The sequence below is a fragment of the Haloarcula terrestris genome (genome assembly GCF_031624315.1).
In the GTDB taxonomy this organism is placed as follows: Archaea; Halobacteriota; Halobacteria; order Halobacteriales; family Haloarculaceae; genus Haloarcula; species Haloarcula terrestris.
The window spans coordinates 218,105-274,675 of the sequence record NZ_JAMQOM010000001.1; the positions used below are offsets into that span (position 1 = coordinate 218,105).

52 protein-coding genes and 2 tRNA genes (2 of these 54 only partly in view) are annotated in these 56,571 nt (G+C 65.0%); 26 read left to right on the forward strand and 28 right to left on the reverse strand.

The features are described from left to right. Both NDI54_RS01220 and NDI54_RS01225 read left to right on the forward strand, forming a co-directional pair. Positions 1–1,147 carry the 3' portion of a DNRLRE domain-containing protein gene (locus tag NDI54_RS01220; RefSeq protein WP_310894672.1) on the forward strand. It extends 695 nt beyond the left edge of the window, so the window shows 1,147 of its 1,842 coding nt (coding positions 696–1,842); its start codon lies off the left edge, out of view; the stop codon is at positions 1,145–1,147. Further along, positions 1,144–2,565, forward strand: coding sequence for a cohesin domain-containing protein (locus NDI54_RS01225; RefSeq protein ID WP_310894673.1), 1,422 nt, complete (start codon positions 1,144–1,146; stop codon positions 2,563–2,565). The genes NDI54_RS01220 and NDI54_RS01225 overlap by 4 nt, the downstream gene beginning before the upstream one ends. A 90-nt stretch (positions 2,566–2,655) precedes the next feature. On the opposite strand, the gene NDI54_RS01230 is transcribed toward NDI54_RS01225, so the two are convergent. The 5 genes from NDI54_RS01230 to NDI54_RS01250 form a co-directional block, all read right to left on the reverse strand. Next, a tRNA-Ala gene (locus NDI54_RS01230) sits at positions 2,656–2,727 on the reverse strand. A 138-nt stretch (positions 2,728–2,865) separates the two neighbouring features. After that, positions 2,866–3,177: a 30S ribosomal protein S10 gene (rpsJ, locus tag NDI54_RS01235; RefSeq protein ID WP_004515425.1), complete on the reverse strand. Its 312-nt coding sequence runs from the start codon at positions 3,175–3,177 to the stop codon at positions 2,866–2,868. A 3-nt stretch (positions 3,178–3,180) separates the two neighbouring features. Beyond that, on the reverse strand, positions 3,181–4,446 hold the full coding sequence (tuf, locus tag NDI54_RS01240) for a translation elongation factor EF-1 subunit alpha (protein ID WP_137683565.1): 1,266 nt from the start codon (positions 4,444–4,446) through the stop codon (positions 3,181–3,183). Positions 4,447–4,717: 271 nt separating this feature from the next. Then, entirely contained in the window at positions 4,718–5,662 is a 945-nt protein-coding gene (locus tag NDI54_RS01245) for a homoserine dehydrogenase (RefSeq protein WP_310894674.1), read from the reverse strand. After that, positions 5,659–6,192, reverse strand: coding sequence for an amino acid-binding protein (locus NDI54_RS01250; RefSeq protein WP_310894675.1), 534 nt, complete (start codon positions 6,190–6,192; stop codon positions 5,659–5,661). The genes NDI54_RS01245 and NDI54_RS01250 overlap by 4 nt, the downstream gene beginning before the upstream one ends. Positions 6,193–6,520: 328 nt before the next feature. On the opposite strand from NDI54_RS01250, the gene NDI54_RS01255 reads away from it, so the two are divergent. Beyond that, complete coding sequence (locus NDI54_RS01255) at positions 6,521–7,618, forward strand: peptidase (RefSeq protein WP_406600160.1); 1,098 nt, start codon at positions 6,521–6,523, stop codon at positions 7,616–7,618. A gap of 200 nt (positions 7,619–7,818) precedes the next feature. Here NDI54_RS01255 and NDI54_RS01260 read toward each other — a convergent pair whose 3' ends face one another. Continuing rightward, entirely contained in the window at positions 7,819–10,005 is a 2,187-nt protein-coding gene (locus NDI54_RS01260; protein WP_310894676.1) for an elongation factor EF-2, read from the reverse strand. Between the two features lie 201 nt (positions 10,006–10,206). Here NDI54_RS01260 and NDI54_RS01265 point away from each other — a divergent pair, with 201 nt between their 5' ends. Both NDI54_RS01265 and NDI54_RS01270 read left to right on the forward strand, forming a co-directional pair. Next, positions 10,207–11,001, forward strand: a complete 795-nt coding sequence (locus NDI54_RS01265) for a DUF5781 family protein (RefSeq protein ID WP_310894677.1) — start codon at positions 10,207–10,209, stop codon at positions 10,999–11,001. 151 nt (positions 11,002–11,152) lie between these two features. Then, entirely contained in the window at positions 11,153–14,248 is a 3,096-nt protein-coding gene (locus NDI54_RS01270) for a PAS domain S-box protein (protein ID WP_310894678.1), read from the forward strand. A gap of 179 nt (positions 14,249–14,427) precedes the next feature. On the opposite strand, the gene NDI54_RS01275 is transcribed toward NDI54_RS01270, so the two are convergent. The 6 genes from NDI54_RS01275 to NDI54_RS01300 form a co-directional block, all read right to left on the reverse strand. After that, the gene (locus NDI54_RS01275; protein ID WP_310894679.1) at positions 14,428–15,138 is read right to left on the reverse strand and encodes an energy-coupling factor transporter transmembrane component T family protein; all 711 of its coding nucleotides are present in this window, start codon (positions 15,136–15,138) and stop codon (positions 14,428–14,430) included. Next, complete coding sequence (locus NDI54_RS01280; RefSeq protein WP_310894680.1) at positions 15,132–15,836, reverse strand: energy-coupling factor ABC transporter ATP-binding protein; 705 nt, start codon at positions 15,834–15,836, stop codon at positions 15,132–15,134. The genes NDI54_RS01275 and NDI54_RS01280 overlap by 7 nt, the downstream gene beginning before the upstream one ends. Further along, a complete protein-coding gene (locus NDI54_RS01285) occupies positions 15,833–16,411 on the reverse strand; it encodes a biotin transporter BioY (RefSeq protein ID WP_310894681.1) in 579 nt (192 codons plus the stop codon). Before NDI54_RS01285 ends, NDI54_RS01280 begins: the two co-directional genes overlap by 4 nt. 63 nt (positions 16,412–16,474) lie before the next feature. Further along, on the reverse strand, positions 16,475–17,875 hold the full coding sequence (locus NDI54_RS01290; protein WP_310894682.1) for a PQQ-dependent sugar dehydrogenase: 1,401 nt from the start codon (positions 17,873–17,875) through the stop codon (positions 16,475–16,477). Between the two features lie 49 nt (positions 17,876–17,924). Continuing rightward, positions 17,925–18,545, reverse strand: coding sequence for a 30S ribosomal protein S7 (locus NDI54_RS01295; RefSeq protein WP_310894683.1), 621 nt, complete (start codon positions 18,543–18,545; stop codon positions 17,925–17,927). Positions 18,546–18,547: 2 nt separating this feature from the next. Next, complete coding sequence (locus tag NDI54_RS01300; protein WP_004515440.1) at positions 18,548–18,976, reverse strand: 30S ribosomal protein S12; 429 nt, start codon at positions 18,974–18,976, stop codon at positions 18,548–18,550. 188 nt (positions 18,977–19,164) lie between these two features. Between NDI54_RS01300 and NDI54_RS01305 the strand changes: the two genes are divergently transcribed. Continuing rightward, positions 19,165–21,567 carry a methyl-accepting chemotaxis protein gene (locus NDI54_RS01305; protein WP_310894684.1) on the forward strand — a complete coding sequence of 801 codons (2,403 nt, stop codon included), beginning with the start codon at positions 19,165–19,167 and terminating at the stop codon, positions 21,565–21,567. Between the two features lie 145 nt (positions 21,568–21,712). Then, entirely contained in the window at positions 21,713–24,100 is a 2,388-nt protein-coding gene (locus NDI54_RS01310) for a methyl-accepting chemotaxis protein (RefSeq protein ID WP_310894685.1), read from the forward strand. Positions 24,101–24,161: 61 nt separating this feature from the next. On the opposite strand, the gene NDI54_RS01315 is transcribed toward NDI54_RS01310, so the two are convergent. The 6 genes from NDI54_RS01315 to NDI54_RS01340 are packed head-to-tail and all read right to left on the reverse strand — an operon-like array spanning position 24,162 to position 32,303. Continuing rightward, positions 24,162–24,587 (reverse strand): NusA-like transcription termination signal-binding factor, encoded by a 426-nt coding sequence (locus NDI54_RS01315; protein WP_004515442.1) that lies wholly within the window; start codon positions 24,585–24,587, stop codon positions 24,162–24,164. Next, complete coding sequence (gene rpoA2 / locus NDI54_RS01320; protein ID WP_310894686.1) at positions 24,587–25,774, reverse strand: DNA-directed RNA polymerase subunit A''; 1,188 nt, start codon at positions 25,772–25,774, stop codon at positions 24,587–24,589. Before rpoA2 ends, NDI54_RS01315 begins: the two co-directional genes overlap by 1 nt. A 2-nt stretch (positions 25,775–25,776) precedes the next feature. Next, positions 25,777–28,686, reverse strand: a complete 2,910-nt coding sequence (locus NDI54_RS01325; protein WP_310894687.1) for a DNA-directed RNA polymerase subunit A' — start codon at positions 28,684–28,686, stop codon at positions 25,777–25,779. Beyond that, positions 28,683–30,509, reverse strand: a complete 1,827-nt coding sequence (gene rpoB, locus NDI54_RS01330; RefSeq protein WP_310894688.1) for a DNA-directed RNA polymerase subunit B — start codon at positions 30,507–30,509, stop codon at positions 28,683–28,685. The genes NDI54_RS01325 and rpoB overlap by 4 nt, the downstream gene beginning before the upstream one ends. Position 30,510: 1 nt before the next feature. Next, entirely contained in the window at positions 30,511–32,076 is a 1,566-nt protein-coding gene (locus NDI54_RS01335; protein WP_310894689.1) for a DNA-directed RNA polymerase subunit B'', read from the reverse strand. Then, the gene (locus NDI54_RS01340) at positions 32,076–32,303 is read right to left on the reverse strand and encodes a DNA-directed RNA polymerase subunit H (RefSeq protein ID WP_004959115.1); all 228 of its coding nucleotides are present in this window, start codon (positions 32,301–32,303) and stop codon (positions 32,076–32,078) included. Before NDI54_RS01340 ends, NDI54_RS01335 begins: the two co-directional genes overlap by 1 nt. A gap of 279 nt (positions 32,304–32,582) precedes the next feature. On the opposite strand from NDI54_RS01340, the gene NDI54_RS01345 reads away from it, so the two are divergent. From NDI54_RS01345 to NDI54_RS01370, 6 genes are all read left to right on the forward strand, one after another. Beyond that, positions 32,583–32,655: transfer RNA gene (locus NDI54_RS01345), tRNA-Asp, on the forward strand. Between the two features lie 453 nt (positions 32,656–33,108). Beyond that, on the forward strand, positions 33,109–33,762 hold the full coding sequence (locus NDI54_RS01350) for a hypothetical protein (protein ID WP_310894690.1): 654 nt from the start codon (positions 33,109–33,111) through the stop codon (positions 33,760–33,762). 136 nt (positions 33,763–33,898) lie between these two features. After that, positions 33,899–34,195 carry a winged helix-turn-helix transcriptional regulator gene (locus NDI54_RS01355; protein WP_310894691.1) on the forward strand — a complete coding sequence of 99 codons (297 nt, stop codon included), beginning with the start codon at positions 33,899–33,901 and terminating at the stop codon, positions 34,193–34,195. Positions 34,196–34,270: 75 nt separating this feature from the next. Then, the gene (locus NDI54_RS01360; protein ID WP_310894692.1) at positions 34,271–34,759 is read left to right on the forward strand and encodes a metallophosphoesterase family protein; all 489 of its coding nucleotides are present in this window, start codon (positions 34,271–34,273) and stop codon (positions 34,757–34,759) included. 103 nt (positions 34,760–34,862) lie between these two features. Continuing rightward, positions 34,863–35,636 carry a coenzyme F420-0:L-glutamate ligase gene (locus tag NDI54_RS01365; RefSeq protein ID WP_310894693.1) on the forward strand — a complete coding sequence of 258 codons (774 nt, stop codon included), beginning with the start codon at positions 34,863–34,865 and terminating at the stop codon, positions 35,634–35,636. Then, on the forward strand, positions 35,623–36,600 hold the full coding sequence (locus tag NDI54_RS01370) for a 5,10-methylenetetrahydromethanopterin reductase (protein ID WP_310894694.1): 978 nt from the start codon (positions 35,623–35,625) through the stop codon (positions 36,598–36,600). Before NDI54_RS01365 ends, NDI54_RS01370 begins: the two co-directional genes overlap by 14 nt. Here NDI54_RS01370 and NDI54_RS01375 read toward each other — a convergent pair. After that, positions 36,557–36,775 (reverse strand): hypothetical protein, encoded by a 219-nt coding sequence (locus NDI54_RS01375; protein WP_310894695.1) that lies wholly within the window; start codon positions 36,773–36,775, stop codon positions 36,557–36,559. The genes NDI54_RS01370 and NDI54_RS01375 overlap by 44 nt on opposite strands. Before the next feature lie 107 nt (positions 36,776–36,882). Between NDI54_RS01375 and NDI54_RS01380 the strand changes: the two genes are divergently transcribed. From NDI54_RS01380 to NDI54_RS01415, 8 genes are all read left to right on the forward strand, one after another. Beyond that, complete coding sequence (locus NDI54_RS01380) at positions 36,883–37,566, forward strand: class I SAM-dependent methyltransferase (protein ID WP_310894696.1); 684 nt, start codon at positions 36,883–36,885, stop codon at positions 37,564–37,566. 88 nt (positions 37,567–37,654) lie between these two features. Then, positions 37,655–37,960, forward strand: coding sequence for a DUF7573 domain-containing protein (locus tag NDI54_RS01385; protein ID WP_310894697.1), 306 nt, complete (start codon positions 37,655–37,657; stop codon positions 37,958–37,960). Between the two features lie 194 nt (positions 37,961–38,154). Beyond that, positions 38,155–39,114: an AAA family ATPase gene (locus tag NDI54_RS01390; protein WP_310894698.1), complete on the forward strand. Its 960-nt coding sequence runs from the start codon at positions 38,155–38,157 to the stop codon at positions 39,112–39,114. Continuing rightward, complete coding sequence (locus tag NDI54_RS01395) at positions 39,111–40,085, forward strand: DUF58 domain-containing protein (protein WP_310894699.1); 975 nt, start codon at positions 39,111–39,113, stop codon at positions 40,083–40,085. Before NDI54_RS01390 ends, NDI54_RS01395 begins: the two co-directional genes overlap by 4 nt. After that, positions 40,082–42,322: a transglutaminase family protein gene (locus NDI54_RS01400; RefSeq protein WP_310894700.1), complete on the forward strand. Its 2,241-nt coding sequence runs from the start codon at positions 40,082–40,084 to the stop codon at positions 42,320–42,322. The genes NDI54_RS01395 and NDI54_RS01400 overlap by 4 nt, the downstream gene beginning before the upstream one ends. Before the next feature lie 44 nt (positions 42,323–42,366). Beyond that, a complete protein-coding gene (gene yciH, locus NDI54_RS01405; protein ID WP_004516073.1) occupies positions 42,367–42,660 on the forward strand; it encodes a stress response translation initiation inhibitor YciH in 294 nt (97 codons plus the stop codon). A gap of 227 nt (positions 42,661–42,887) precedes the next feature. Further along, on the forward strand, positions 42,888–45,182 hold the full coding sequence (locus NDI54_RS01410) for a peptidase (RefSeq protein ID WP_310894701.1): 2,295 nt from the start codon (positions 42,888–42,890) through the stop codon (positions 45,180–45,182). A gap of 40 nt (positions 45,183–45,222) precedes the next feature. Further along, the gene (locus tag NDI54_RS01415) at positions 45,223–46,104 is read left to right on the forward strand and encodes a DMT family transporter (protein ID WP_310894702.1); all 882 of its coding nucleotides are present in this window, start codon (positions 45,223–45,225) and stop codon (positions 46,102–46,104) included. 5 nt (positions 46,105–46,109) lie between these two features. Here NDI54_RS01415 and NDI54_RS01420 read toward each other — a convergent pair whose 3' ends face one another. Further along, positions 46,110–46,274, reverse strand: coding sequence for a DUF7331 family protein (locus tag NDI54_RS01420; RefSeq protein ID WP_004590650.1), 165 nt, complete (start codon positions 46,272–46,274; stop codon positions 46,110–46,112). A gap of 149 nt (positions 46,275–46,423) precedes the next feature. Between NDI54_RS01420 and thiD the strand changes: the two genes are divergently transcribed. Continuing rightward, positions 46,424–47,782: a bifunctional hydroxymethylpyrimidine kinase/phosphomethylpyrimidine kinase gene (gene thiD, locus NDI54_RS01425; protein ID WP_310894703.1), complete on the forward strand. Its 1,359-nt coding sequence runs from the start codon at positions 46,424–46,426 to the stop codon at positions 47,780–47,782. A 71-nt stretch (positions 47,783–47,853) separates the two neighbouring features. Then, positions 47,854–48,489, forward strand: a complete 636-nt coding sequence (locus tag NDI54_RS01430; RefSeq protein ID WP_310894704.1) for a DsbA family oxidoreductase — start codon at positions 47,854–47,856, stop codon at positions 48,487–48,489. Between the two features lie 38 nt (positions 48,490–48,527). On the opposite strand, the gene ddh is transcribed toward NDI54_RS01430, so the two are convergent. Next, on the reverse strand, positions 48,528–49,454 hold the full coding sequence (gene ddh / locus NDI54_RS01435; protein WP_310894705.1) for a D-2-hydroxyacid dehydrogenase: 927 nt from the start codon (positions 49,452–49,454) through the stop codon (positions 48,528–48,530). Between the two features lie 60 nt (positions 49,455–49,514). Beyond that, a complete protein-coding gene (locus tag NDI54_RS01440) occupies positions 49,515–49,691 on the reverse strand; it encodes a hypothetical protein (protein ID WP_310894706.1) in 177 nt (58 codons plus the stop codon). Between the two features lie 166 nt (positions 49,692–49,857). On the opposite strand from NDI54_RS01440, the gene NDI54_RS01445 reads away from it, so the two are divergent. Further along, positions 49,858–50,952, forward strand: coding sequence for a sulfite exporter TauE/SafE family protein (locus NDI54_RS01445; protein ID WP_310894707.1), 1,095 nt, complete (start codon positions 49,858–49,860; stop codon positions 50,950–50,952). Positions 50,953–50,954: 2 nt separating this feature from the next. After that, a complete protein-coding gene (locus tag NDI54_RS01450; protein ID WP_310894708.1) occupies positions 50,955–51,392 on the forward strand; it encodes a universal stress protein in 438 nt (145 codons plus the stop codon). Between the two features lie 17 nt (positions 51,393–51,409). On the opposite strand, the gene NDI54_RS01455 is transcribed toward NDI54_RS01450, so the two are convergent. From NDI54_RS01455 to NDI54_RS01470, 4 genes are all read right to left on the reverse strand, one after another. Further along, positions 51,410–51,928 (reverse strand): HPP family protein, encoded by a 519-nt coding sequence (locus NDI54_RS01455; RefSeq protein WP_310894709.1) that lies wholly within the window; start codon positions 51,926–51,928, stop codon positions 51,410–51,412. A 90-nt stretch (positions 51,929–52,018) separates the two neighbouring features. Continuing rightward, the gene (locus NDI54_RS01460; RefSeq protein WP_310894710.1) at positions 52,019–52,786 is read right to left on the reverse strand and encodes a hypothetical protein; all 768 of its coding nucleotides are present in this window, start codon (positions 52,784–52,786) and stop codon (positions 52,019–52,021) included. A gap of 69 nt (positions 52,787–52,855) precedes the next feature. Then, entirely contained in the window at positions 52,856–53,194 is a 339-nt protein-coding gene (locus NDI54_RS01465; RefSeq protein WP_310894711.1) for a thioredoxin family protein, read from the reverse strand. A 75-nt stretch (positions 53,195–53,269) separates the two neighbouring features. Continuing rightward, the gene (locus NDI54_RS01470; protein ID WP_310894712.1) at positions 53,270–53,830 is read right to left on the reverse strand and encodes a sugar O-acetyltransferase; all 561 of its coding nucleotides are present in this window, start codon (positions 53,828–53,830) and stop codon (positions 53,270–53,272) included. Between the two features lie 261 nt (positions 53,831–54,091). On the opposite strand from NDI54_RS01470, the gene NDI54_RS01475 reads away from it, so the two are divergent. After that, complete coding sequence (locus NDI54_RS01475) at positions 54,092–56,068, forward strand: DUF460 domain-containing protein (protein WP_310894713.1); 1,977 nt, start codon at positions 54,092–54,094, stop codon at positions 56,066–56,068. A gap of 61 nt (positions 56,069–56,129) precedes the next feature. Here the strand turns inward: NDI54_RS01475 and NDI54_RS01480 are convergent, their stop codons facing one another. Continuing rightward, positions 56,130–56,381: a DUF7470 family protein gene (locus NDI54_RS01480; protein WP_310894714.1), complete on the reverse strand. Its 252-nt coding sequence runs from the start codon at positions 56,379–56,381 to the stop codon at positions 56,130–56,132. 38 nt (positions 56,382–56,419) lie between these two features. Next, a protein-coding gene (locus tag NDI54_RS01485; protein WP_310894715.1) for an SCP2 sterol-binding domain-containing protein crosses the window boundary here: on the reverse strand, positions 56,420–56,571 show its 3' end. Its footprint extends 259 nt past the window's final position; only the last 152 of its 411 coding nucleotides appear in the window; its start codon lies off the right edge, out of view; it ends in the stop codon at positions 56,420–56,422.

A 56,571-nucleotide genomic window follows, 5' to 3' on the forward strand; every position in this document is an offset into this window, starting at 1 on the left:
AGACCTCCAGGAAGCGAACGACATCGGCAACACGGGCCAGACCATCTGGGAGGACCTCGTCTCGCCGAACGACCAGCTTTTCATGGTCCTCTGTGGGCACTGGCACGAGGACGACGGCGAGACCTACCAGGTATCGACGAACGACGCTGGCTCACCGGTGTACGAACTCCTCGCGAACTACCAGTTCCGACCCAACGGCGGGAACGGCCTCATGCGTCGCATCGAGTTCCGTCCGGGCGGCGGGTCGGACGCACCGGACCGGATCCAGGTTCGAACGTACTCACCCAGTACAGGAGAAGAACAGACCGACAGCGACTCGCAGTTCGGGTTCGATCTCGATTTCGATTCCCGGTTCGGATCCTCGTCGTCCGAGACGCCGGAACGGACGGAAACGCCGGAGACGCCGGCCGGTCCCTCCGCCACATTCCAGCAGGGAACGGACGGCTACAGCGGGACGACTGACACGATGCTACGCGCCGCCGATCCGGAGACGAGTTACGGCACCGCCGAGAGTCTGTCCATCGACGGGAGCGATCCGGAAGGCTCGGGTCGTAGCACGCAGGTCCTTTTGCGGTTTGACGGGATTATCGGCACTGACGCCGGGCAAGTACCACCCGGGTCGGACGTGGAACAGGCCACGGTAACGCTCCAGACCTCGGACGAAGGAGACGGCGCGGCGATCCACCGACTGCGCACGGACTGGAGCGCTGATTCGACGTGGGCGTCGCTGGGCGGCGGCGTCCAGACCGACGGCTCCGGGGCCGTCTCCGATGCGGTCGCAGAGACCGGTGCAGTCGGGACGGGCGAGACATCGGTTGCTGTGACGGCGAGCGTCCAGGCCTGGGTCGACGGTGCACGGAACGACGGGTGGGTGTTCCGCCCGCTCGGCAACAACGGCTGGGACATCCAGAGTTCCAGCAGCGCAACCCCACCAGTGCTGACCGTCAGCTACACACCCAGCGACACTACGGCTGGTGACGCCGACGGTGACGGTGACGTTGACACCGACGACGTGACCCGTATCCAGCGTTCGGTTGCCGGCGAGGATGTCGATATCGACCGGGACGCGGCGGATGTCGACGGCGACGGCGATATCGATATCGGCGACGCCGTTTCCACCCGGAATCTGTCGGGGGGCGACCAATGAGATACAGTCGAGCAATCGTCGTTGCCGTTGCCCTCGCGGTCGTTGTTGGAACGCTTCCGATGGCAGTTGCCGCGCTGGCCCCTGGTTCGGCGAGCGCGATCTCGCTCGGAAGCACCGTCTCCGGCACTGCTGACGAATCGATTGCCGTTGCCCCCGGCGAGACGGTCACCGTTCAGGTCTGGGCCAACGCAACGGCAGTGCGTGGCTACCAGACGAACCTCACGTTCGACCCCGCTGTCGTAGCCGTTAACGGCGTCGCCGGAGGAGACGACTTCGATGACCCGGTTACGAACGTGAACAACGACGCCGGCTGGGTCACGTTCAACCAACTTCGGTCCGGGGAGACAGATGATCCCGTTCTCGCCGAAGTCACGCTCACAGTCCCGGCGGATGCGACCGGGACCACACAGCTCGCCTTCGTCGAAGCCGGTACGAAACTGTCAGACGACGACGGCGAGACCGTCGCGCCAGAATCGTTCAACAGCATCGAGTTGCGTGTCGACACTGGTTTGCCGACCCCGACACCGACGGAAACCGATACCGCGACACCGATAGAAACTGATACTTCGACGCCAACGGAAACCAATACCGCGACGCCGACTGAAACTGACACTGCGACGCCAACGGAAACCAATACCGCGACACCGACTGAAACTGACACTGCGACGCCGACTGAAACCGATACCGCGACGCCAGCGGAAACGTCGACTGATGGAGGCAGCGAGAGCGAGGAGAGCGACAGTTCTGACGACAGCGACGACGATAGCGACAGCGATAACGATGACGACAACAGCGGTGGTGGCGGCGGGGGCGGCGGTGGAGGCGGCGCTATCTCGCCACCGGAGCCGTCGTTCTCGGTCGTAAACGCGTCGCTCAACAGAACATCGGTCGAAACCGGACAGCCGGTCCTAGTATCCGGGACCATCGAAAACAGCGGCGACGCAGACGGAACGTTCGAAGCGCGCGTTTACCACAACGGGACAGCCATGGGCGTGAACACAACCGTGGAAATCCCCGAAGCGGAGCAGCGCCAAGTGAACCTCACCGTCCGCTTCGACTCACCCGGCGTCCACGCCGTGACACTCAATACGACGGCCGTCGGTAACGTCACCGTCGGTACCGCGAACGACACGGCAAACGCGACTGGAAACGGGACGAGGAACGGGACGGCAACCACCACAGCGAGCGGCACGATGGACGCAACCGAGACAGTGACGCCAGCCTCGACGACGACCGTCAGCGCAACCGAGACCCCGACAGCGACCACGCCGGACTCCGAGTCTTCCGTGGGAGGGACGCCCGTGTCAGGGACCCAGACGACGGACGGATCCGGTCCTGGTTTCGGAGCCGCTGCCGTTGTTGTCTCACTCTCGCTGCTGCTGAGTTGGCTCGGCTATCGACAGGAAACAGACGCCTGAGCGCCAGTAACGACCATTCCTGAATGATTGAGGGGCCCATGCCCGGTGCCGTGGCTCAGGGCAGTCATTCGGCACAACGAAAAAGCCGTATGGACTCGCCGGGATTTGAACCCGGGGCCTCTTCCTTGCGAAGGAAGCGATCTGCCACTGATCTACGAGCCCGCGTGGTCTGCCACTCGAACGCGGAGTTGTAAAAACCCTGCGCGTGAGAGCGGCCTTCGATAGCGATTCACACTGTCCCGGCCAGCGGTTCGGACGGGCGACGCAACGACACTGTCGCGAAGCGACAGCCCCCGAGACTTAGTCCTCGAGGACGATCTCGATGGAGACGTCGTTGGGAACCTGGATGCGCATCAGCTGGCGCAGTGCCCGTTCGTCGGCGTCGATATCGATGAGCCGCTTGTGGACGCGCATCTCCCAGTGTTCCCACGTCGCGGTCCCCTCACCGTCGGGGGACTTGCGGGTGGGAACCTCAAGCGTCTTGGTGGGGAGCGGAACCGGACCGGAGAGTTCGACACCGGTCTTGTTCGCGATCTCCCGCACGTCGGCGCAGATGTCGTCGAGGTCCTCGGGGCTTGTGCCCGCGAGCCGAACGCGTGCCTGCTGGGACATACGTTATCGCTCGTTGACGCTGAGGACTTTGCCGGCGGCGATGGTCTGACCCATGTCGCGGATGGCGAAGGAGCCGAGCTCCGGAATCTCAGAGGACGGCTCGATGCTGAGCGGCTTCTGTGGGCGGACCGTCACGACGGCAGCGTCCCCGTTCTGGATGAAGTCGGGGTTCTCTTCGGCGACCTCACCGGAGGACGGGTCGATCTTCTTGTCGATGGACTCGACAGTACAGGCGACCTGTGCCGTGTGGGCGTGGAAGACCGGCGTGTACCCTTCCGTGATGACGGACGGGTGCTGCATCACGACGATCTGGGCCTGGAAGGTCTCGGCGACCGATGGCGGGTCGTCGGCCGGACCACAAACGTCGCCGCGTCGGATATCGTCCTTGCCGACGCCGCGGACGTTGAACCCGACGTTGTCACCGGGCTCGGCCTTCGGGACTTCCTCGTGGTGCATCTCGACGGTCTTCACTTCACCGGAGACATCCGAGGGCTGGAAGCTGACGTTGTCGCCCGTGTTCAGGATACCCGTCTCGACACGGCCGACCGGGACCGTACCGATGCCGGAGATGGTGTACACGTCCTGGATCGGCAGTCGGAGCGGCGCGTCCGTCGGCGGCTCCGGGGCCGGCAGGTTGTTGAGTGCTTCCAGCAGGATTTCGCCGTCGTACCAGTCCGTGTGCTCGGACTCGCTGGCGACGTTGTCGCCTTCGAACGCCGAGAGCGGAATGAACTTGGCGTTCTCGGAGTCGAAGCGGACCTGGGTGAGGAGGTCCTTGACCTCTTCGACGACCTGCTTGTACTCGGACTCGCCGTAGTCGACGAGGTCCATCTTGTTGACACCGACGATAAGCTCGCCAATGCCCAGGGTGCGGGCCAGGAACACGTGCTCCTGGGTCTGCGGCTGGACGCCGTCGTCGGCGGCGACGACCAGGACGGCGTTGTCGGCCTGGGACGCGCCGGTAATCATGTTCTTCACGAAGTCGCGGTGACCAGGACAGTCCACGATGGTGAAATCGTAGGCGTCGGTGCTGAACTCCTGGTGGGCGATGTCGATGGTGACACCACGCTCACGCTCTTCGGCGAGGTTGTCCATGACGTAGGCGAACTCGAAGCCGCCCTTGCCCTTCTCCTCGGCTTCTTCTTTGTGCTGTTCGATGACGTGCTCCGGTACCGATCCTGTCTCGTACAGGAGTCGGCCGACGAGCGTGCTCTTCCCGTGGTCGACGTGGCCGATAATGGCCAGGTTCTGGTGTTGTTCGTCGCTCATTGTTATCTCTCACGCGCAGAGGCGCTGTATCGGGTTTATTAGCTGGTGGTTCATAAAACGATTTCGAAAGCGTGTAAGCGCCAGCCCGTCGCTTTCTTGCGATTCGGCACGCCATGGCATGGTAGTGTGGCACCTGATAGCTTGGTCAGGGGAGCGGTCGTGATCCGCAGTCACGGCCGGGTTTGTGTTCGCTGGAGTGAGAAACGGGACTGGTGACTTGGATAAAGAATACAGAGAGCAGTACAGCCGCGTTAGAAGTCCTGCTGGTCCGTTACAATCGGCCGATGTCGGCGAGGACGGCACTCGCCGTCTCCGGACCACCGGCACCGCGACCGGAGATGTTGAGTTGCCCGGCGTGTTCGGTCTCCAGTTGGGCGATGTTGCGGGTGCCGGAGACGGCAAGCGGCGCGTTGTCCGGGACGAGTCGCGGGCCAACGCGGACGGTGCTCTCGACGACCTCGGCGATGAGCCGGACGGTCCGGCCGTCCGCCCGTGCGAGTTCGAGCGCGCTGCCGGAGATTTCCTGAATCCCCTCGACCTCGGCGTCATCAAGCGTGTACTCCGTCCCGTCGTCGGACAGGACGTTCGCGATGATGACGCCTTTCAGCGCCGCGTCGGTGCCGTCCACGTCGAACGTCGGGTCGGCCTCGGCGACGCCGAGGTCCTGTGCTTCCGCGAGCACGTGTTCGTAGTCGAGGCCTTCGGTCGCCATCCGGGAGAGAATGAAGTTCGCGGTACCGTTGAGGACCCCGCGGACGGCGGTGATATGGTTCGGGTCGAAATCGTCGATAGTCGAGAGAATCGGCATCGCACCGCCGACAGTCGCCTCGAACAACACGGTCCCCTCGCTCTCGCGTTCCAGCGCGCGAACATCGGCGTACCGCTCAGCGACCGGGCCTTTGTTCGCAAGCACGGCGTGGCGGTCCCGTTCGAGCGCGGCCTGGACGTGACTGAAGCCCGGTTCGGCGTCGCCGAGCGTCGTCGGCGTCGCCTCGACCAGCACGTCGTACTCAGCCGCCAGCGCGTCCTCCGGTGCGCCGCTTCCGACGACCCCGTCGGTTCGCTTGCGGTCGAGCACTTCGCCGGTATCGAGACCCGAACTGTCGACGGCGGCACTACTGGAGTCGGCAAACGCAGTGACTGAATGCCCGTGGTCGCTCGCTAATTCGACGACGCTGGACCCGACTGCGCCGGCACCGATGACAGCGAGTCTCATGCTTCACCTCCTGCAGCGAGGGGCTCAATCACGCGGAGGTCCTTGTCGTCCGCGACAGTGCGGATGGCGGACATCGTCTCAGTGACCGCTCCTTCCTCGGTCGCCAGTCGGATACGCGCGCTGGAAGCGTCGTCGGTCCCCTCAGGTGCTGACAGCGAGAGGTCGGTGACGGTCGCATCAGTCGATTCGTGAATCCGTGAGAGCGTATCAGAGAGGTCTGTGTTGACCAGATGGCCGGTGAGAATGATCGTCAGTGCTTCGCTGTACTGCTCGGCCCCGGCCTGGATGACGTTGATGCCCGCGTCCCGGAGAGCGTCGACGATGTCGTCGAACCGCTCGGGGGTCGCCTCCAGGTCGACCTCCACGGGGATGTGGCCTCGGGGGGTCACGTTCCCCCGCTCGTGGAAGATAGAGAGGAGGTTCCCGCCGTTGTTGGCGATGGGCTCGAGCGCCCGCAGCAGTTCGCCCGGTTCGTCGACCAGTTCCAGCCGAACTGTGTAGGACCGTACCTCGTCGGTCGAGTCGCTCATCGCCCGCTCACCTCCTGAGTATCTCGGCTCATTGTGGGAGACTCAGCAGGGGCACGTATAAGAAACCGTCCGTTTGGTCGTCACGCGCTATGGCAGAAAGCGGTCGGACAGGTCGTCGATCCATTCGTGTACGCCTCGCCGCGAGTCGAGCCCCACGGATTCCACGAGAGGGAGTCCATCCCCGCGAACGTCAGTGCGGCCCCGTCGGCAGGCTGAAACTCCAACGCGGTTCGGCGTCAGGAAATCTAACCACAGGGCACTCCCCAGTCGTGACAGTCGGTAGCAGGGGAACGCTACGTTTTTTGTGTGACAGCGAAGCGTCTCGTATGTGTACGCCCTCCAGTCAGCCCCGATCTCGATAGGCGCGGCAATAGTCGTCTTCGGAACTCTCACCGTCGTCGGCATAGTCCTCGGCGCAGTCGGGAGCGCGGTCGCGCGGCGGCTCTCGAACCCCGTCGCCAGGTATCGACAGCTGTACCTCGGTGTCGTGCTCCCGTTCGCACTGCTTTCGTACATCGTCTTTCGGCTACTCGGACTCGGCTACGCGATGATCGGTGGACAAGCCGGGGTGGCAGGAACAATGCTGGCGACGTTCGCCGAACTGCTCGCCGCCGGCGTCGTCGGACTGGCCGCCTACGCACCAACGGTGCCGGGCGTCCGTAGCGTCCGAGACATCGAACTCTCGACAAGCCGGGCGCTCGTCCGAATGGGACGGTACATCTTCGGACTCTCCGTGTTGGTGACCGTCGTCGTCGCACCGCTCGAAACCGGACTGTCGCCGTTCGTACTGTTAGCCGTCGTTGCCGGCCTCGTCGTTGCCGGTCAGGCCGCGACCCCCTGGCTCATTCCGCTGGTACGATCAGTCGACACGCCGGCTGAATCAACGGCGGAAACACTAGAGCGACTCCAAGACCGTTCGGGACTTACTGTCCGAGACGTTCGGATTTTCGACACCGAACAGGAGAGAACCGCGAACGTGACTGTCCGCGGTCTCCCCGGATACCGCCGGCTCTTTGTGACGAGCACGTTCCTCGACACGTTCGACGACGAGACGGCGACAGCCCTCCTCGCGGTCCAGGCCGGCCGCCAGCACGCCCGAGTGCTTTCACGGGTCATCGGCGGCCTGCTCCTCGCGCTTGTTCCGCTGTTCGTAGCACTGGCCGACATCGGCCCGCTGTGGCCGCTTGCCGGCGTGAGTCTCGGACTCATCATTGTCAGTCTGTGGGTCGCCCGCCGCGGAGTCCGAGCGGCCGACGACTACGCGGCCGAACGCGTCGGCCCCACTGTCGTTGCGGCCGCCCTCGAACGGTATGCCGCCGTCCACAACATGGAGCCGTCGAGACGACGGTTCGCGAACCCGTTCTCGAAATCGCCGCCGCTGGGGAACCGAATCGACCGGTTGCGGGAGCAGGCAGAAGCGACATAGCAGAACACGAGTCCGGACACAGTGAAATCAGATAGAGCGGAGCGGACATGCATACCGCGCGCCGGCGGCGCGTGGTTTCACTCCGAGCGCGCTCGCAGAGCGCGACTCGGAGGTCGTTTTTAGCGTAGATTTTTACGAGGAGTGGTTCCCGCAGCGCCGCCGTAGGCGGCGCGAGGAAACCCGACGAAGTAAAAAGGTACTTAGAAGTAGTCGATAGCCGGGTTCAGTTCCTGCTTCATACCCTTTCGCTCGCGGATCTCGCTGATCTTGTCGGGCTGGAGGTTGTCGGCAAGGACCTGGAAGCCGGCGTTTTCGGTGTTCCAGGAGGCACGGCCCTCGGTGGCCGAGCGGATGTCGGAGGAGAAGCCGATCATCTCGTCGACCGGGGCGACGCCTTCGACGACCATCAGGTCGCCTTCCTGGTACATGTCGTCGACACGGCCACGGCGGCCCTGGATCTCGCCGCTCGCAGCGCCCATGTGGTCGTTGGGCACGTCGATGCGGACCTGCTGAATCGGTTCCAGCAGTTTGATGCTGGCGTCGATAAGCGCGTTGTGGACGGCCTCGCGGACGGCCGGGATGACCTGGGCCGGACCGCGGTGGATGGCGTCCTCGTGGAGGCGAGCGTCATGAAGCCGGAGCAGGGAGCCCTGGACCGGTTCGGACGCGAGCGGCCCGTCGTCAAGGGCTTCTTCGAGGCCCTCAATGACGAGCTCCATCGTCTCGTTGAGGTGCTGGATCCCCTTCGTCTCGTCGAGCAGGATGTTCGTCCCGTGGATGTGCTCGATGTTCTGGGAGTCGTCCTTGTCCATGCCGGCCTCCTGCAGCGCTTCGCGGCGCTCCAGTTCGGGCATGTCCATCGACGCCTCGCCCATCTTGATCGTCTCGACGATGTCTTCGCCGAGCGGGTGAACGGAGATGTAGAAGCGGTTGTGGCGGTTCGGCGAGATACCCTCGACTTCGCGGCTCTCCTGCTGTGGGGCCTCGCGATAGACGACGATCGGTTCACCGGTGTTGATCGGGATGCCCTGGTTGCGTTCGATACGCTGGCCGATGACTTCCAGGTGGAGTTCACCCTGTCCGGAGATGAGGTGCTCGCCGGTGTCCTCGTTAATCTCGACCTGGATGGTCGGGTCTTCCTTGGCGACCTGCTGGAGCGTCTCGATGAGCTTCGGCAGGTCGTCCATGTTCTGTGCCTCGACGGACTTCGTGATGACCGGCTCCGAGATGTGCTCGATGGACTCGAAGGGAGTCATCTCGACGCTGGAGACCGTAGAACCGGCGATGGCGTCCTTGAGGCCCGTGACAGCGGCGATGTTGCCGGCGGGAACGCGCTCGACTTCCTCGCGCTCGCCACCCATGTAGATACCGACGCTCTGGATGCGGTTCTTGCCCGCAGTTCCGGAGACGTACAGCTCCTGGCCCTTCTCCAGCGTGCCGGAGAAGACACGGCCGGCGGCGATTTCGCCAGCGTGAGGGTCGACACCGATGTCGGTGACCATCAGGACGACTTCGCCGTCCTCGTTGACCAGTCGCATGTCGTCGGCGAGCTGGGACTCGGCGTCACCACGCCAGATACGCGGGACACGCATCGGCTGGGCGTCGACGGGGTTCGGGAAGTGCTCACACACCATGTCGAGCACCACGTCGGACAGCGGCGTGCGCTCGTGGAGTTCCTGGCGGTTGTCGTTGCGCTCCAGCTCCATGATTTCGCCGAAGTCCATGCCGGTCCGCTGCATCGACGGCATCGAGACGCCCCACTTGTACAGCGCGGAGCCGAAGCCGACAGTCCCTTCCTCGACGGAGACCGTCCAGTCCTCGATGTCGTCCATCTCCTCGGTCATGCCGCGGATAAGCTCGTTGACATCCTGGATGACCGCGAGCAGACGCTTCTGCATCTCCTCGGGTCCTTCCTGGAGCTCGGAGATGAGGCGGTCGACCTTGTTGATGAACAGCGTCGGCTTGACGCCCTCGCGGAGCGCCTGCCGGAGCACTGTCTCGGTCTGGGGCATCGCGCCCTCGACGGCATCGACGACCACCAGCGCGCCGTCGACGGCACGCATCGCGCGGGTCACGTCGCCACCGAAGTCGACGTGGCCGGGCGTGTCGATGAGGTTGATGAGGTGGTTCCGGTCCTCGTACTCGTGGGTCATCGAAACGTTGGCCGCGTCGATGGTGATCCCACGTTCCTGTTCGTCTTCCTCCGTGTCCATCGCCAGCTGTTCGCCGGCGGTGTCGTCGGAAATCATACCGGCACCGGCCAGTAGATTGTCCGTCAGCGTCGTCTTTCCGTGATCGACGTGAGCAGCGATGGCGATGTTCCGGATGTGCTCCGGATCGTCCATCAGTGTCTCACATTCTTGGACGATTTTCTTACGTCGGCCCATTATACAGCCTTCTATCAACAGCAGGGTCAAAAGGATAGTGTTTCACTACGGCCGCGACCGCCTGAAATCCGCCGGTTCGCGTGGGATAGTCTCGCAATCCGAAATCCGGCAGCGGCAAGCGCCAATAGCTCGCTCGCTGTCGGAGCGAACGCTGTCACGAACAGTGGATTAATAGCTGTGTATCCCATGAGAAAGACACACATGGATGTGCACGTTCAGGGTGGGCCTGCCGAACCGTTCCTGGGGGCACGGGACCTCTTCTCGACGGAACACGACCTGACCCGCCCAGTCACTGTCCGGATCCGCGAGGACCCGGACGAGCGGACGCGTGTCAGTCATAGCGACGACGCCCACCGGCTGACGATTTCCCGCCAAGCCGCCACGAGCGCGATGGCCCGTGAACTAGCGTTACACGAGTACGCGCATATGCATCATCACGAACAGGACCATCCGTCACACACACAATCGACGAAGGAGGCGATCTATCTCGCGTTGGCGGGACGCTCGGTCGAACAGCGAAAGCTCACGCACTGTTACCAGATCGCCAACCACATGAAAGATGTCTACGCCGACGATATCTGGATGCCGGTGGTGCCCGGCGACAAGCTGGTGCCGTTTCTGGAAGCCAGCCTCGCAGCCGCCGTCGCGGACCGACCCGGCGACCCGCCGACCTGGGACCGCACGACATCGCCGACCCGGATACGCCACCCCAGTGAACCGGCCGCACGGCTGACGCCGGCTGCGGACCCGGATATCACGGCCGTCAACGCGGCGTTTGCCCTCGCGCTGTGTGAACGCCACGACCTCGTCGAGGCGGACCACCGGCTGTATGACCTCGCCCACGCTGCAGGCCAAGACGCCGAATCGGTCGATCTCGCGGAGTTCAAACGCCATTTCGCGGCGCTCTCGCCCGATCCGGATGAATCCGAGTTCCGGAAGGCGCTCGTCGACGTGACCCGCGCGTACGCTGGCGGTGGCGGCCGCGCGGCGGACTAGAAACCGAACGACCCGGTACTTTCGACCACAGACCAGCAGCGTCGTCAGATGCGGTTTCGGGTCCGTTTTTGTCGACTGCCGGCTCCACTCGCACTGGTCTGCCTCTGGAGCAACAGAACTGTTTTTGCATGGACTTGTGAATTGGTTGACTATGAGCGAGGCGCTTCGTGGCCACCGTCACGATGGCGAGACAGATGTCGTCGGCGAGCAGATTCGGGTGTTACACGTCGACGACGACCCGGACTTCGTAGCTGTCGCAGCGGATTCCCTGGAAGCCGCGGATGATCGGATCTCCGTCGAAACCGCGACCAGCGCACGACGTGGGCTCGACCGGCTCGCCGAAGACGGGTTCGATGCCGTCGTCTCCGACTACGACATGCCGGAGATGAACGGTATCGAACTGCTCGATGCGATTCGGGAGACGGACCCGGACCTGCCGTTTATTCTGTTCACCGGCAAGGGCAGCGAGGAGGTCGCCAGCGAGGCCATCTCGATGGGCGTGACCGACTACCTGCAGAAATCCTTCGGGGTCGAGGTGTACGAACTGCTGGCCAACCGTATCGAGAACGCGGTCTCCGAGTACCGCGCGAAGCGACAGGCCGCCGAGTCCGAGCGCCGCGTCCGCGAGCTCACCGAGGCGACCAACGACATCCTCTGGGAGTTCACGGCCGACCTGAGCGAAGTGCTCGTCATCAACTCCGCTTACGAGGACATCTGGGGGCGCTCGGTGGCCGACCTCCGAGAGAACCCCTATGACTTCCTGAACGGTATCCACCCCGAGGACCGCGAACTGATGAAAGACGCGATGCAGTGTCTCATGACCGGCGAGTCAGCCGATGTCGAATGCCGCGTCAACGCCGAGGAGGGATATCGGCGCTGGGTCTGGATACAGGGCGAGCCGATCACGAACAGCGACGGGGAGACAGTTCGCGTGGCCGGGTTCGCCCGCGACATCACCGAGCGGCGGAACCGCGAGCACGAGCTCGAAGCCACCAAGAACCAGCTCACCGAGCACAACCAGACGCTCCGGGAGCTCTACGAGATCAGCGCCGACCCCGACGCCTCACTAGAGGAGAAGATCCAGGCCGTACTGGATCTGGGACGGGAGCGTCTAGGGACCTCCGATGCGTTCCTGTCCTCGAACAACACCGACACCGACGAGTTCTCGATCCTCTATTCGAGCGGGAGCGACGAGCGGCTCACACCCGGGACCGTCACGCCGCTTTCGGAGTCATACTGCCGGAAGACGATAGATACGGACGATGTAACGGCGATTTCAGAAGCGTCCGAGGAAGGCTGGGAGTCGGACCCGGCGTACGAACGCTGGGCGCTCGAGACGTACATCAGCGGCGAGGTTCGGGTCTGTGACAACCATTCCGGCACGCTGTGTTTCGTCGACCGCGAGGCCCGCGAGACCCCCTTCACCGAGGACGAGAAAACGTTCGTCCATCTCGCCGCACAGTGGGTGAGCTACGAGCTCGAACGCCAGCAGCGCGAGCAGCGCCTCGAACGGTACCGGGAGTACACCGACGATATGCTGGACGCCATCGACGACGTGTTCTACGTCCTCGACAGCGACGGCTGCTTCCGGCGCTGGAACGAGAGCCTGCTCGACGTGACCGGCTACTCGGCCGCCGAGGTGGCCGGGACACACGGGACCGAGTTCTTCCCGGAAGAGCACCACGATCTCGTCACTGCCGCTATCGAATCGGTGTTTGAGGACGGGATCACCCGCGTCGAAGTACCGTTTATTACGAAATCGGGGGAGCAGATCCCATACGAGTTCACGGCAACCCACGTCGAGGACCCCAACGGGAACCCGATGCTGGCCGGTATCGGTCGGGACATTACCGAGCGCAAGCGCCGCGAACAGGAGCTGACGCGAACGAAGGAGCTCCTCGACCAGGCCCAGCGGATCACGAGCGTCGGCGGCTGGGAGGTCGACGTGACGACCGACCCGCTGGAGATGACGGTGACGACCGAGTTCTACCGGATACACGGACTGACGACGGACGCCGAACTGAACATCGAATCCGTCGTCGACCTGTACCACCCCGACGACAGGGAGACCGTCCGGACGGAGTTCCAGCGAGCGATAGCGACGGCCGAGGGGTATGACATGGAGGTGCGGATCGGCGACGAGGAGCAGTACCGATGGGTGCGGGCACTGTGTGAACCGGTCACCGAGAACGACGATGTCGTCAAACTCCGTGGCTCCATCCAGGACATCACCGAGCGAAAGCTCCGCGAGCGCGAGCTAGAGGCGACCCGCGAGCGGATGGAAATCGCCCTGGAGACCACCGGCACACTCGTCTGGGACCGCGAGTTCGAGTCCGACACCCTGTCGTACTATCCCTCCGCCGAGACGCTCTATGGCACAGACATCGAGACGATTGAGGAGTTTTTGGCGCTTGTCCATCCCGAAGACCAGTCTGCGGTTGTGGCGCGGATCGAATCGGCGATCGAAACCGGAACGTACGACGCCGAGTTCCGAATCGTCCGCGACGGCGAGGTCCGTTGGATGGAGGCGAAGGGGCGCGTCGAATCCAACGGCGATGGGACGCCGGTTCGGGCAATCGGTATCGACCGCGATATCACCGAGCGCAAGCACCGCGAGCAAGAACTCCAGGAGACGAACGAGCGCCTCGAAGAGTTCACGAGCATCGTCAGTCACGACCTCAGGAACCCGCTATCCGTCGTCGAGGGCCGTATCGAGCTGGCCCAACAGGAGCGAACCAGCGAGCACCTCGACAGCGCCAGCGACGCGCTCGCGCGGATGCGGACGCTCATCGACGACCTCCTCTCGGCCGCGCGCGAGGGATCGGAGATCGACGCTGACGTGGTGCCACTCGCCGACACAGTCGAACAGTGCTGGCACAACGTCGAGACCCGCGACGCGGAACTCGTTGCCGAGACTGACGCCGTCGTTCGCGCCGATGCGAGCCGGTTAGAACAGCTGCTTGAGAACCTGTTCAGCAACGCCGTGGAACACGGCGGCGACGACGTGAGGGTCACCGTTGGCGAACTGGACAACGGGTTCTACGTCGCAGACGATGGCGACGGCATCCCCGAGAGCGACCGGTCGCAAGTGTTCGAGACCGGCTACTCCACCTCGGACGACGGGACCGGGTTCGGGCTCTGGATCGTCTCGGAGATCGCCGACTCCCACGACTGGACGGTGACCGTTGCCGAGGGCAGCGACGGCGGCGCACGGTTCGAGATCACCGGCGTCGATATCGTGGAGTGATACCCCGTTCCGTGCGACCGCGAACGCAGTCACCCATCAACGGTATCCGTACCGGCAGACCGCAGACACCGTCGCACAGATCCGACGAAACCCGTCACGCGTCCGGCGTGGGTGGCGAGGGTACTCGAACAGCGAGCCCGCGAGGATGGAACAGCCGCTGGGCGTACGGCGACGACCGATCAGACCGGGACGAGCGGCGACACCGCCAGCGCGACACCGACGGCGAGGACCGGATAGTCGCGACGGTCGAAAGACAGCGGCGGGAGTGTCGGGTTCCATGCGAAACAGCGGGCCCGCAGGGCGACCGAGAGCCGGTCCGAGCGGTCGAGCGTGCGCTCCAGCGACCGGACGGCGAGCAGCCTGGCCCGCACCCACAGCGGGCGGGCCTCGCCCCCGCGGGCGTGGATCGCGTCGCGCACCTCCCGAACGTCAGCGAGCACGAGCGGAAACAGCCGAACGACCAGCGCCATCCCGACGCCGAGGATCTGCCCGGGCTTGCCGGGAATCAGGCGCTGGACCGCCGCCCGCGTGTCCCGGACCGGCGTCGACGTGAGGTAGGCGGCGCTGACGAGCAACACCGGGAGAATGCGCCCGACGTACAGCACCGAGCGCAACGCCGGCTCGACCCGAAACCACGGTGGGCCGAGCGCCACGCCGGCAATGACCGGCGCAAGCGCCAGCACCGCGATGACGACCCGGTAGGAGCGCAGGACGGCCAGCGGCGAGAGCCGGGCCGCCGCGAGCGCACCCAGCGCAAACGCGGTCGTGCCCACGAGCCACGGCAACGTGGGGTGGGCGACCGCAGCGATGGCGAGCCCGAACTGAACCAGCAGTTTCGACCGCGGGTCCAGGCGGTGGGCGAACGTCGCGCCGGGCCGGTAGCTCAGCATCGCGGGTCCCGGACGCCGAGGTCCGGGAGGGCATCGAGCGCGTCCGACGGTGGTTTGTCGAGGACGACCTTCCCCTCATGCAGTGCGACGAGGCGGTCGGCCCGCTCGTGGAGGTCCCGGAGGTCGTGGGTGACGACGATGACGCCCGTCCCGTCGGCGGCCAGCGCGTCGAGGTGATCGAGCACCGACGCCCTGGCCGGCCAGTCGAGGCCCACGAGCGGTTCGTCGAGGACGAGGTAGTTCGGCTCCATGGCGAGCGCCCCGGCGATAGCGACGCGGGCCTGTTCACCGCCGGAGAGGGCGTCGATACGCCTGTCCTCGACCCCATTGAGGTCGACGGCATCCAGCGCCGCCGCGACCCGGCGGTCGATTTCCGTCCTGTCCAGCCCGAGGTTCTCCGGGCCAAAGGCCACGTCAGCGCCGACGGTCGCCGCGACGAACTGGTCGCGGGGGTGCTGGAACACCATCCCGATCTGCGTCCGGGCGACGACGGGGTCGTCGGTCACGTCGGTCCCGTCGACGGTGACCGTCCCGGAATCCGGCGTCAGAAGGGCGTTGAGATGCCGGACAAGTGTCGTCTTCCCGCTCCCGTTCGGTCCGACGAGCAGGCAGTACTGGCCATCGGGTATCGACAGCGTGAGCCCGTCGAGGACGGCAACGTCGCCGTACCGGTAGCGCAGGTCACTGACTTCGATCATCGACTGGCGAGGTACCCGCCCTGCACGACGGCGACTGCGACACCGAGCTTCAGGAGGTCGAACGGCACGTACGGAGCCATCGTGGCCGCAGCGCGAGCGAGCGGCAGGCCGGTCACCATCGACAGCCACGGGATGCCGATGGCGTAGACCACGACGACCGCCGCGGTGAGCGCGACGACCTGTACCGGGACGGAGAGGTCACCAACCGGCCGCGGCGTGGTGCTCCGGTGTGCGATAGCGCCGGCGACGACCGCGCCGACGAGAAAGCCCACGAGGAAGCCGCCGGTATTGCCGGCGATGACGTAGCCCAGGCCCGCGTTCCCGTTCGAGAACACCGGGACGCCGGCGATACCGACAAGCAGGTACAGCAGCAGGGCGACGCCGCCCCACAGCGGGCCCAGCACCAGGCCGGCGAAGAACATCCCGAACGGCTGCAGCGAGAACGGCGGCAGCGTCCCCGGGAGCGGGATGGAAATCTGTGCAAGCGCCGCGGTCAGCGCCGCGATCAGCACCGCCTTGGTGAACCAGCCGACGGTCTCGTCGTCGACGAGGTCGACGGATTGTTCTGTTGCCATGGGTCACCCTCTCTCGTCAACCAAAATATATCCGCGGGTTCACGGACGGGTTTCCGCTACCGCTCACTCGGCGGGCGTGACACGGACCAGCACATCGTCGTGCTCGCGTGGGAACCCGTCGCCAGCACGGCCGTCGCGGTTCGACGTGACGAGGTAGAGCCCGCCGTCGGGACCTTGCTCGGCGTGGCGAATCCGGCCGAGTTCGTCGGCCAGCAGGGAGTGGGTCGTCGCAGTGTAGGCGTCGTCGGTCCAGTCGGCGTCGTACACCTCGGCGTCGTCCCCGGGCGGCAGGTCTCCGCCGGCCGGCGTCACCGTCGTCGCGAGGAGTTTCTGACCCTTCAGGCCGCCGGTAAGTAGTCGGTTCCGCAGCGAGGGGACGGCATCGCCAGTGTAAAACAGCGACCCGGACGGTGCCCAGCCGCCGACGTTGCCCGTATTAGCGAGTGGCCGGCGGACCTCGGGATCCGCATCGAGGTACTCCTCGTGTTCGCGGGTGTCGGGCCAGCCGTAGTACCCGCCGGCTTCGAGGCGGTTGAGTTCGTCCCGCCCGGTCGGGCCGTGTTCGGATGCGACGACGGTCCCGTCCGGAAGCCAGGCCAGCCCCTGTGGGTTCCGGTGGCCGTAGGTGAACACTCGCGGGTCACCGCCCAGGTCCGGGTTCCCGGGTGCGGGGTCGCCCGCGGGCGTCACGCGGAGGACCTTCCCACCGAGCGAGTCAGTGTCGGCGGACAATTCACCGACACCGGCGTCACCAGTCGTGATCCAGAGGTAGTTCTGGGGTCCGAAAGTGAGCCGACCGCCGTTGTGTATCTTGCTCCCGGGGATGCCGTCAACGAGAACGGACTCCGTGGCGGCCGGGTCCTCGGCTGACACGTCCATCGCGACGACGCGGTTGACCCGCTCGTCGTCGTCGGTCATCGTCGTGTAGTAGACGTACACCACCGGCGGGTCGGGGTAGGTCGGATGGGCGGCGACGCCGAGCGTTCCGCCCTCGCCGCCGGTCACCCACCAGCCGTCGTCGCTCGATTCCGCGTCGATGACCGCGGCCGGTTCGGTGACCGTCCGGACGGTGCCGTCCGCAAACGAGAGGACACGGCCGACCCGCTCGGTGAGAAACAGCGTCCCGTCGGCGGCAAACGAGAGGTCCCACGGGATCTCCAGATCCTCGATCAGTGCCTCCGTCGCAAGCGGCGTCTCCATCGGCGACGTGGTCGGGGCCGTCCAGTCGGTGTCGGGTGACTGGCTGCGTTCGTGGCTGACGGCCACGTCGTAGCGTTCCAGCGCCCGGGCCGGTGCTGCCGTCGCCGTGGCTGTCGCGGTTGCCGCACCCGTGGTCGACTGGTCCGCTGTCCCGTCAGCGTCCTCGGACTCACCGCGACAGCCGGCTACCCCGGTCGCCCCGGCGGCGACGAACGCAGCGAGGTACTGTCGACGAGACCGGCCGCCGCGGCCGTGATTTGACATAGATTCCACTGCCGAGCAAGGAAGAATAAAGATGTTGGAGACGGCCTGGTTAGCGAGCGGCAGCCGCGACGCGTTCTTTCTCTTCTTTCTGGTTGACCGCGTAGGCCTGGACATCGTCGTTAGCAGCGCCGATGAGCTGCTGTGCGAGTGCCTCGGCGGCGCTCGTGGTGGTTTTGAACGAGCCACCGTAAACGCCCTCCGCGATGAACTTCAGAGCCTGATCGACGCGGCGCTGGGGCGCAACGTCGACGGCCTTCGGGACCGAGATACCACCGTATTTCAGGCGGACGGTCTCCTCTCGTGGGGCGCTGTTCTCGACCGCGCTGACGAGTACCTGAATCGGGTTCTCGTCCGTGCGCTCGTGAACGATGTCGAACGCCTCGGTGACGATCGAGGTGGCGAGTTGCTTCTTGCCGGTGTTCTCGTCGGTCTGCATCAGGCGGTTGATGAGCCGCTCGACGATGCTGATCTCGCTTTTCTTGAACTGCTTGTCCGCGTGCCGGCCCATCGTGTGAGCGATGGGGGTGACGGTGATGTAGCGCTCGGTCGAGGGATCGGTGTACTCGATGTTCGTGATCTCCCACTCACCGAACAGCTTCGCACGAGCCGTCTCCGGCTTGCTTTCCTCAGCCGCGTCAGCATCAGCGTCAGGTGTGTCTTCGGCACTCATGGTTATCGGACCGGTTTCTCCGCGTTCCCGCGAACGAGTTCAATGAGAGAGACGCCGTTGACTTTCTCGACCTTGTAGTTGACACCGGAGAGGTCGCCCATCGCGCGGCCCTTCGCCCCGCCGATACCCGCAATCGTGACCTCGTCGTGCTCGTCGATGAAAGAGATAGCGCCGTCACCGGGACAGAACGCGGTGACCTGCTTGCCGTTCTTGATGAGCTGGACGCGGACACATTTCCGGATCGCGGAGTTAGGCTGCTTGGCCTCGATTCCGACTTTCTCCAGTACGATACCTCGTCCCTGGGGCGCACCCTCGAGCGGGTCGGACTTCTTGCCCAGGCCGCGTTCGCGACGCGCGTAGTCAGTGTCAGACCACCGGTGTTTCTGGCGGTCCTTCTTGAGCTTGCGCGCGGCGTACTTGCCGTTCGCCATAGTAGGCACTGGTACCTTTCGGAGGTACTTAAGACTCCTCTTTTGTATCCAAGCGGTAGCGTCGGCGTGTGTGGCGTTCTGTGCCACAGGTGATCGGCAAAGTGGGTAAAGAATTATTTTTGATAATGTGGGGGATGGGTTTACAGCAGCGGTACAGAAAGCAGACAGCAACGCACTCTACCCGACACATGAAGCTTAATACAGTCCTCCCAGCGGCAATTCGGAAGAGCTACCTCCGGAAGTTCGGTCTTGCTGTGGTGGTCATCGCGCTCGTCGTGACCAGTGCAGGGTTGGTCGCACAAGACGCGATCGCCGGCGACCTGACTGAGCAGCGAAACAACGAGCTCCAGACGACGACACAGCAGGAGGCAAACACCATGGCCGGCTGGATCGAACAGTCCCGCCGGACGACCCGACTCCTGTCGAACCATCACCAGGTCAGCGGAACGACAGGAGTCCAGGCCAAAAGGACGTTCCAGAGCTCACAGCGACGAATCGGCGGCTCGATTCACGCGATAGCGCTCGTCGACAGTTCGACAGACACCATCGAACAGTCGACGGTTGGCCGGTACGAGGGGGCAACACTCGACGACATGAACATCCAGTGGCGAAGCGCAAGCGGAACTCTGCTTTTGAGCGGCACTGACGCGGTGGCACAGTCCCGCGTGTTCGAGCAGGACGGCTCACACTACATGGCGTTTATCAGCAACGTCCCCCAGACCAGCTACCGGACGGTACTGTTCTACAACGTCAGCGAGCGGTCACAGGAATTCGAGAACTCCATCGACGGCGGTGAAACCCATATCATCGAATACGACAACGAAGGCAACGAAGTCATCTTCGCCGACAACACGTCGCAGATCTTCGACCGGTACGACAGCGCGACCGAGCAACAGGTGACGGAGACTGCTGCCAACGGGACGACCGGCACCCTCCAGGCCAATGGGGAAGTGTGGGGATACGCCAAGGTCGGCGATATGAACTGGGTCGTCGTCAAACGCGCACCGGCGGAGAGCGCCTACGCGCTCCGGGATACCGTCCAGCAGGACATCTTCGCACTCCTCGGGCTGGCACTGCTCAGTTTCCTCGGCTTTGGGGCCTTCGTCGGCCGTGACATCCGCACGTCGCTCACTGGCGTGGCCCAGCGTGCGGAGGCGCTCGCACGGGGCGAACTCGACGGAGACGCGACGGAGACCGACCGGATCGACGAGATCGGACAGGTCCAGAACGCCTTCACCGATATCCAGTCCTATCTCGGCACCGTGGCCGGACAGGCGGACGCGCTCTCCAGACAGTCGTTCGACGATCCCGTGCTTGAGGAAGACGTACCGGGACGGTTGGGGGCATCACTCGACGCGATGCGGGACGACCTCCAGCAGTTCATCGACGAGATCGAAACCGCGAAGCGGGACGCCGAGAGCGCACAGGCGGACGCCGAGGCACTTGCCGACTCGCTCGAACAGCAGGCCGAGGAGTTCTCGGCCGTGATGCGGATGGCGGCCGACGGCGACCTCACCCAGCGGCTTGATACTGACACGGACAACGACGCGATGGCCGATATCGCCGCCGCCTTCAACGATATGCTCGCCGAACTCGGACAGACGGTCATGCGTATCCGCGAGTTCGCCACCGACGTTGACGGCTCCGCGGACCAGATCACCGCGAGCGCGACGGAGGTCCGCGATGCAAGCGAGGAAGTCAGCGAGTCTGTCCAAGAGATCGCGACCGGCGCGGAGACGCAGTACGAGAACATCGAAGAGACCGCCGACGAAATGTCGAGCCTCTCGGCGACGATCGAAGAGGTCGCGGCCCAGGCTGATGAGGTCGCAACTACATCGAACGAGGCCGCCGAGATCGGCGAAACCGGCAGCGAACGCGCGACGGAAGCCGTCGAAGTGATGAACGACATCGAGACGCGAGCCGACGAGACCATCGACCACGTCGAATCTCTCGACGAGGAGATGGAGCAGATCGGCGACATCGTCGACCTCATCGACGACATCGCCGAGCAGACCAACATGCTCGCCCTGAACGCCTCCATCGAGGCCGCCCGGGCCGGCGAGGCTGGCGAAGGGTTCGCCGTCGTCGCCGACGAGATCAAAGGTCTCGCACAGGAGACGACCGAGGCCACCGAAGAAGTCTCGACCGTCATCGAGGACGTGCAGGACACTACCGGCGAGGCTGTCACTGAAATCAGGGAGATGGGCGGCTCCGTCACCGACGGCATCGAGACTGTCGACGAGGCTATCGAATCCCTCGAACAGATCGTCGACCGCGTCGAGGATGTCAACGACGGCATCCAGTCCATCAGCGACGCCACCGACGAGCAGGCCGCCTCGACCGAGGAGACCGTCGCCATGATCGACGAAGTCGGGACGATCAGCGAGGAGTCGGCCAGCCAGGCGGAGGGCGTTGCTGCGGCCGCGGAGGAACAGACCGCGACGATCAACGAGGTCACTGGCGGCATCGAGTCCCTTTCCGACCAGGCCAGTGACCTCAGCGACCTGTTGGCGCAGTTCGACGTAGAATCACACAGCGACACGGACGTGTACGAGCACGACGCCGACAGCGTCTCCGCTGACGACGACTAACTCCGGGGACTGCGGCCCCGAAAATTCTATCTCCCATTATTGAAAATTTACTTCTCCAATATCGCAATCATATGTGATAACTGGGGAGTGGGTTTCTAATATCGGCACTTAGCTTGTTCAGACAGACCTGCGCTCGACACTATCTATGAAACTCGAACAACGTCTCCCAGACATCATCCGGCAAACGTATCTCCGGAAATTGACACTCATCGTTCTCTGTATCGCACTCCTCGTTGCTGGTGTCAGCGTCACCGCGGAGCGGACAGTCGCAAGCGAACTGACCGAACAGCGCGAGAGCGAACTGTGGACTGGTACTGTCCAGACGGCGGCTACGACCGAAGACTGGGTCCGCAGTCAGCGCAACGCCGCCCGTACTCTCTCGACACTCTCCGACGTTGAGTCGGGGAGCGCGACGATGGTCAGAGGCGCGTTACAGCGACAGGCGTTCTACCAGCCGGAGTCAGTGTACGCTATCCACTACGTCGACGAGGGCACGATGGAAATCGAGCAGTCGTCACTGACCAACCGGCGCGACACCTCACTCCGGACGGACGACTTCGCGTGGGAAGGCGGCAGCACCTCGTTCACCGGATCGAACTCGGTCGCGATGTCAACGGTGTACACCTACGACGGGCGGAAACACATCGCCTTCGCCAGCCCGGTGAGCCGGAGCGACAAGATGGTCGTCGTGGTCCACAACGTGACCGCGCGGACGGCACAGTTCCGCAACTCCATCGACGGCGGTGAAACGCGGATCGTCCGCCAGGACGGCACAGTGCAGTTCGCCGAGGACGCCTCGACCATCGGCTCGCGGTACAATGTGTCCGTCAACCTGACCGCACTCGCAGCAGCAGACGGTAGCGTGACCCGGAGCGGCCCCCTCCTCATCGCCGCCCAGCCTGTCGCTGACACGTCGTGGATCGTCGTCAAACAGGCTCCGCAGTCGACCGCCTTCGCGCTGCGTGACAGCATCCAGGAGAGCTTTATCGCCATCATCGGCGTCTCGCTAGCCGGGTTCGCCGTCATCGGCGTCCTCGTCGGTCGCGGCATCATGCAGTCACTCAGGCGGCTCTCCACGCAGGCGGAAGCCCTCGCGGTGGGGAACTTCGACACCGATATCGAGCGGTCCGACCGCCTCGACGAGGTCGGCGATGTCCAGAACGCCTTCTACGAAATGAAGACCTATCTCGACACCGTCGCTGCACAGGCTGACGCGCTCTCCAGACAGGCGTTCGACGACCCGGCGCTTGAGAAGGACGTTCCCGGCCAACTCGGAACGTCGCTGTCGAACATGCACGGCAACCTCGAATCGTTCATCACCGACCTCGAACAGGCCCAAGCGGAGGCCGAGGAGTCCAGAGCGGAAGCAGAGCAGTTGGCAACGACGCTCGAACAGCAGGCCGAGGAGTTCTCGGCCGTGATGCGGACGGCAGCCGACGGCGATCTCACTCAGCGGCTTGACACGGACACGGACAACGACGCGATGGCGGATATCGCCGCCGCTTTCAACGACATGCTCGCACAACTCGGGCAGACGGTCATGCGTATCCGCGAGTTCGCCGACGACGTTGACGGCTCCGCCGACCAGATCACCGCGAGCGCGACGGAGGTCCGCGACGCAAGTCAAGAGGTCAGCGAATCCGTCCAGGAAATTGCCGATGGTGCGGAGACGCAGTACGAGAATATCGAGGAGACGGTCGACGAAATGTCCGGCCTCTCCGCGACGGTCGAAGAGGTTGCAGCACAGGCCGACGAAGTCGCGGCCACATCCGCGGAGGCCGCTGAAATCGGCGAAACCGGGGGCGAACGTGCGGGCGAAGCAATGACGGTCATGAACGATATCGAGACGCGAGCCGACGAGACCATCGACCGCGTCGAGTCCCTGGACGAGGAGATGGAGCAGATCGGCGACATCGTCGACCTCATCGACGACATCGCCGAGCAGACCAACATGCTCGCCCTGAACGCCTCCATCGAGGCCGCCCGGGCCGGTGAAGCCGGCGAAGGGTTCGCCGTCGTCGCCGACGAGATCAAGGGCCTCGCACAGGAGACGACCGAAGCAACTGAAGAAGTCTCAGCAGTTATCGAGGACGTACAGGACACCACTGGCGAGGCCGTCACCGACATCAGACAGATGGGCGATTCGGTGACTGACGGCATCGACACCGTCGACGACGCCATCGAATCCCTCGAACAGATCGTCGACCGCGTCGAGGAGGTCAACGACGGCATCCAGTCCATCAGCGATGCCACCGACGAGCAGGCCGCGACAACGGAGGAAGCGGTGGCGATGACCGACGAAGTCGGGACGATCAGCGAGGAAACCGCTTCCCGCGCCGAGAACGTCGCCGCCGCCGCGGAAGAACAGACCGCAACGATCAACGAGGTCACCGGCGGCATCGAATCCCTTTCCGATCAGGCCGGCGACCTCAGCGAACTCCTGCAGACGTTCGATGTCGACAGCGGCACCACGCACAGCGATACCGACGTGTACGAACACGGCGCGGACGACCCGGCCACTGGCGACGACTGAGCGCGGTCGCTCTCCGAAATGGTTTCAAAAAGGACGAGACGGAGCGGACGAGCTTTCCCGCTCAGGTCAGCTCGATGCCGTCGATTTCGAAGTGTCGCTTCGCCAGTTGCCGGGCGGCATCGATGTTTCGGCCTTCACGGCCGATAGCGGCCCCGCGGTCTTCCTGTGCCACTTCGACGTAGGCGACGGTGTCGTCGTTCTCCGAGACGGTGACGTTGTACACCGCGGCCGGCGCGAGCGCGTTCGCGACGAAGTCCTCTGCCGTCTCGGCGGCCTCGACGAGTTTGACCTCGCGGCCGAGGCGTTCCTCGACGCGTTCGACGGTCTGGCCGCCGGGGCCGATGGCGTCGGCCATCTCCCCGCGCTTGACCAGGTACACCACCTGGTCGTGGTCCTCGTCGACGACGCAATCCCGGACGGTGACGGCTGCCTCGTCCTCGAAGAGGGCGACCAGTCGACGCGCTTCGTCCGAGAGTTCGACCCGCATCAGTCCTGGGTCGTACCCATCCGAAGGTTGACATCGCCGGTGCCGAGCTTGATCGGCTTCCCGACGATGACGTTCTCCGTGACGCCGTCGAGCTCGTCGATCTCGCCGTGGATGGCGGCGTCAAGCAGGTGATTGACCGTCACCTCGAAGGCGGCACGGGCGAGCACGGAGTCTTTCGACCCCGAGATGCCGTGGCGGCCGATGGACTCGATGGTCCCCTCGTTGGTCATGATGTCGGCCACGAGCATCAGGTGCCGGACGTTCACGTCGTCCAGGCCCTGCTCTTCGAGCGTGTTCATCGTCTCGTTGATGAGCGTCTCGCGGGCCGCTTCGACGCCGAGTTCCCGGTAGATCTCGTGGATGTTGTTACACGTCGTCCGGGAGGCGTCGACGCCCTCGATATCCAGTACCTCGCCGAAGTCAGAGCCCTCGGTGTAGAGGACGAACTCCTCGCCGTTGTCAGTTTCTTCCTTGCGGATGACGACGCGGGTGATCTCCTCGATGCCCTTGAAGACGATCTCCCGTAGCTCCTCGACCAGCTGCAGCAGGTCGCGGTAGCTGGGTTCCTCCGGCCCGAATTCGATGACGGTGCCGGCCTGCCGGGCCGAGACCCCGAGGTTCGACTCGATAGTCTCAGCGATCTCCTCGGCGATGGCGTCCGTGTCGTTGACCGTCGGCCACCGCTCCAACAGGGTGTCCTCGTTCAGGTCGATCTCGACGAGCATGTCCGCGACGTTCGTCGAGATGTCACCCAGCGCGAGGATGCGCGTCGCCTCGATCTTCCAGACGACCTCGTGGGCGCGCTCGCGGTCCTCGGCGTACTCCTCGTCGAGGTGGACCGTCATCATCGGCGTGTCCGGCGTCTTCCGGGCGTCCACCAGCTCGATGAGCCGTGGCAGGCCCTGGGTCACGTCGATCTCGGCGACCCCCGCGTAGTGGAACGTGTTCATCGTCATCTGCGTTCCCGGTTCGCCGATGGACTGGGCCGAGACGGTCCCGACCGGGTCCAGCGGGTCGACACGGGTATCGAGGTAACGGGACTCGACGGCCTTGGCGATGCGGTCGGCGTCGTCGACGCCGACGCCCCGTTCCTCGACGGTGCTGTACACTTCGTTTTTCAGCCGTCGCGGCAGCTCAGTGTCCTCGACGACGGCCTCGATGTCTGCTGATACGTCGTGTGCTGTCATTGTTAGTCGTCACCCTCGGCCATCCACCAGTCGTCGGCGTGCTCCGAGAGGTTGGTCCGCTCGGTCCGCGTGCCGAGGAAACTCTCTTTCTGCTTCTCGCTCTCGAACTCCTCATCGAGGACGCTGTCGGCGATCTGTTCGACATCGACGGCGTCGCCCTCCTGGCTGGAGGAGACATCGACCGGCGACGTGCCGTCCTCGCCGAACTCGAACTGGACGATGGTGTCCGAGGTGTCTCGGACGGTCCCGTCATACTGCGTTTCGAGTTCCGAGAGCGCGTTGATGAGCCGGCGCTGCAGGTACCCGGACTTCGAGGTCCGGACGGCCGTATCGACCAGGCCCTCGCGGCCACCCATCGCGTGGAAGAAGAACTCCTTCGGGCCGAGCCCGGAGCGGTAGGAAGCCTCGACGAAGCCGTGGGCGTCCGCCGAGAGGTCGTTCTCCTCGAAGTGCGAGAGGGTGCGGTTCTCGTAGCCGCGGTTGATCCGCTCGCCACGGACTGCCTGCTGGCCGACACAGCCGGCCATCTGGGTCAGGTTCAGCATCGACCCACGCGCACCGGACTCGGCCATGATGACGGCCGGGTTGTCCTCACCGAAGTGGTCTTCGGCGATGTCACCGGCGGAGTCACGGGCCTTGCCCAGCGTCTGCATGATCTTCATCTCCAGCGTCTCATCAACGGTCCGACCGGGCAGCGATTCGAGTTCGCCGCGGTCGTAGGTCTCGATGAGTTCCTCGACGCGGTCGTAGGCGCTGTCGATGGCGTCGTTGATCTGCTCCTCCGCTTCACGCGGGATCGACTCGTCGTCGATGCTGATCGAGAACCCGAAGTGCATGATCGACCGCATCGCCAGCGCCGAGACCTCGTTGACGAGAATCCGGGCGCGAGTTCGGGAGTAGTCCTTGGCGATGGTGTCGACGATCTCGCCGCCGAAGGCACCGACGGCGTCCTCGTCGATGGTGCCGCCGGTCATCTGGCCGTCCTCGACGACGACGGTGTCGCCGGCAGAGGACGTGAACTCCAGATTCAGGTCGTCGGGCAGCAGTTCCGAGAACAGCGAGCGACCGGTCCAGTACTCCTCGCCGCCCTCGTCGACGCCGTCCGCCTCGGGCAGTTCGTCGATTCGAGTCGCCCGGAGCAGGTCAAGCGCCTGCGTCTCGTTGAACTTCGGATTGGTGTGAGTCAGCAGGTAGGTCCCGCTGATGTGGTCCTGAATCGCGCCGATGATGTTCTCGCCGAAACGCGGGGAGAGCATCTGCTCCTGCACGCGCATGAGGACGCGGGCCTCTGCCCGGGCTTCCTCGTTCTGGAGGGCGTGCATGTTCATCTCGTCCCCGTCGAAGTCAGCGTTGTACGGCGGACAGACCGTCGTGTTCAGCCGGAACGTCTTGTACGGCATCACGACGACCTCGTGGGCCATGATGGACATCCGGTGCAGCGACGGCTGGCGGTTGAAGATGATGATGTCGCCGTCGACCAGATGCCGGGACACTTCCCACTCCGGTTCGACCTTCTCCGCGAGTTCCTCGCAGTTCTTTTCGGTCACCTTCAGCCGGCGGCCGTCGGGCCGCTTGACATAGTTCGCACCGGGGTGGCCCTCGGGGCCGTTGGAGACGTAGCGGCGGGCCTCCGCTAAGTTGCGCTCGGTGACGTTCATCGTCTGGGTCATCTCCTTGGCGACCCGGTCCGGCACACCGACCTCGTTCAGCGAGAGCGTCGGGTCCGGCGAAATCACCGTACGAGCGGAGAAGTTCACGCGTTTCCCGGACAGCGAGCCACGGAAGCGACCCTCCTTGCCTTTCAGGCGCTGAGAGAGGGTCTTCAGCGGACGCCCGGAGCGGTGTCGCGCCGGTGGCGTCCCCGAGATCTCGTTGTCCATGAACGTGGTGACGTGGTACTGCAGCAGTTCCCAGAGGTCCTCGATAATCAGCTGTGGCGCGCCCGCCTCGCGGTTCTCCATGAACCGCTGGTTGATGCGGATGATATCCACGAGCTTGTGGGTCAGGTCGTCCTCGGAGCGCTGGCCGTTGTCCAGCGTAATCGAGGGCCGAGCCGTGACCGGTGGCACCGGCAGTACCGTCAGAATCATCCACTCCGGGCGGGAGCGGTCGGGTTTCATCCCCAGCACTTCGATGTCCTTGTCCGGGATGTCCTCGAACCAGTCCCGAATGTCGCTGGGCATGAGCTTGTTCATGTCCTCCTCTGTCAGGTCGACCGACAGCGCCTTTTCCAGGGCGCGGCGGTCCTCTTTCCGGGGCCGGAACTCGCCGCTGAGAATCTCCTGGACGCGGCTGCTGTCGATGCCGGTCTCCTCGGAGAGGTCGATGGGTGAGATTTGGTCCTCGGCTTCCTCCATCGCGGCGGCGATCCGCTCAGGGTAGTCCGAGGCCAGCACGTCCTGGACCTCGTAGTAGGTCGTCGGCTTCTCGTGTTTGATGTCGTACTGCTTCTCGCCACAGAACGGACAGCGGTCCTTCTTTCGGGCCTGCCGGATGGCGGCCTTGGTCACGTCGTTGAGGTCGCGGCCGAGGTCCTGGGTCCTGGTCAGGCGGTCCGCGAACTCCTCGCGCTCGTGCTCGTCGAGACAGAGCCGGGAGCAGTCCCGGCAGGTCCCGCGCAGCAGTCGGCGGATGAGCTTCGCGAAGCCGACGTGGATGACTGGGGCAGCGAGTTCGATGTGGCCGAAGTGGCCGTTACACGACCCGCTGTGTTTCCCGCAGGTCTTGCACTCCAGTCCGGGGTCGATGACCCCGAGCCGGGGGTCCATCAGTCCCATGTCGATGGGGAAACCGTCGTCATCGTACGTGTCGGCCGTAATCACTTTCGTGGCCGACATCTCGCGGTACTCCTCGGGGTCCATCAGCCCGAAGCTGAGCTGACCGATTTCCTGGGGTGTCTGTTGTGAGCTCATACTGCGTCCTCCAGTTCGATCCGCGGCGCGATACCGAGCGCCTTCATCTCGTCGAGCAGGAGCTTGAACGCGTAGGACATCTCGACCTCGTGGATGTCGGTCTCCTCCTCGCAGTTCGGACAGTAGATGCGCCGTTGTTCGACGTTCTCGACGGCGGTCATCCCACACTGTCCGCAGACGTTGATCCACTCGCGGTCGGACTCATCGAGCAGGCGCTCCTTGAGCGCCATCGCCGCGCCGTGCCCGATGAGCACGTCCCGCTCCATCTCACCCACACGCAGGCCACCTTCGCGGGCGCGACCCTCGGTGGGCTGGCGGGTAAGCACCTGCACTGGCCCGCGCGAACGGGCGTGCAGCTTGTTCGAGACCATGTGGTAGAGCTTCTGGTAGAAAATGTCGCCGACGAAGATCTCGGCGTCGATCTTCTCGCCGGTGACGCCGGAGTACATCGTCTCCTTCCCCGACGAATCGAAGCCGTGCTCTTCGAGGGAGCCACGGAGTTCATCCTCGTCCTCGCCGGTGAAGGCGGTGCCGTCGACACGGCGGCCTTCGAGTGCGCCGACCTTCCCGCCGATCATCTCAAGGATGTGGCCGACGGTCATCCGCGACGGCAGTGCGTGCGGATTGATGATGAGGTCCGGGACGACGCCCTCCTCGGTGAAGGGCATGTCCTCTTGCGGGGCGATGTGGCCCACGACGCCCTTCTGGCCGTGCCGCGAGGCGAACTTGTCCCCGAGTTCGGGGATCCGTTCGTCACGCACGGAGACCTTCGAGAGCTTCGAGCCGTCCTCGCCTTCCATCAGCGTGACCGTGTCCACGACGCCTGACTCACCGGAACGCATCGTGACGCTCGTCTCGCGGCGCTTCTGCGGTGAGAGACCGCCCATGTCGTCCGGTTCTTCGAGGAACCGGGGCGGACTCGTTTTGCCCAGCAGGACGGCGTTCTCGCCGACCTTCGTCTCCGGGTTGACGAGGCCGTCGTCGTCGAGGTGCGTGTACGCTTCCTCGCCGCGTGCGCCACGAACTTCGTCGTCAGGAATCTCGAAGCGGTCCTCCTGACCGCCGGGGTAGCGCCGTTCCTCGCCCTCGTAGGTGCGGAAGAAGTGCGAGCGGGCGAGCGCGCGGTCGACCGACCCCTGGTTCATGACGAGTGCGTCTTCGATGTTGAACCCCTCGTAGCTCATCACGGCGACGACGAAGTTCTGTGCCGCGGGGCGGTCATCGTAGCCGATCTGTTCGGTGGTCTGGGTCTTGACCATCGACAGCTGCGGGTAGTGCAGCAGGTGCTGGCGCGTGTCCGGGCGAATGCGGTAGTTCGCCGACGGCAGGCCAAGCGACTGCTTGATCATCCCCGACCCCATCGTAATCCGGGGCGAGGCGTTGTGTTCGGGGTACGGAATCATCCCAGCACCGATACCGAACATCAGCTGCGGGTCGACTTCCAGGTGCGTGTGGTTCTCGGTGAGTTCGTCCTCGTCGACGCCGACGAGGATGTCCTCCTCTTCTTCGGCGTCGATGAACTCGACGAGGCCGCGCTCGACAAGCTCCTCGAATTCGAGTTCGTCCTCTTTGACCTGTTCGACCTCATCGTCGGTCATCAGCGGTTCGCCGTCCTCGACGACCAGCAGTGGTCGTCGGGCACGGCCGGCGTCGGCGTTGATGATGACTTCCCCGGTCCGGTTCTTGACCGAGACGTTGACCATCTGGGAGACATCCCCCCGTCGTCGCGCCTGTCGTACCTGTTCTGCGAGCTGTTCCGGGTCGGGGTGTGTGCCGACCAGACTACCGTTTACGTATACTTTGGCTTCGCGTCCCTGACTCATATTAATCGTCCGCGGGCTGCTGTTCGATCGATTCGATACCGGGGATGCCCTGGACCCCCATCTCTGCGAGTTCCTGTTTGAGACCCTGTGGGTCCGCAACGTCCTGTGACAGCTCCATCGCCTGGGCGAAGTTCTTCACCAGCCCACAGTTGGGGCCTTCAGGCGTCTCGGAGGGACAGATGCGACCCCACTGGGTCGCGTGCAGGTCCCGCGCTTCGAAGTGTGGCTGGGAGCGACTGAGCGGCGAGCGCAGTCGGCGGAGGTGTGACAGCACCCCCATGAAGTCGGTCCGGTCGACCAGCTGGCTCACGCCGGAGCGGCCGCCGACCCAGTTCCCCGTCGCGATGGGGTGTTCGAGCCGCTCGGTCAGCACGTCAGAGCGCACGACCGTCGAGACGGAGAGCTGACGGTTTCGCATGTTGGCCCGTTCGAGCTGGTATTTCACGTCCCGGGCGAGCTTGTTCAGCGCCGTCCGGAACAGGTCGGTCATCAGGTCGCCACTGACCTTCAGCCGCTTGTTGGCGTAGTGGTCCTTGTCGTCGGATTCGCGGCGTTCCAAGGCGAGTTCGAAACACGCCTCGGCCATCCGGCAGAGGTAGAACGCTTTGTTGATGCGGACTTCCTCTTCCTCGACGCCTTCCTCGTGCAGGTGCGGGAGGAGATAGCGGTCGATGACGTAGTTGGCCCGTTTGAGCTGGTAGTTCTTCCCCTGTCCAGAGGCGACACGCTTGCCCAGCGTCTCGATTGCTTCCTCGGTCGTCTGGACCTCGGCCTCCTCTAAGTTCTCCAGCATGAACTTCACGATCTCCGGATCCTCGCTGACGCGGTGGACGATCTCCTCGTCCGACTCCAGCCCGAGCGCACGGACCAGCGTCACGAAGTCGATGCTGCCCGAGACGGACGGGAACGAGACTTCCAGCAGCCCGTCCCGCGTTCGTTCACACAGCACCAGCGCGCGGTAGCCACGGCGCTGGGAGAACGTCTTGGCGACCTGCACCTCGTCGCCGTACTTGGTGTCGTACTCCGCGAGAATCTTGTTCGGTGCGAGGTCCTCGCTGGTCATCAGCACCCGCTCGGATCCGTTGACACAGAAGTAGCCACCGGGGTCTGCGGGGTCCTCGCCGATGTCGATAAGTTCCTCATCGCTGAAGCCCGCGATGTTGCACTTGTTCGACCCGACCATGATGGGCATCCGCCCGATCTTGGTTTCGGTCCGGTCGACGACTTCCTCCGGTTCCTCCTCGCCACCGCGGACGATGGCCATTTCCATGAACACCGGCGCGGAATAAGTGATGTTGCGCAGCCGTGCTTCCTGTGGGTACAGCAGTTCCTCGCTGCCGTCTGCCTCACGAACCCGCGGGGTGACGACGCGAACGTCGCCGAGTTCGACCCACACCGGTTCCTGCCCTTCCTTGTCACCGATGTCAGTCTCGATGGTCTCTTTCTCGTCGACGACCTGCTGCATCCCTCTGTCGAGGAAGGCGTTAAACGAGCGGAAGTGGTGTTCGGCGAGCCGTTCCTTGGCGAAATATTCACGCGATATAGCGCGGCGATCTTGTGTGTTCATTATTCTACCACCAGTCGATACACGACGGCTTCATCCGTCGTTCTGGAGTCGCGGACGATCCGAACCACGTCACCGACTTCGGCGTCATCGGGCAGCGCCTTGTCGGTGCGCTTGATCTTCGGGAGGTCCGTCTTCTTGATTTCATACTCCGTGAGTACTGCTTCGAGGTCGTCCTCGTCGACGACACTGTGGTCTGGGACGAGGTCGTGTTGACTTACATCTACCATGTGTGTGCGTGTGCGTTTGGCCTGCTGCTGGAGAAGGTGGCTGTCACGAGATACTACAGGGCCGTACTGTCGGGGCGCATATAACACTTGCCAAGTCGCTCTGCCGTGGCTATCGGACCCGCCCACCCTCACGTGGACTGCGGGTGTGATTGCTCGTACCAATCACATGAATCAGGCCGGACATAGAACTTTGGGTCCCGTCATGTGCATCCATCCCGGGGCGGCTTTCTTTGGAAAGTCTTAATACCAACACCGGGATACGAAGAAGTGCAGCAAGGTGCCCGGATGGTGTAGTGGCCCATCATACAACCCTGTCACGGTTGTGACGCGGGTTCAAATCCCGCTCCGGGCGTACTTTTGCGACGAGCTAATCCGCGAGTCGCGAATCCGTAACGAGCGGATTTGAATCACGCAAGACGAGCGCCGCGAGTCTTGCCCGGGTTCAAATCCCGCTCCGGGCGTTTCTCTGAATCCAACTCGACAAGCGACGCGATAAAACGCGTTGCTATCGCTCTATGTAGTGAACGCCGGTCGAAAGCTCTCGACCGCAAACTGGTTCCGGACTCCCCAGCAGGTAGTAAACACCGTCTACTTCTCGATAAGCCGGCTCATACTGATGTAATAGGAGCAGGAGAACTGCATGTGTCCGGGGAATTACCCCCAGACCTGTCATAGTGTCCGTCCACCGGAGTCGGACGTGCTATCACATCACGGGGGATGGGATATGTTTTGTGTTGCATGCAACGGGTGCCGGCTGACGGACCCCAGCGACAAACTGTTTAGGAGGCCCCGCAAAAGAGAGGCCATGGAGGACGTGGATGGCGAGGAAATGCCCGGCGCGATCGTCGAGGCGTTCCTCGAACGCGAGGAGGGCGTCCGGGCGCTGCTTGAGGAACTGGAGAAGCTCACTATCGAGGGCCGCCACGGGGAGGTCCGTGACCGCGTTCGCAATCTGGCCGACAGCGACGAGTCGGTGTTTTACACCGTGGCGTTTAGCCTCACCAACTCGCAGCAGTTCTTCGGCGACGTGGAGGCCCAGCTGGACGTGACCGCCGCGGACCGGCTTCGGGATCTCGCCGACACGTTTCCCGCGCTGGCGGAGCCATTCAACATCGTCCGAACGGAACGGGCGGACGACCGGCTGAACCCGGTGACGGACACGAGCTACGCGGTGAGCTACCACCGCGGCGTCGAGTCGCCGATGGTGACCTACAGCCCGCTGTCGGGCGAACAGGAACTCTACGAGTCCCGCGGGACGCCGAGCGAGGTGCTGCGGGTCGCGTCTGATCTCACGGGCGCGACAACCGACGCACTGGACGTGGCGATGGACAACGACTACTCCGTTAACACGGAGGAGCTGAGCGCCCTCATCGACCGCCGCGAAGAACTGGAGACGGAGCTGAACAAACTCCGGGACCAGCTGGACGAACTTCGGCGAACGCCGGTCACCGACGAGTAGCGGGCACGGTCGGGAGTGACACAGCAAACCCTCGAAACCAGTGCAGCAGCAAAGAGAGCGAACGCGACTCGGAGTGGCGTAACTGGGGCGTTTATGTGTCACGGACCAAAACGCACAGATACGATTTGCTATGGGAATGGACCGACTGGAAGATCAGGTCGAGAAGGAGGGGCGGGACTTGGTGATCCTCGAAGCCGTCATCGAGAACGGACCGATCGGTATCGTCCGGCTCGCCGAGGAGACAGGGGTCCCGAAACACAAGGTGCGGTACTCGCTGCGGATGCTGGAAGACGACGAACTCGTCGAACCGACGCCACAGGGCGCGGTTCCGGCCGACGACATCGAAGCACGGGTCGCAGCGATCAACGACGGTCTCGACCGGTTGGTCGAGCAACTGGACGGGCTGCGAGACGTGTTTACCCCCGCAGAGTAGCGCCGCTGAGGCGAGCAGTCGGGGACTCGTTTCCGTGGCAGTAACCCTTTTCGAGCGGCGACGTGATGGACCGGTATGGATGTCGCTCTCATCAGCGATTCACACATCCCCTCCCGGGAACACGAGATCCCGCCGTCCTTCCGGGAACGCATCGAGGTCGCCGACCACGTCATCCACGCCGGCGACTTCGACAGCAAAGGCGCACTCTCGGACATCCGCCATATGGCAACGGCACTGACCGCCGTCTCGGGCAACATCGACCCGCAAATAGGGTTACCTGAGCGGGCGACGGTCGAGCTCGGTGGCGTCACGTTCGTCGTGACACACGGCACCGGGTCACAACGGGGCTGGGCCGACCGCGTGGCCGCCGCGGTCCGGGAGGAGGCCGACAGCAACGCCGTCGGCGTCGCCGGCCACACCCACGAACTGACAGACACCGTCTACGATGACGTGTGGCTCCTGAACCCCGGCAGCGTCACGGGGGCATCACCGGCCGACCGCCCGACCATGATGACCGCGACAGTCGAGGACGGGACACTCGACGTGACCCAGCACGAACTGTAGCGCGACCTGCCGGAGCCGCCAAAGGATACCGGCAGCTGTTGCCACTGTTGGCCGGCTTTGCAGCGAACGCGGGTCTTTTTCCCGCAGGGTTCTCAGAGGCGGTATGGAAGTCTTCGCGGTCGAGGGGTTGCCCGAGGTCCGCCCCGGCGACGACGTGACCAAGTTGCTCGTCGAGCAGGCGGATCTCCGGGACGGTGACGTGGTCTGTGTCGCCAGCACCATCGTCTCCAAGGCCGACGGACGCGGGCGGTCGCTGTCGTCGTACGAGCCGAGCGAGCGCGCCGAGCGCATCGCGGCGACTATCGAGGACATCGCCGACGAGGAGAAGGACTCGCGGATGGCCCAAGCGATTCTCGACGAATGTGAGGAGGTGCTGGTCGAAGCCCCCTTCATCCTCGGCGTGACGCGCTTCGGCCACATCACGGTCAACGCGGGCATCGACCGCTCGAACGTTCCCGGCGCGGACCTCCTCTTGCTCCCCGAAGACCCGACTGCAGACGCCGAGGCGATCCGGGACGGCATCCGCGAACGGGCGGGCGTCGAGGTCAGTGTCATCGTCACCGACACGTCCGGTCGACCCTTCCGTCTCGGGCAGCGCGGCGTCGCGCTGGGCTGGGCCGGTCTCCCCGCCTCGCGTGACTGGCGGGGCGAACACGACCGCGACGGCCGCGAACTCGAAGCCACCGTCCAGGCCGTCGTCGACGAACTCGCCGCCGCAGCCAACCTCGTCACCGGCGAGGGCGACGGCGGAACGCCCGCCGCAGTCGTCCGCGACTTCGACTTCGGTGACCACGCAGGTAGCGACCAGCTGTACCGCGACGAGGAGAAAGACGTTGTCAGACAAGCACTCAGAGAGTGGTCTCATGTACGCGATTGAACTCACCCCGGAACACCCAGTCGCCCAGCTCGCCTCGTTTGCCGAACAGGCCGAATCAAACGGACTCGACGCCGTCTTCGCCAGCCACCACTACAACAACCGCGACCAGTTCATGGCGCTGTCGGCGATGGCCGAGCGGACCGACGACGTGGTGCTGGGCCCCGGCATCGCGAACCCCTACGAGACACACCCGGTGACGCTGGCCTCGCGGATGGCGACGCTGGCGGAGATGAGCGACGGACGCGCCGTCTTCGGCATCGGACCGGGCGATAAGTCGACGCTCAGCAACCTCGGCTTCGACCACGACGATGCGCTGCGTCGCGTGCTGGAGACGTTCAAAACCGCCCGCCAGCTCTGGGACGGCGAGCGTGTCGACCATGACGGCACGTTCGAGGCGGTCGACGCCGGGCTGAACTACGAGGTCGGCGAAATTCCGGTGTATGTCGGCGCACAGGGACCACACATGACCCGGATGGCGGCGAAACACGCCGACGGCGCGCTGTACAACGGCGCGCACCCGAGAGACCTCGCGTGGGCACGCGAACAAGTCGAGCAGATGGCCGACGAACGGCCCGAGGAGTACGGCGAGTTCGATCTCGCGGCCTACGCCAGCGTCTCAGTGGCCGAAGACCCCGCCGAAGCGCGAGAGGCCGCGCGGCCGCCGGTCGCATTCGTCGCCGCAGGGTCGCCGCCGCCGGTGCTGGACCGTCACGGCATCGACCACGACGCCGCCACCGACATCGGGCAGGCGATCTCGGCCGGCGAGTTCTCGGCGGCGTTCGAGGGCGTGACCGAGACAATGCTGGACGCGTTCTGTATCGCCGGCACGCCGGAGACGGTGGCCGAACGGACGGCGGCGTTAGAAGAGCACGCCGACAGCGTGGTGTTCGCGTCGCCGCTCGGCCCGGATATCGAGACGGCTATCGATTTGCTTGGGGCGGCCCTCGACCGCCGGAACCGCTGAACAGCGACAGCACGGCCCCCAGCGAGAGGTACCCGAAGAAAGCAACCGAGACGGTCGTGATGACGGCACCGACGGCAAGCATCAGCGCCGCCAGCGGGTCGTTCAGTGCAACATCGAGGAACCAGCCGGGCATATCGATGATGCTTCCGAGCAGTTCCGACAGGAGTCCTTGCATTACCTGAACGTTCGCGTGGCCCTACTTTGCGTTTGTGTTCCCGGCGCACAGTGTCTCACTGGCGCTGAACAGCGAGGGTTTTGGGCCTCCCGGCACTGGGACGAGATATGAGCGTTCGCGAGGAGTTCGACGAATGGGCGGCCGAAGGCAAAGACAGAGGGATGGAGGACCGGCACTGGCACACGGCCAAGCACGTCCTCGCCCGGATGCCGGTCGAGCCGGGCGACACGGTACTCGACCTCGGGACGGGCTCGGGCTACGCGCTCCGGGCGCTCCGAGACACCAACGACGCCGGCCCCTGCTACGGGCTCGACGGGTCGCCGGAGATGCTTCGGAACGCCCGCGAATACACGGACGACAACGGTATCGGCTTTCTGCGCGGCGACTTCGACGCGCTGCCGTTTGCGACCGACAGCATCGACCACGTGTTCTCGATGGAGGCGTTCTACTACGCCAGCGACCCACCACAGACGCTTGAGGAGATCGCGCGAGTGTTGCGACCGGGTGGGACCGCCCACATCGCAGTGAACTACTACGAGGAGAACGTCCACTCCCACGACTGGCAGGAGTTCATCGACATCGAGATGACCCGCTGGAGCGCCCCGGAGTACCGCGCGGCGTTCCGCGAAGCCGGCCTGGCCGTGGCATCACAGGACACGATCCCCGACCGCGAGGTGGAGATCCCGCCGGCGGATGCGTTCCCCACGGACGAGTTCGAGACTCGCGAGGCGATGGTCGAACGCTACCGCGAACTGGGGACGCTGCTGACCGTCGGCGTCGCCACCGAATAGCGGTCGGTTGGCGGATCAGCACCATCCTGGACAGAAATCACCGGAACGACCGATAGGGTATTTGTGGCCGCAGCCGAAACCAGGGTGTATGGTCGAAGACGCCTCGCTGGATGACTTTCTCGACGCTGGCGACGAGAGCGAGGACGAGAGGGACGGCGGTAGTTCTGCGGAAGACGAAACTGCGGAGCCGGGGCGCGAACCCGCTGGCTCCGAAGCTTCGGCTGACGGGGTCAAACCCGCTGGCTCCGAGGCCTCGACCGAAACCGTTGAGCCGGCCGTGACGACCTACGCGTGGTCGCCTGAGGGAGCGGCCTGTGCCGAGTGTGGCGAGGTCGTCGAGCGGCGGTGGACACAGGACGGCATCCTCGTCTGTGGGGCCTGCAAGCGCTGGTGAACCCCGCTACTGGCCGTGAAGCGGATGTGTGTGGGACTCACGCATCCACAGAGTTACATGCGCTCACGCCGTAGAGACGGCCACAGTCGAACGGCCCGGAGCATGTGGCGAGCCACACAAGACACTTACTGGTCGACAGGGCAACCTATCCAACCAACCCCCGTTCCGAGGCGTCGTCCCACGAGCGCACGACTATGACAGACACCGATACAACACACAGTCAGCAGTCGGATAGCCCCCTCCGCGACGCCACACGCGTCGCAAACAAGGTAATCGAGAACGTCGAACAAGTCATCGTCGGGCAACACGACGCCATCGAACACATCGTGACGGCGGTGCTCGGCCGCGGCCACATCCTGCTTGAGGACGTTCCCGGCGTCGGCAAGACGATGCTGGCCCGCTCCGTCGCGGCTTCCTTCGACGGCGAATTCAAGCGCGTCCAGTTCACGCCGGACCTGCTGCCGACCGACGTGACCGGCGTCAATATCTACAACCAGAAGACCCAGGAGTTCGAGTTCCGGCCCGGCCCCATCTTCGCCAACGTCGTCCTCGGCGACGAGATCAACCGTGCCCCGCCGAAAACGCAGTCGGCCCTGCTGGAAGCGATGGAGGAGGGACAGGTGTCCGTCGACGGGACCACACACCCCGTCCCACAGCCGTTTACCGTCATCGCCACGCAGAACACGGTCGAGCAGAACCGGGCCTACGACCTGCCGATGGCCGAACTCGACCGGTTCATGACGAAGCTCCACCTGGGCTATCCGAACGAGGCGGCGGAGACGGAGATGCTGGGTGACGTGGTGGGCCACCATCCCATCGAGGAACTCTCGTCGGTCGCCACCCTCGAAGCGCTCTCCGCGGCCCGGGAGACAGTGGCCGACGTGACCGTCGAGGAACCGATCCGGTCGTACGCGACCCGACTGGCGCGGTACACGCGGGAGAACGCACAACTCGGCGTCAGTCCCCGGGGGAGCATCTCGCTGCTGCGAGCGGCGCAGGCCCGGGCGGTCCTCGACGGGCGCAGCTACGTCATCCCCGACGACATCCAGACGGAAGCGCCGGTCGTCCTCCCGCATCGCATCCGCACCGAGAGCAGCGAGCAGGACGCCCGGGCGCTCGTCGCGGAGGCACTCGATACCGTCTACGTCGAATGAGACCGACACGCCGCGGTTTCGCCGTCCTCGCCGTCGCCGTCACCGCTCTGCTTATCAGTGCCAGGTTCGGTCAGCCCGGGCTCACCGCCGTCGCCGGCCCGCTGCTGGTGGGCGTGGTCGCCGCCGCCGTCCAGATCCGCTGGAGCGGCGCGCCGACCGTCGAACGGGGCCGGCTCCGCCGTGGCTTTCCGGGCGAAACGAAGTCTGTGGAGTTCCGCGTCGACGGCAGCGGCATCGCAACGGTCACCGACCGGCTCTCCGCTGGATTAGAAGGGGAGACGACCGTCACAAAGTCCCTGCCAGCCACGGTGACCTACCAGGTCACCTACACGGCCCGGGGTGAGCAACAGGCCGGCCCCGTCGAGGTGACAGTGACTGACGCGCTGGGGCTCGTCGAAGAGAGCTACACGATTGTCAGCAGAACCGACGTGCTGGTGTATCCGCCCGTCTACCGGCTGGGCGGCACGGATGCGTTCGCGCGGACGTTCACGCCGGAGAGCGAGGACCGGCAGTCGTTCGACCGGCTGCGGGAGTACGTCAGCGGCGACTCACTGCGTGATGTCCACTGGAAATCCAGCGCCAAGCGCGAGGACTTGCTGGTCAAGGAGTTCACCGACACCCGGAGCGACAGGAGCCTCCTCGTCGCCGCGGAGGCCGAACGGGGCCACGCCGACGAAATGGCCGCAGCGGCGGCGACTATCGCGATGGCCGCACTGGAGAGCGGCCTCGCGGTCGAACTCGCCGTCCCGAACGGCGCGGTCGACCAGGGGTACGGCGACACCCACCGGACGCGGCTGCTCGAACTGCTTGCCCGGGCCGACGCGGGCCGGACCAACCGCGTGGACGAGGCCGACGTGGTCGTCACAGCCACCGGCGACGGCGTCACGGTGGCGGTCGACGGTCGCCGCCGGTCCTTCACAGACGTGACCGCCAGCCGGGACAACCCAATCGCGGGCGAGGTGAGCGGATGAGCGCCGCCGTCGCGAAACGGGTTCGCCATCGGCTCCCCTGGAGCGGGTCCCGGATACTGGCGCTACTTGCGGTGGCACTGGCCATCGGCGCGCCGCTGCGGACGATGTTCTACCTCAGCGACGTGGTCGGCGACCCGACGCTGTTCCTGGTGCTCGTCGCGCTCTCCGTCGTCGGCGCGACGCTGCTGGCCCGCGTCCTCAGGCCGACGCTCGCGGTCGCGGTCGGCACGGTGCTGTTCGCCGGTGGGCTCGGCGCGTACATACTGAGCCTCTCGACGGACCCCGCGATAACGGAACTGCTGGCCGACACCGCCGCCTTACTGACCGGGCGGTCGCTGCTCCAGATCGCCAAGGTCAGGCTGTGGGTGCTGGCGTTCGCGCCGGCTCCGGTGTTTCTGACATGGTATTTCGCCCTGCGGCGCTGGTACGTGACTGCGACGGTGACGGCCGGCACGGCGCTCGCGTTTTTCGCCCTGACGACCGACGCCGGCGTGGTGACGACGCTGCTCGGCGTGGTCGGCATCGCGGCGACAATCGGCTTCGGGACGCTCGATACGCTGTCGGCCGACGAGCCCGAAGACCTGACGAAACGGCCCGGAGCGATGACCGGTAGCGACGAGACGGCACCACCGGATGACGACAGCGAGGGCATCGACACCGGTCGGCGCGCCGTCCTCGAACAACTGGCGGCGATAATCGTCGTGCCGGCGGCGCTGTCACAGGTACCGATTACCCGCGACACCTCGCTGTCGTACGACGACGGTTCAGAGGGGCAGACCGTCGAGGGAAGCCTCTTCGACGCGGGAGAGGCTATCTCAGTGCTCGGGAGCATCTCGCTGACCCCCGAGATACGCTACACAGTCGAGAGTGAGGAACCACGCTACTGGCGGGTCGCCTCCTACGACCGCTACACCGGCGACGGCTGGGTACGGACGGGCAACCCCCGCCCGTACGACGACCAGCGCCTCGACAGCCCGCCGGGCGAGACCCGGACACTCCGACAGGAGTTCCAGGCCGAATCGACCATCGGCACCGTGCCAGCGGCCTGGAAACCCGTCCGCTACTCGGGGACCCCGTCGGTGTCAGTCGCCAGCGAGGGCGGGTTCCAGCCCGACGGCACGCTGTCGACGGGCGACAGCTACGAGGTCAGGAGCGAACTGCTCGTGGCGACGCCGGACAGGCTGCGCGAGGCCGGCACCGACTACGACGACCTGGCCGCCGATCTATACACCCAGCTCCCCGACAGCACGCCGAGCCGCGTCGCAGAGCGAACGTCGATCCTCACCGGGAACGCGGAAAACCCCTACGAGACGGCGCTGGTCGTCGAGCGGTGGCTGCAGGAGAACAAGGGCTACTCGCTTGAAGTCGACCGGCCGGATTTCAACGTCGCCGACGCCTTCCTCTTCGAGATGGACGAGGGGTACTGCGTCTACTTCGCGACGACGATGGTAGCGATGCTACGGACCCAGGGAATCCCGGCGCGCATGACAGTCGGCTACACGTCCGGCCAGCGAATCGAGGAGAACCGGTGGGTTGTTCGCGGCCTCAACTCCCACGCGTGGGTCGAGGTGTACTTCCCCGGCCAGGGCTGGATCCAGTTCGACCCGACGCCGTCCGGGCCGCGCGAGGCGGTCAGACAGCAGCGGATCGAGGACGCGAGTTCGGACGGGTCGGCCCCTACCGTCGGCGACGGTATCCCGGTAGAGGAGTACACGCCGGCACCGACGCCGACGCCCGCGCCGCTGACCGAGACCAACGGCACCGAAACCGAACCGACGGCGACACCGACACCGACCGAAGCCGACACGACGGCCGGCACACCAGCAGGTCGGGGGACGGGCGAGGGTGGCGAGATCGGCCCAGGACTGCCGGAACTCCCGTCGCGCGAGGAGCTGGCGCTCGGGGTCGTGGCGCTGCTCGGCATCGCGGCGGGCGCTCGCCGCTCCGGCGTCAGCGAGCGCGCCTACCGAGCGGTGTGGCTGCGCTACCAGCGCCGTGTGGACCCCGAGACCGACGTTGAGCGGGCGTTCCAGCGGGCCATGTACGTTTGTGCGGAAGAACATCGGAGCCGCGAAGGCGGCGAGACAGTGCGGGCGTATCTCGACGATATCGGGGCCGACGACCGGGTCCACCGGCTGGCGACGCTACGGGAACGGCTCCGGTACGGGGGCGAAATCGACGAGGCGATCGCGGACGAGGCCGTCGAAATCGCCGATGCGATCGTCGCCGACCGGTAGGCCCCGACAGTGTTTAATAGGTCGTGTTCGTAGGCGCGATTGTAATGTCGGAAGTCTGCTCGACGTGCGGGCTGCCTGAGGAGCTCTGCGTCTGCGAGGACGTTGCTAAGGAGTCCCAGGAGATTAACATCCGCATCGACGAGCGCCGTTACGGGAAGGAGGTAACGATTATCGAGGGATTCGACCCGAAAGACGTCGACATGGACTCACTGTCCTCGGACCTCAAATCGAAGTTCGCCTGCGGTGGCACAGTCGAGGACGGGCAGATAGAGCTCCAGGGCAATCACACGGGCCGCGTCGAGGATTTCCTCCGCGACAAGGGTTTCAACGTCGCCTGAACTCCTGACTGCCAACGGTTCTCGTGAGAGCGGCGTGGCAAGCGACTGCTGTGTCCGGCTCGCGACGTACTGCTTTCGCGGGAACCCGAATTGCTCGGTCCCGAACCAGCGTTTTTGCCGTTGTGAGAAATTCCGAGCGTCCCCGGCCGAAATCAGTATTGTGCCGTGGTAGCAACCGGCACGATTGGCGGTCAACTATTTCAACCATGCAGCGGTAACTGTTCGCAATGTTCGTTTTACCCCGGTGGGTGGTGGCCGTGGGACTCGCGGTGCTTCTCCTCGGTGGGGGACTCACAGCCCCGGTGGCGGCGGCGGCACCCCCCGGAGGTGGCGTCCAAGCGGTAACGACCGGATTGGGCGATACGGATTGCGTGCGGGCCGACGGCGTGAGCCAGCGGGAAAGTGCACCGACAGTCGGAGTGAACCAGGCACAGCCGGCGGCTGCCACATCCAACGGTCCGGCAGTCCGGACGGGGAGCGCCGACACGGACCGACGCCGGCCACGGGAACGGGGCGGTGACACGTCCGGATCGGTCGGTATACCAGCGGCTAGCATGGAGCGGGGGGGAGCCACGTCGGGTGCGACACAAGCCGACGACGGCGATGTCATTCGGCAGACACAGACCTACGAACGCGTGCCGGCGGAACCGGGCGAGGTGGCGGTGACACTGGCCTACGAGATCCCGGATCGGGTCGTCAATCTCGAAGCACACGTCCCGGCAGAGGCGACGGTGACCGGGACGGACGGGTTCGAGCGTGTCAACGCGTCCGTCTACGAGTGGGACGAGACAGCGGACCCGGCGACGATACGCTACCGCATCAACCCGAACCAGACAATCGACAAGAGCGGGCCAGAGGGTGCCGAGGGCCGGTACATCAGCGTCGATACGGGCGAGTGGGCACTGCTCACCCGGTCACGGACGCCGACACGCTGGAGCTACATTGGGCAGGACGCGGTCGGGTTCAATCGGACGGTCGAGACGGCAGGACCCGGAGCGGCAGGCGAGGAGATCGTGTATCTCGGCGAGGTGGCGATCTTCGAGGAGACGACCCACAATCAGACGTTCACGCTGGTCGTCCCGGAGCGGACGACGATGACGGCCTCGCCGATTGCGGTCCTCGACTCCATGACGAACGCCTCGAACGCGCTCCGCGTGGGCGACCGCGACGAGCAGGTGTTCGTCGTCGCGGCACCGTCCAGGGCCGTCGACTGGGGCGTTGAGGGCTACCAGATCGGCGATGCGGACATGTGGGTCCAGTCCCGGCAGACACTCGATACTGCCAACAACGTCTGGCTCCACGAGTACGTCCACAGCCGGCAGGCCTACAAGACGACGCGGGAGACGCGGTGGACGATTGAGGGGTGGGCAACGTACTACGCCGCCGTCCTGACGCTGGAACAGGACCGGATCGGATTCGACGAGTTCCGGAACCATCTCGCGGCGGGCGAACAGCCGATCTACAGCAGCGTGGCGCTGGCGGACCCATCGAGTTGGACGAACACCGCGAACTACAAGAAAGGGGCACTGGTCGCCGGACGAACCGATGTCCATATCCGCGCAGCCACCGACCGCAACCGGACGCTCCAGACCGTGTTCCAGTCGCTGAACGGCTATCGCGAGCCGGTCACACAGGCGCAGTTCCTCACAGAAGTCGAGACCGTCGGCGGGGCGACCGTTCGAAACACGGCCGCAACGGAGACGGAAACGACCGCGACGGTGACGGTGTGGAACGAGACCAGACACCGGCAGCTGTTCGGCGCAATCCCCGCCAGAATCGGGTACAGCCTCCCGCCGGTCGAGCGAAGCGACGCCTACCGCGCGGACAGCGTCTACCGGTCGAACGCATCGGTGGGCGGACGCAGTCCGATTCGACTGGCGACCAACGAGACGCTCGCGATTGACACCGTCGTCGAGAACGCCGGCAGTGAATCGGGGGCGTACAACGTGACACTCGCGGTCAACGGCAGCGTCGTCGCGGCGAAACAGGGCCAGATCGAGGCGGGGGCACGGACCGATGTTGCGTTGCGGCACACGTTCGTCGACCCCGGCCGGTACGTGGTCGGCGTGGACGGCGACGCCGTCACTGTGGTCGTGTCGGAGCCGGCAGCGGCCACGGTGACCGACATCGCAGCCAGCCCGCGCGAGGTCAGACAGGGAGGCAGGGTCGCCGTGACCGCTACCGTCGCCAACGACAACGACATCCCCGGAGCGACGACAGTGGAGTTCCGCCGCGACGATGTCGTGTTCGCCCAGGAACGGGTGCATCTCCCGCCACAGGCGACAACGACGGTCACACGGACAGTCACCCTCGATGACCCCGGGACGGTGTCGGTGTCAGTAGGCGACGGAACGACAGCGACGACGGCCGACGTGACTGTCTCGACCGAACGGACGCCGACACCCACGGAGACGACAACGGAGACACGGACCACGGCCAGGGAGGGCGACGGCTTCACCGCCCTCACGGCCGGCCTCGCGGTACTGCTTGCGGCCCTGGTCGCCAGACGGCGGACGCAGTGATGCGAAGACGAAAGGAACAGTTATTGGGGTCGGCCGGCGGTTGTCAACCGTGAACGTCGGAATCGCGTACGCCGTCCTGTCCGCGCTGGTGTTCGGGGTGTACCTGTTCATCATGAAGCGGTGGTTTACCGACTATCCATCGCCGGTGTTCCTGCTGCTTACGTACCTCCTCGTGCCCGTCGTGTACCTCCCGGTTATTTTCGTCAGCGGCGAACCCGTCATCCCGGCGACGAACCGCGTCAAGATCCTCGCGTCGGTGCTCGCCGTGACGGGACTGACGGCAATCGGACTGCTCACTCTCTTTCGAGCGATCCGCATCGGCGAAGTTTCCTACGTCTCCCCGATCAGCAAAATCGTTCCCGTGTTCGTGTTGCCGCTCGAAGTCGGCCTGCTGGGCCAGCACCTCTCGCCGCTGCAGGTCGGGGGCGTCGTCGTCGCGACCACAGCCGTCTACGTCGCCAACTGGCAGGGGACTGCGTTACTGGCCCCGCTGGAACGGGCCTGGCAGTCCCGGCCCGCCCAGCTGGCGCTGCTGTCGGCCGCGACGTTCGCGTTCGTCGACGTGGGCAAGCGAGTCCTGATGCAGGAGCTGTCCATCGAGCCGACGACGTACATCCCGGTGATGGCCGTCGGCGTCGCCGCGCTGATGTCGCCGCTCGCGTTCCGGTACCAGGTCCCGTCAGGATGGCGGGCGGACCTCCCGAAGTTCGTCGTCGCGGCGATGTTCGTCGCCTACGCGAACCACATCGTGCTGTTGTCCTTCCAGTTGCTCCCGGCGAGTATCGTCTCGCCCATCGTCAACGGGCAGGCTATCGTCGCTGTCATCCTGGGGGCTGTGCTCCTCGATGAGTCACATTTCCAGGCCAGACTGGCTGCTGCCGCGCTCGCTATCGTCGGAATCGCGATGATATCGGTCGGGTAGAAAAGTCAGGCCGATTTTCGTTCCGAGGAGCAGCCCACCTGTACCGCATAGCTTGACTGGAGCCATGCGGTCGGGTTCTCCGTGTCGTAGACGACGACATCGCCGCCGCCGGTAGTGAAGCTGCCGTACTGCTCGTCGGAATCGGTAGTATCGCGCGACGCTGGTTCCATTGTGGTACGGGGTCACATCCGGCACAGCGATACATAAGCGTTTCTCAAATGTAATATAGCGTATTATTAGCATACTAGGATTCTGGCGGAGAATATAATCCAGCTGGGAGATCAGCACCGATTTGTGGCCGCCGGTGGAGCCATCGGATATGACACGAGCGGACGCCCCAGTGACGCCGCCAGTCGTGCTGACCATCGCCGGTAGCGACTCCGGCGGCGGGGCTGGTATTCAGGCCGATCTCAAGACAATCGAAGCCTGTGGCGGCTTCGGGACCAGCGCGATCACGAGCATCACGGCACAGAACACCACTGGCGTACAGAGCCAGCACCTGCTCCCCATCGAGGAGATCGAAGCCCAGATCGAGGCAGTTACCGAGGATTTCGACGTGGCCGCGGTCAAGACGGGGATGCTCGCAACGAGCGAGGTCATCGAGCTGGTCGTCGACCACGCCGCCGAACTGTCGAATCTCGTCGTCGACCCGGTGATGGTAGCGGCGTCGGGCGACCGCCTGCTGGCCGCCGAGGCGGAGGACGCCTACAGGTCCCTCATCGCCGAAGCGACGGTGGTCACGCCCAACGCCGACGAGGCTGCCGTCCTGACCGACCGCGACATCGACGATCCCGAGGCCGCGGAACGGGCGGGACGGGACCTCGTCGAGATGGGGGCCGATAGCGCGCTCGTGAAGGGGGGCCACGTCCCGGGTGACGCCGTGGTCGACACCCTCGTGACCGACGACGATGTGACGACGTTTCGCCACGACCGCATCGACACGGAGGCCACGCACGGCTCCGGCTGTACGCTCTCCTCGGCCATCGCGACGCGGCTGGCTCAGGACGACGACCTGCCGACGGCGGTCGGGAGCGGGATCGACCTGCTTGCGAGCGCGGTCCGGTACAACCTCGACGTGGGCGAGGGACCCGGCGCGGTCCATCACCTCGTCCAGACGCGCAACGATGCCGCGCGGCGGTCGACGATCGAGGCCGTCGAGCGGGCGGTGTCGGCGTTCGTCGATGCGGACGTGTCGGTGCTGGTTCCCGACCGGGGGATGACCGTCGCTGGCGCGACGCCCTACGCGGAGACGCCGGACTCGGTCGCCGCCGTCGAGGGCCGCATCGCCCGGACGATGGACGGCGTCCGGCCGAACCGCGGCGTCCGATTCGGCGCGTCGACGGCGGTGGCTCGTGCCCTGCTGGCCGCCCGGGAATATGACCCGGAAATCCGGTTCGCCGTCGACTGCCGGCTGACCGGCGCTGTCGAAGACGCGCTGGCGTCGCTGGACGGCGCTGTCGCCTCGTACGACCCCGGCGAGCGGCCGGATGCCGTTTCCGACGACGCCACGGCCCGATGGGGCGTCGACCGGGCGTTCGGGACCAGCGAGGAAACGCCCGTCGCCGTGGTCGGCCGCGAAGGCGTGGGTGTGAGCGGGTGTGTGCTGCTACTCGCGGCGACCGCCGACGACCTCATCTCGCGTGTCGAGACTGTCCACGGGGCCGTCGACGAGGCGTAACGAACCGGTCGTGCGCGGACCCGGCACAGACGGTGGCTGCGTTTAACCGCGAGCAACGCATATCCGGGCGTATGAGTGAGACACAGTCGAACGAGCGGATCACGGTCTTCTCGGACTACGTCTGCCCGTTCTGCTATCTCGGACGCGAATCGCTGCGGCAGTACCAGTCGACGCGCGAGGGCGAACTGGAGATCGACTGGCAGCCCTTCGACCTCCGGAGCGGGAAGCGCAACCCCGACGGCTCCATCGACCACTCCGTCGACGACGGCAAGGACGAGGACTACTACGAGCAGGCCAAGCAGAGCGTGCGACGGCTCCAGGAGCAGTACGGCGTCGAGATGGACCTGGACATCGCCACCGACATCGACTCGCTGCCCGCCCAGATCGCCTCCTACTACGTCAAGGAGCACTACGACTACGAGACGTGGCTGGACTTCGACGTGTCCATCTTCGAGGCGCTGTGGCAGGACGGCGCGGACATCGGCGACGAAGACCTGCTGGTCGACCTGGCGACCGATGCGGGCGTCGACGGTGAGGAAATCCGGTCGGCGCTCGCGGACGACACCCTCCGGTCGGAGGTCCGCGAGAAGTTCACGGCTGCCCAGCGACAGGGCATCACCGGCGTTCCGACGTTCGCCTACGACGGCCACGCCGCCCGCGGCGCAGTCCCCCCAGAACAGCTAGAACGGCTAGTCGAAGGTTCCTGAGCGGCGCAAGCGACGCGGCCCCGCTGAGGCAGCCACCCTTATGCGACGCGGTTCCGAAGCGACTCGCCGCGGTCGATCCGGTCGAGATTCTCCCGAACGAGGGCCGCGATGTCCTCGTGATACTGGTTCGTGAACGCGGCGACGTGTGGCGTCACGATGACCGACTCGTGGTCCCAGAGCGGATGGGCTTCCGGTAGCGGTTCCTCCCAGTGAGCGTCGAGGGCCGCCCCCGCAATCGCGTCGTCATCCAGTGCAGCCAGCAGCGCGTCTTCGACGACGACGGGTCCGCGAGCGACGTTGACGAGGTAGCTGTCATCCCGCATTTCGTCGAGGAGCGCGGCGTCGACCATGCCTTCGGTCTCCTCGGTAAGCGGACAGCACAGCACGACGAAACGCGCGTCGGCGACGGCGGCGTCCAGTTCATCGGGCGTGTAGACACGCTCAACGTTCTCGGCAGGGTCGCCGGAGCGGCGGACGCCGACGACTTCCAGCCCCAGCGCAGCAGCCCGGTCGGCGACACCCTGACCGATGGTGCCCAGGCCGACCACGCACACCTGCTCGCCGGTCAGCGTGAACGGTTCGTTGTAGGGCTCTTGCGTCCAGTCGCCGTCGCGCTGTCGGTCCCGATAGACGTGGAGGCGGCGCGCGAACGCCGTCAGGTAGCCGACGACGGTTTCGGGGACGGTGTCGCCGTGGATACCGGTGCTGTTCGTCAGCGCCGTCCCGGCGGCCTCGTAGGCGGCCACGTCGAACTCGTCGTAGCCCGCGCGGATGCCGTGAACCCAGGCGGCGTCCAGAAACGCGTCCCGCGGGGAGAACGTGACGACGCAGTCACTGGCATCGAAGGTCTCGTCGTCGCCGACCGCTTCGACGGGCACGCCGAACCCCTGTAGCGCGGCGACCATCGCTTCCAGCGGACAGGCTTGTGCGACCGAGTCGTGGACAGCGATTCTGTCGATATCCATACGCATCGCTGGCGTAGCGGTCGTATATCTGTTTCCCGGAACGTCACGAGGTATCGCTGATTAGTCCCGGCGACTGGCGAGTGCGTCGACGCGCATCTCGATGTATCGGCGGGACCACCGCTTCGAGAACCGACGCAGGGCTCCAAAGAGCCCGTCCGTGTCCGCGGCGTCGGCAGGAACGTCTTCATCGTAACTCGACCGGCCGCCCGACTCCATTGGTCCCTCAGGGAAACTCATAACGGTACATGTTACCACGGGCTATGAAATAAATATTAGGGATATTAGGCCACCGGAGACATCGTGCGTTTGTGGGTGTTTCAGCAAAGAAATACAATTATTTGTAACATCGATACAGACAACAAGGGATTTAAGCGATAGTTCACAATTCTGGGTTCACGCGTCAATGACCACGTCGTCACCGTCCAGTCGACTCCAGAAGGGGTTTCTCAAGTACCAGCACGTCTTCGTCTTCCTAGCACCGTTACTGTTCGTCGTCGGTGTGTACACGGCCGCACCGACGCCGGCGGACGCGGGAAGCGGCTACTGGTTCGAGTACTGGTGGCTCTGTATCGCCTTCGTCATCGGGGCAACCATCGTCAACACGGTCGGGATCAGCGGGTCAGCGCTGTTCGTCCCGTTTCTCATTTTCATCTTCCCGCTCATCGCCGGGAAGACGCTGACCCCGGAAACACTGGTGAAAGTCGGCCTCATCAGCGAGTCGTTCGGCCTCTCCAGTTCGGCACTCGCGTTCATCCAGTACGGACTCGTCGACCGGCGGCTCGCACTGAGTCTCGTCCTCGGGAGCGTGCCCTTCGTCATCGCCGGCGCACTGCTCTCGTTTGTCATCCCGGAGCCGCTGTTTCACGCGCTCCTCGGCATCGCACTGCTGGCGGCGTCATACCTGCTGTTCAAGGCCGACCTCGGCCACGAGGAGCCGGGTGAGGCAGGCGACAGCGACCCGGAGGTGTCGGCCGATGGGGGCGACGCAACACTTCCCGACGACGACAACAAGCTCGGCCCGGCCGGCGTCGAAACGGCCGACAACGGAACGGTTACGCGCGTCGACCGCGACGGCAACGACTACGGCTACACGCGCGGGGGCTATCTCGAGCGCTTTGCGAACTACAGCATCGGCGGTGTCTTCCAGGGTCTGGCCGGGTTCGGTGTCGGCGAACTGGGCATCATCTCGATGCTTCGGACGGAGGTCCCAGTCAGGGTTGCCATCGGCACAAACCACATCGTCGTGGCACTGACGGCTGTCCTCGCCTCGCTGGTCCACGTCTTCGGCGGCGGCCTCGTTCCGGGCGCACACTCCATCAACCTCGCGTCGACGCCGTGGAACATGGTCGTCTGGACCGTGCCCGCGACCGTCACCGGCGGCCAGATTGCGCCGTACGTCTCGACCGCGCTAGACACCGGGACCATCAAGAAGTTCGTCGGCGGGCTGTTCGCAGTCATCGCCGGCGCGCTGTTCCTGATGGCGACGGGTGGGCTGTAACGATGTACGACACGATTCTCCTCCCGACCGACGGCAGCGACGGCATCGGTGCGGCCGCGAGACACGCCGGAACGATTGCGGACAGGTTCGACGCGACGGTTCACGTGCTCTCGGTCGTCGACACACGGAACCGGTTCGAGAGCCCGTCGAGCGGCCTGTCGGCCGATGCGTGGATCGAGGCAGAGCGCGAGCGTGTCGAAGCGGCCATCGAAGCGACTGTCGCCGAGTTACCCGACGGCGTTGCGGTCGAGACCACGCGGCGAGAGGGCGTCCCGAAGACGGAAATCGTCGACGCCGTCACGGATATTCCGGCGGACCTCGTCGTGATGGGGACCCACGGCCGGACCGGGCTGGATCACTACCTCATCGGGAGCGTCGCGGAGACGGTTGTCCGCGAATCACCAGTGCCGACGCTGACCGTCCAGCTGTCGGACGAGTAAAACGGCGTGTGACCGCATCAGCCGTCGACGGGGTCTGTCCGGGACAGATCTGTTGCTTGGTGGTAGGCGGACAGCACGAGCGCGTGGAACGCGACGAGGACGCCCACACCGGCCACAATGGTGGCGACCTGGGGCGGCGTCGAGAGCAGCCCCAGCGAGACGATGAGCGTCGTCGCACAGGCCGGTGCGTGTACCGTATCGGTGGCGATCATCCCCCAGCTCGTCACGATAATCGAGAGCGTCGCGCTCGCGACCAGGCGGAGCCCGGCCATCGAGAACGCGGTCGGGTCCGCGACCAGCGAGACACCGCTTGCGAGCAGGCTGTACGCGACCAGTCCCGCGATAGCGCCGATAAGATGGCTCACGACGACGCTGACCAGCCCCGTCCGGTCGCGGTCTCGCTGGAACGCGAGGATGAACGCTGAGGGACCGAGACTCGGGAAGATAAACGGCTGGCCGGTCGCCCACGCGAGCACGCCGAGGACGACAAACAGCACGCCGGCGTACAGGCTCGTCCCGACCCGGTGTCGTCGCATTGCTCCCGGTAGGAAACTGGATGGATAAGACAGTCACGATACAGCAGAGCGACACTGTGGTCCCGGGGAGCGACGGAGTCGGGACGCCGTTCAGACCGTCGAGGTCGGCGTGTCGGCCTCGTTCGGGGCCGAAGGCGGTACGCCGTCGCTCTCGCGGAGTTGCTCGAACGCGACCGCGATAACTGCAGTGCTGTACAGCGACACCAGCGTCTGGAGGACGACGGTCGGCAACTGCGCGGCCGACTGCGAGAGCGCCAGCATGCCGACGAGTCCGACGATGCCACCGAGGAACCCGGCGGCAACGACGACGATGAGCAACAAGCCAAACAGCGTCAGCCGGTCGCCCTCAGTGAGTCGGTAGCTCTGCTTGAGTGCGGCGACGAAGTTCCGGTCGTCGACGATAATGTACGGCGTCATGAAGATGAACGCGACGTACGCGAAGATGCCGGGGATGAGTAGCAAGATCGACCCGATGAGCACGAGCAGGCCGTAGACGATCCCGCCGACGAACACGTTCACCATCGCCAGCGGGACGTTTCGGGTGAACGCGCCGCCGGGGAAACTGTCGCGCGCTCCGGCGACGAACGTCCGGAAGCTGACGATAGTGAGATACAGCGAGACCACGGTGCCGACGGCGATACCGGCACCCGCAACGGAGAGCGAGATGTCGAGGGTCAGCGGCAGGGCTGCGGTGGCATCACCGAAACCCAGCCTGGTGAGGGTTATCGCCGTGATCGTGTTAAACAGTGCTTGCAAGCCGATCATCAGGGCGAGAAACGCCGCGAGTAGTATCGCGCCGGTACGACTGAACAGTCGGTACCCCGCCGCTTCGAGGGCGGAGCCGATTTGGAGGGCCATCAGCGACCCTTCGACGAGGGGGGTCAAAAACGTTGTCTCGGGCTGATAATTCAACCCGCTCATGCGGCCCTATTCCGGCTGATCCTCGACGAATTCGATCAACTCCTCGGCGGGTACGAACCCGTCGGCACGGCGGTCACGCACCTGCCCGTCGCTAAACAGCAGGAACGTCGGGACGCTCCGGACATCGAACGCTTCGACGGCGTCGAGGTCGGTCTTCGGATTGAACACGACTACCGCGGCGTCGGTGGCTTTCGCGGCGATATCGAGTATCGGCTCCATCGACTTGCAGATCGTACAGCCGGTCGTCCGGACCATCACCAGCACGCGGTCGGCCGTCGCCAGCACGTCGTCGAGTTCCGCTCGCGTCTCGACCGTCCGAACGCGGTTTTCGGTCGTGGTGTCCATACAGGCGGTACGCGCTACGGGGCGAAGAACCCCGCGACGGGCGCTGTTGTTTGCCACGGCTGCGGTGCAGGCCACTCACTCCTCGATTTCCCGCACGACCGAGGCGGGGTTCCCCTGGACGACGACGCCTGCCGGCACGTCGTCGGTGACGACCGCACCGGACCCGACGACAGCGTTGTCGCCGACGGTGACGCCGGGGTTGATGACCACCTGCCCGCCGACCCAGACGTTGTCGCCGACGGTCACCGGCTCCCCGTACTCGACGCCGCTGCGTCGTTCCGCCGGGTCCAGCGGGTGGGTCGCAGTGTAGATGTGGACGCCCGGCCCGAGCAGGCAGTCGTCGCCGATGTCGACCCGACACACGTCCAGCACGACACAATCGAAGTTCGCGTAAAAGCCGTCGCCGACGTGGATGTTGTCGCCGTAGTCACACCGGAAGGGCGGTTCGACGTGGCAGTCCGCGCCGACCGAGCCGAACAGGTCCTCGATGAGCGCCCGTCTGGTGTCGGCCGCTGCTGGGTCGGTCTGATTGTACTCACGGGTGAGTTCGTTCGCCCGCTCGCGGGCGGCGACGAGTTCCGGGTCGCTCGCGTCGTAGCGCTCGCCAGCGAGCATCTTCTCCCGTTCAGACGCCATGGCGACCGGCCTCCGGGGTGTCGCTCGCGGCGTTGCGAGGTGTCATCATAGTGGTCTGTCGGAGCGCCCCGACAAGAGAGATGTGGGTCAGCAATCCCGAACCAGAAAGCCCCACCGCAAGCCAGTCGGACACTCCATGCTGGGTGGGACTGAAAGGGTTGGGGGCTTTCTGGCTGTTCGGAGTCTCCATAGCGTAACCAAACCAGTCCCATCCTGCGAGCCCGGAACGGATTTATAATCGCGCGTCGCCTATCGTGGTCCGTGAACCGCACGGCAGCGCTCGACGCGGTCGTCTTCGGGGTCGACATCCAGAGCGGCGACGTGCGCGGTGATGCGCCGTCGTACGCGCTGGTGGTCTTCGACGGGGAATCAGTCGAGCGAGACGTGGTCTCGCGGCGAAAGCTCCGCCGGCGCATCGAGGACGAGACGCCGGCCATCGTCGCGACGGACAATATGTACGAACTCGCCGAGGACAAGGACGCCCTGATTCACGTCCTCGGGTCGCTCCCCGACGAGACGAAACTGGTGCAGGTGACCGGCGATGAGCGGCCGGAACCGCTCTCTCGGGTCGCCAAGCGCCACGGCGTCCCCTACGGCAAGGACCCGATGGAGGAGGCCGAGGCCGCGGCCAGGTTGGCCGCCGCCAACGTCGGCCAGGAGGTATCCGCGTTTACGGACACGACAGAAGTGAAGGTCTCGCGGGGCCGCTCGACCGGAAAAGGCGGCTGGTCCGAGGACCGCTACACGCGGCGCATTCACGGCGCGGTCCGGAAGCGAGCGCGCGAGATCGAGTCCGAACTGGACGACGCCGGCCTGGAGTACGAGCGGGACGTGACCGAGAAGTACGGCGGCTTCTCCAACGCCGTGTTCCAGGTCTCGGCCCGACCACAGGACATTCCGGTGTCGAGGGCGCGGTCGGGCGACACGCGCGTCGAAATCGAGCGCCAGCGACGGGACGGCATCGAGTTCAAGCCGCTGGCGAAGCGCCGCGACCACGTCGTCGTCGGCGTCGACCCCGGAACGACGACGGCCGTCGCCATCGTCTCCCTGGACGGCACTGTCCTGGACGTGTATTCTTCCCGCACCGACGACGCCGCCGCGACGACGGAGTGGATCATCGAGCGCGGGCGGCCCGTCGTCGTCGCTGCCGACGTGACGCCGATGCCGGAAACTGTCGAGAAGCTCCGGCGCTCCTTTAGCGCGGCGGGCTGGGAACCCGACACGGACCTCCCGGTCGACGAGAAGAAACACCGGACCCGCGAGGAATCCTACGACAACGACCACGAGCGGGACGCGATGGCCGCCGCCCTCTATGCCTTCGACCACCACGCCGACCAGTTCGAGCGCGTCGCGGGCAAGGTGCCGCCACAGCACGACGTGGGGCAGGTCATCGACCGCGTCGTCGCCGGCGAGGAGAGCGTCGAGACGGTGCTACGTGACCTCGAAGACGACGACGGCGAAGACGAGGAGACGACGGCCCACGAACCGCGGGAACTCACCGACGATGAGAAAGAGATCAAGCGGCTGAACGCCCGCATCGAGCGGCTCGAATCACACGTCGACGACCTCAAAGAGACGATCAAGCGCAAGGACGACCAGCTTTCCGAGAAGGACAAACAGCTGGAGAAGGCCCGCAGCGAGGGCCGGCGCGAAGTCCGAAAGGACCGCGAGGTGACCCGACTCCAGCGGCGCAACGAGGCCCTCGAACGGAAGGTCGAAGAGGAACAGGAGAAGCGCGAGGGCCTGGCCGACAAGCTCGACCGGCTGAAGGCGCTGTGGAAGCTCGACCACTCGAACTTCGCCGACGTGTCGGAGAAGCAGGCGGGGCTGACCCCGGTCAAGGTGGTCGAGCAATTCACCAAAGACGCCATCGCCGACGCCGACGAGCGCTTTGGCCTCGTTGAGGACGACATCGTCATGTTCCGGGACGCCTCGGGCGCGGGCCGGTCGACCGCCCAGCAGCTGGCCGACATCGATCCCAAGATCGTCCTTCGGAACGGCAATCTCTCCGACGTGGCCGATCAGGTGCTGTTCGAGAACGACATCCCCGTCGCGCCGGCGGAGATGGTCACTGTCCAGGAAGTGGACGAATTGGCCGTCGCCCGCGAAGGCGAAATCGAGGCCGCAATCGAGGACTGGGAGGAGCGGGCCGCCGACCGCCGGAAGGAACAGAACGCCGAGATGGTCGACCAGATCATCAGCGAACACCGGGCAGACCGGCCGACGAGCGAGAACTGACCGGCGGGCGGGCCGCCGTCAGTGGTTCGCGTTCTCCCGAAAATAGAACCGTGAACGGGCGTCAGGGCATTTCGCCGCCGCCCATACCGCCACCGCCCATGCCGCCACCGCCACCCATACCGCCCATGCCACCGCCGCCGAGGCCGAACGCGCCCAGTAGCGTCGTGACGAGACCGTAGACGACCAATCCGAGGCCGCCGACGACGAGCGCGATACCGACGGCAACAATTGGAGCCTGCCACGCGACCAGACCGATGCCGGCGAGCAACACGACGATGCCGGCGATACCAACCGCGCCGAGTTTGTCGATCATATCCGTGTAGGCCAAGCGGGCGGACAAAAGCCCGTCGGTCAGTACTCGAACTCGGTGTCGACGTTCTGTGCCGCGGCGACCATCTCGGCGATGGTGTCCTGTCGGCGAAGCAGCCGCATCGTGTCGCCCTCAACGTCGAAGGTTCCGTCCATCGCCGCGGCGGAGATATCCAGATCGCCCTGCAGCATCG

Excerpts from the sequence above, each read along its gene's own strand:
- NDI54_RS01225 (WP_310894673.1), top strand. The coding sequence starts at position 1,144 with ATGAGATACAGTCGAGCAATCGTCGTTGCCGTTGCCCTCGCGGTCGTT.
- rpsJ (WP_004515425.1), bottom strand. The coding sequence starts at position 3,177 with ATGTCCCAGCAGGCACGCGTTCGGCTCGCGGGCACAAGCCCCGAGGAC.
- tuf (WP_137683565.1), bottom strand. The coding sequence starts at position 4,446 with ATGAGCGACGAACAACACCAGAACCTGGCCATTATCGGCCACGTCGAC.
- NDI54_RS01245 (WP_310894674.1), bottom strand. The coding sequence starts at position 5,662 with ATGAGACTCGCTGTCATCGGTGCCGGCGCAGTCGGGTCCAGCGTCGTC.
- NDI54_RS01250 (WP_310894675.1), bottom strand. The coding sequence starts at position 6,192 with ATGAGCGACTCGACCGACGAGGTACGGTCCTACACAGTTCGGCTGGAA.
- NDI54_RS01260 (WP_310894676.1), bottom strand. The coding sequence starts at position 10,005 with ATGGGCCGACGTAAGAAAATCGTCCAAGAATGTGAGACACTGATGGAC.
- NDI54_RS01265 (WP_310894677.1), top strand. The coding sequence starts at position 10,207 with ATGGATGTGCACGTTCAGGGTGGGCCTGCCGAACCGTTCCTGGGGGCA.
- NDI54_RS01270 (WP_310894678.1), top strand. The coding sequence starts at position 11,153 with ATGAGCGAGGCGCTTCGTGGCCACCGTCACGATGGCGAGACAGATGTC.
- NDI54_RS01275 (WP_310894679.1), bottom strand. The coding sequence starts at position 15,138 with ATGCTGAGCTACCGGCCCGGCGCGACGTTCGCCCACCGCCTGGACCCG.
- NDI54_RS01280 (WP_310894680.1), bottom strand. The coding sequence starts at position 15,836 with ATGATCGAAGTCAGTGACCTGCGCTACCGGTACGGCGACGTTGCCGTC.
- NDI54_RS01285 (WP_310894681.1), bottom strand. The coding sequence starts at position 16,411 with ATGGCAACAGAACAATCCGTCGACCTCGTCGACGACGAGACCGTCGGC.
- NDI54_RS01290 (WP_310894682.1), bottom strand. The coding sequence starts at position 17,875 with ATGTCAAATCACGGCCGCGGCGGCCGGTCTCGTCGACAGTACCTCGCT.
- NDI54_RS01295 (WP_310894683.1), bottom strand. The coding sequence starts at position 18,545 with ATGAGTGCCGAAGACACACCTGACGCTGATGCTGACGCGGCTGAGGAA.
- NDI54_RS01300 (WP_004515440.1), bottom strand. The coding sequence starts at position 18,976 with ATGGCGAACGGCAAGTACGCCGCGCGCAAGCTCAAGAAGGACCGCCAG.
- NDI54_RS01305 (WP_310894684.1), top strand. The coding sequence starts at position 19,165 with ATGAAGCTTAATACAGTCCTCCCAGCGGCAATTCGGAAGAGCTACCTC.
- NDI54_RS01310 (WP_310894685.1), top strand. The coding sequence starts at position 21,713 with ATGAAACTCGAACAACGTCTCCCAGACATCATCCGGCAAACGTATCTC.
- NDI54_RS01315 (WP_004515442.1), bottom strand. The coding sequence starts at position 24,587 with ATGCGGGTCGAACTCTCGGACGAAGCGCGTCGACTGGTCGCCCTCTTC.
- rpoA2 (WP_310894686.1), bottom strand. The coding sequence starts at position 25,774 with ATGACAGCACACGACGTATCAGCAGACATCGAGGCCGTCGTCGAGGAC.
- NDI54_RS01325 (WP_310894687.1), bottom strand. The coding sequence starts at position 28,686 with ATGAGCTCACAACAGACACCCCAGGAAATCGGTCAGCTCAGCTTCGGG.
- rpoB (WP_310894688.1), bottom strand. The coding sequence starts at position 30,509 with ATGAGTCAGGGACGCGAAGCCAAAGTATACGTAAACGGTAGTCTGGTC.
- NDI54_RS01335 (WP_310894689.1), bottom strand. The coding sequence starts at position 32,076 with ATGAACACACAAGATCGCCGCGCTATATCGCGTGAATATTTCGCCAAG.
- NDI54_RS01340 (WP_004959115.1), bottom strand. The coding sequence starts at position 32,303 with ATGGTAGATGTAAGTCAACACGACCTCGTCCCAGACCACAGTGTCGTC.
- NDI54_RS01350 (WP_310894690.1), top strand. The coding sequence starts at position 33,109 with ATGGAGGACGTGGATGGCGAGGAAATGCCCGGCGCGATCGTCGAGGCG.
- NDI54_RS01355 (WP_310894691.1), top strand. The coding sequence starts at position 33,899 with ATGGACCGACTGGAAGATCAGGTCGAGAAGGAGGGGCGGGACTTGGTG.
- NDI54_RS01360 (WP_310894692.1), top strand. The coding sequence starts at position 34,271 with ATGGATGTCGCTCTCATCAGCGATTCACACATCCCCTCCCGGGAACAC.
- NDI54_RS01365 (WP_310894693.1), top strand. The coding sequence starts at position 34,863 with ATGGAAGTCTTCGCGGTCGAGGGGTTGCCCGAGGTCCGCCCCGGCGAC.
- NDI54_RS01370 (WP_310894694.1), top strand. The coding sequence starts at position 35,623 with ATGTACGCGATTGAACTCACCCCGGAACACCCAGTCGCCCAGCTCGCC.
- NDI54_RS01375 (WP_310894695.1), bottom strand. The coding sequence starts at position 36,775 with ATGCAAGGACTCCTGTCGGAACTGCTCGGAAGCATCATCGATATGCCC.
- NDI54_RS01380 (WP_310894696.1), top strand. The coding sequence starts at position 36,883 with ATGAGCGTTCGCGAGGAGTTCGACGAATGGGCGGCCGAAGGCAAAGAC.
- NDI54_RS01385 (WP_310894697.1), top strand. The coding sequence starts at position 37,655 with ATGGTCGAAGACGCCTCGCTGGATGACTTTCTCGACGCTGGCGACGAG.
- NDI54_RS01390 (WP_310894698.1), top strand. The coding sequence starts at position 38,155 with ATGACAGACACCGATACAACACACAGTCAGCAGTCGGATAGCCCCCTC.
- NDI54_RS01395 (WP_310894699.1), top strand. The coding sequence starts at position 39,111 with ATGAGACCGACACGCCGCGGTTTCGCCGTCCTCGCCGTCGCCGTCACC.
- NDI54_RS01400 (WP_310894700.1), top strand. The coding sequence starts at position 40,082 with ATGAGCGCCGCCGTCGCGAAACGGGTTCGCCATCGGCTCCCCTGGAGC.
- yciH (WP_004516073.1), top strand. The coding sequence starts at position 42,367 with ATGTCGGAAGTCTGCTCGACGTGCGGGCTGCCTGAGGAGCTCTGCGTC.
- NDI54_RS01410 (WP_310894701.1), top strand. The coding sequence starts at position 42,888 with ATGTTCGTTTTACCCCGGTGGGTGGTGGCCGTGGGACTCGCGGTGCTT.
- NDI54_RS01420 (WP_004590650.1), bottom strand. The coding sequence starts at position 46,274 with ATGGAACCAGCGTCGCGCGATACTACCGATTCCGACGAGCAGTACGGC.
- thiD (WP_310894703.1), top strand. The coding sequence starts at position 46,424 with ATGACACGAGCGGACGCCCCAGTGACGCCGCCAGTCGTGCTGACCATC.
- NDI54_RS01430 (WP_310894704.1), top strand. The coding sequence starts at position 47,854 with ATGAGTGAGACACAGTCGAACGAGCGGATCACGGTCTTCTCGGACTAC.
- ddh (WP_310894705.1), bottom strand. The coding sequence starts at position 49,454 with ATGGATATCGACAGAATCGCTGTCCACGACTCGGTCGCACAAGCCTGT.
- NDI54_RS01440 (WP_310894706.1), bottom strand. The coding sequence starts at position 49,691 with ATGAGTTTCCCTGAGGGACCAATGGAGTCGGGCGGCCGGTCGAGTTAC.
- NDI54_RS01445 (WP_310894707.1), top strand. The coding sequence starts at position 49,858 with ATGACCACGTCGTCACCGTCCAGTCGACTCCAGAAGGGGTTTCTCAAG.
- NDI54_RS01450 (WP_310894708.1), top strand. The coding sequence starts at position 50,955 with ATGTACGACACGATTCTCCTCCCGACCGACGGCAGCGACGGCATCGGT.
- NDI54_RS01455 (WP_310894709.1), bottom strand. The coding sequence starts at position 51,928 with ATGCGACGACACCGGGTCGGGACGAGCCTGTACGCCGGCGTGCTGTTT.
- NDI54_RS01460 (WP_310894710.1), bottom strand. The coding sequence starts at position 52,786 with ATGGCCCTCCAAATCGGCTCCGCCCTCGAAGCGGCGGGGTACCGACTG.
- NDI54_RS01465 (WP_310894711.1), bottom strand. The coding sequence starts at position 53,194 with ATGGACACCACGACCGAAAACCGCGTTCGGACGGTCGAGACGCGAGCG.
- NDI54_RS01470 (WP_310894712.1), bottom strand. The coding sequence starts at position 53,830 with ATGGCGTCTGAACGGGAGAAGATGCTCGCTGGCGAGCGCTACGACGCG.
- NDI54_RS01480 (WP_310894714.1), bottom strand. The coding sequence starts at position 56,381 with ATGATCGACAAACTCGGCGCGGTTGGTATCGCCGGCATCGTCGTGTTG.